At 47.2% G+C, this 57,671-nt stretch carries 57 protein-coding genes, 5 tRNA genes, 1 pseudogene and 1 riboswitch (2 of these 64 only partly in view); of the genes and pseudogenes, 10 read left to right on the top strand and 53 right to left on the bottom strand.

Annotation, left to right across the window (positions count from 1 at the left end; translation table 11 throughout):
- The 10 genes from ABDB98_RS04685 to ABDB98_RS04640 form a co-directional block, all read right to left on the bottom strand.
- Positions 1-980 carry the 5' portion of a phospho-sugar mutase gene (locus ABDB98_RS04685; protein ID WP_438421500.1) on the bottom strand. 763 nt of this gene lie to the left of the window's left edge, so only the first 980 of its 1,743 coding nucleotides appear in the window; its start codon is at positions 978-980; its stop codon lies beyond the left edge, outside the window.
- A gap of 132 nt (positions 981-1,112) precedes the next feature.
- On the bottom strand, positions 1,113-2,780 hold the full coding sequence (glpD, locus tag ABDB98_RS04680) for a glycerol-3-phosphate dehydrogenase (protein WP_016938407.1): 1,668 nt from the start codon (positions 2,778-2,780) through the stop codon (positions 1,113-1,115).
- 138 nt (positions 2,781-2,918) lie between these two features.
- The gene (gene glpK / locus ABDB98_RS04675; protein ID WP_060963203.1) at positions 2,919-4,409 is read right to left on the bottom strand and encodes a glycerol kinase GlpK; all 1,491 of its coding nucleotides are present in this window, start codon (positions 4,407-4,409) and stop codon (positions 2,919-2,921) included.
- 16 nt (positions 4,410-4,425) lie between these two features.
- Positions 4,426-5,253: an MIP/aquaporin family protein gene (locus ABDB98_RS04670; protein ID WP_060963204.1), complete on the bottom strand. Its 828-nt coding sequence runs from the start codon at positions 5,251-5,253 to the stop codon at positions 4,426-4,428.
- Positions 5,254-5,425: 172 nt separating this feature from the next.
- The gene (locus tag ABDB98_RS04665; RefSeq protein ID WP_016938410.1) at positions 5,426-6,001 is read right to left on the bottom strand and encodes a glycerol-3-phosphate responsive antiterminator; all 576 of its coding nucleotides are present in this window, start codon (positions 5,999-6,001) and stop codon (positions 5,426-5,428) included.
- A gap of 16 nt (positions 6,002-6,017) precedes the next feature.
- Entirely contained in the window at positions 6,018-7,370 is a 1,353-nt protein-coding gene (locus ABDB98_RS04660; RefSeq protein ID WP_438421499.1) for an aspartate aminotransferase family protein, read from the bottom strand.
- Positions 7,371-7,613: 243 nt separating this feature from the next.
- On the bottom strand, positions 7,614-9,152 hold the full coding sequence (locus ABDB98_RS04655) for a bifunctional GNAT family N-acetyltransferase/carbon-nitrogen hydrolase family protein (protein ID WP_016938412.1): 1,539 nt from the start codon (positions 9,150-9,152) through the stop codon (positions 7,614-7,616).
- Entirely contained in the window at positions 9,145-9,834 is a 690-nt protein-coding gene (locus ABDB98_RS04650; RefSeq protein ID WP_016938413.1) for an HAD family hydrolase, read from the bottom strand. The genes ABDB98_RS04655 and ABDB98_RS04650 overlap by 8 nt, the downstream gene beginning before the upstream one ends.
- Positions 9,835-9,962: 128 nt before the next feature.
- Entirely contained in the window at positions 9,963-10,385 is a 423-nt protein-coding gene (locus ABDB98_RS04645) for a CBS domain-containing protein (RefSeq protein ID WP_016938414.1), read from the bottom strand.
- A 130-nt stretch (positions 10,386-10,515) separates the two neighbouring features.
- Entirely contained in the window at positions 10,516-10,911 is a 396-nt protein-coding gene (locus tag ABDB98_RS04640; protein WP_224988504.1) for a DUF5365 family protein, read from the bottom strand.
- 110 nt (positions 10,912-11,021) lie between these two features.
- Between ABDB98_RS04640 and ABDB98_RS04635 the strand changes: the two genes are divergently transcribed.
- Entirely contained in the window at positions 11,022-11,930 is a 909-nt protein-coding gene (locus ABDB98_RS04635; RefSeq protein WP_438421498.1) for an RluA family pseudouridine synthase, read from the top strand.
- On the opposite strand, the gene ABDB98_RS04630 is transcribed toward ABDB98_RS04635, so the two are convergent.
- Together ABDB98_RS04630 and ABDB98_RS04625 are read right to left on the bottom strand one after the other, a co-directional pair.
- Positions 11,927-12,523: a class D sortase gene (locus ABDB98_RS04630; RefSeq protein WP_438421497.1), complete on the bottom strand. Its 597-nt coding sequence runs from the start codon at positions 12,521-12,523 to the stop codon at positions 11,927-11,929. The genes ABDB98_RS04635 and ABDB98_RS04630 overlap by 4 nt on opposite strands.
- The gene (locus ABDB98_RS04625) at positions 12,520-14,553 is read right to left on the bottom strand and encodes a 5'-nucleotidase C-terminal domain-containing protein (protein WP_438421496.1); all 2,034 of its coding nucleotides are present in this window, start codon (positions 14,551-14,553) and stop codon (positions 12,520-12,522) included. Before ABDB98_RS04625 ends, ABDB98_RS04630 begins: the two co-directional genes overlap by 4 nt.
- Positions 14,554-14,746: 193 nt before the next feature.
- On the opposite strand from ABDB98_RS04625, the gene ABDB98_RS04620 reads away from it, so the two are divergent.
- Positions 14,747-15,409 (top strand): spore coat protein, encoded by a 663-nt coding sequence (locus tag ABDB98_RS04620; protein ID WP_047476627.1) that lies wholly within the window; start codon positions 14,747-14,749, stop codon positions 15,407-15,409.
- Here ABDB98_RS04620 and ABDB98_RS04615 read toward each other — a convergent pair whose 3' ends face one another.
- On the bottom strand, positions 15,410-16,312 hold the full coding sequence (locus ABDB98_RS04615; protein WP_438421495.1) for a hypothetical protein: 903 nt from the start codon (positions 16,310-16,312) through the stop codon (positions 15,410-15,412).
- Between the two features lie 119 nt (positions 16,313-16,431).
- Positions 16,432-16,974, bottom strand: a complete 543-nt coding sequence (locus ABDB98_RS04610; RefSeq protein WP_438421494.1) for a YhcN/YlaJ family sporulation lipoprotein — start codon at positions 16,972-16,974, stop codon at positions 16,432-16,434.
- A 144-nt stretch (positions 16,975-17,118) separates the two neighbouring features.
- On the opposite strand from ABDB98_RS04610, the gene ABDB98_RS04605 reads away from it, so the two are divergent.
- Positions 17,119-17,718: a hypothetical protein gene (locus ABDB98_RS04605; protein ID WP_438421493.1), complete on the top strand. Its 600-nt coding sequence runs from the start codon at positions 17,119-17,121 to the stop codon at positions 17,716-17,718.
- Between the two features lie 210 nt (positions 17,719-17,928).
- Here the strand turns inward: ABDB98_RS04605 and ABDB98_RS04600 are convergent, their stop codons facing one another.
- Positions 17,929-19,320, bottom strand: coding sequence for an L-cystine transporter (locus ABDB98_RS04600; protein WP_016938422.1), 1,392 nt, complete (start codon positions 19,318-19,320; stop codon positions 17,929-17,931).
- Between the two features lie 151 nt (positions 19,321-19,471).
- On the opposite strand from ABDB98_RS04600, the gene ABDB98_RS04595 reads away from it, so the two are divergent.
- Complete coding sequence (locus tag ABDB98_RS04595) at positions 19,472-20,551, top strand: GGDEF domain-containing protein (protein ID WP_438421492.1); 1,080 nt, start codon at positions 19,472-19,474, stop codon at positions 20,549-20,551.
- A gap of 567 nt (positions 20,552-21,118) precedes the next feature.
- Positions 21,119-21,319 (top strand): cold shock-like protein CspB, encoded by a 201-nt coding sequence (gene cspB / locus ABDB98_RS04590; RefSeq protein ID WP_003155376.1) that lies wholly within the window; start codon positions 21,119-21,121, stop codon positions 21,317-21,319.
- Positions 21,320-21,405: 86 nt separating this feature from the next.
- Here cspB and ABDB98_RS04585 read toward each other — a convergent pair whose 3' ends face one another.
- From ABDB98_RS04585 to queG, 18 genes are all read right to left on the bottom strand, one after another.
- Positions 21,406-22,353 carry an ABC transporter permease gene (locus ABDB98_RS04585; protein WP_438421491.1) on the bottom strand — a complete coding sequence of 316 codons (948 nt, stop codon included), beginning with the start codon at positions 22,351-22,353 and terminating at the stop codon, positions 21,406-21,408.
- Positions 22,346-23,263, bottom strand: a complete 918-nt coding sequence (locus ABDB98_RS04580) for an ABC transporter ATP-binding protein (RefSeq protein ID WP_438421490.1) — start codon at positions 23,261-23,263, stop codon at positions 22,346-22,348. The genes ABDB98_RS04585 and ABDB98_RS04580 overlap by 8 nt, the downstream gene beginning before the upstream one ends.
- Positions 23,264-23,980 (bottom strand): ABC transporter ATP-binding protein, encoded by a 717-nt coding sequence (locus ABDB98_RS04575; protein ID WP_060963218.1) that lies wholly within the window; start codon positions 23,978-23,980, stop codon positions 23,264-23,266.
- On the bottom strand, positions 23,970-24,347 hold the full coding sequence (locus ABDB98_RS04570; RefSeq protein WP_049628808.1) for a GntR family transcriptional regulator: 378 nt from the start codon (positions 24,345-24,347) through the stop codon (positions 23,970-23,972). Before ABDB98_RS04570 ends, ABDB98_RS04575 begins: the two co-directional genes overlap by 11 nt.
- Positions 24,348-24,349: 2 nt before the next feature.
- Positions 24,350-25,117, bottom strand: a complete 768-nt coding sequence (locus tag ABDB98_RS04565; RefSeq protein WP_438421489.1) for a hypothetical protein — start codon at positions 25,115-25,117, stop codon at positions 24,350-24,352.
- Positions 25,118-25,235: 118 nt separating this feature from the next.
- Positions 25,236-25,607 carry a hypothetical protein gene (locus ABDB98_RS04560; RefSeq protein ID WP_438421488.1) on the bottom strand — a complete coding sequence of 124 codons (372 nt, stop codon included), beginning with the start codon at positions 25,605-25,607 and terminating at the stop codon, positions 25,236-25,238.
- A gap of 12 nt (positions 25,608-25,619) precedes the next feature.
- Positions 25,620-26,153, bottom strand: coding sequence for an NAD(P)H-dependent oxidoreductase (locus tag ABDB98_RS04555; RefSeq protein ID WP_016938430.1), 534 nt, complete (start codon positions 26,151-26,153; stop codon positions 25,620-25,622).
- Positions 26,154-26,177: 24 nt separating this feature from the next.
- A complete protein-coding gene (locus tag ABDB98_RS04550; RefSeq protein ID WP_438421487.1) occupies positions 26,178-27,773 on the bottom strand; it encodes a DHA2 family efflux MFS transporter permease subunit in 1,596 nt (531 codons plus the stop codon).
- 40 nt (positions 27,774-27,813) lie between these two features.
- Entirely contained in the window at positions 27,814-28,479 is a 666-nt protein-coding gene (locus tag ABDB98_RS04545; RefSeq protein ID WP_007610259.1) for an HlyD family secretion protein, read from the bottom strand.
- 36 nt (positions 28,480-28,515) lie between these two features.
- Positions 28,516-28,980, bottom strand: a complete 465-nt coding sequence (locus tag ABDB98_RS04540; protein ID WP_438421486.1) for a MarR family transcriptional regulator — start codon at positions 28,978-28,980, stop codon at positions 28,516-28,518.
- Positions 28,981-29,173: 193 nt separating this feature from the next.
- A complete protein-coding gene (yhbH, locus tag ABDB98_RS04535) occupies positions 29,174-30,346 on the bottom strand; it encodes a sporulation protein YhbH (protein WP_438421485.1) in 1,173 nt (390 codons plus the stop codon).
- 188 nt (positions 30,347-30,534) lie between these two features.
- Positions 30,535-32,430, bottom strand: coding sequence for a serine/threonine protein kinase PrkA (gene prkA, locus ABDB98_RS04530; RefSeq protein WP_016938434.1), 1,896 nt, complete (start codon positions 32,428-32,430; stop codon positions 30,535-30,537).
- 360 nt (positions 32,431-32,790) lie between these two features.
- A complete protein-coding gene (locus ABDB98_RS04525; protein ID WP_438421484.1) occupies positions 32,791-33,501 on the bottom strand; it encodes a hypothetical protein in 711 nt (236 codons plus the stop codon).
- Positions 33,502-33,512: 11 nt separating this feature from the next.
- Entirely contained in the window at positions 33,513-34,226 is a 714-nt protein-coding gene (locus ABDB98_RS04520) for a polymer-forming cytoskeletal protein (RefSeq protein WP_438421483.1), read from the bottom strand.
- Positions 34,217-34,849: a YhbD family protein gene (locus tag ABDB98_RS04515; RefSeq protein ID WP_060963225.1), complete on the bottom strand. Its 633-nt coding sequence runs from the start codon at positions 34,847-34,849 to the stop codon at positions 34,217-34,219. The genes ABDB98_RS04520 and ABDB98_RS04515 overlap by 10 nt, the downstream gene beginning before the upstream one ends.
- Positions 34,850-34,977: 128 nt before the next feature.
- A complete protein-coding gene (gene trmL / locus ABDB98_RS04510; protein ID WP_101605566.1) occupies positions 34,978-35,460 on the bottom strand; it encodes a tRNA (uridine(34)/cytosine(34)/5-carboxymethylaminomethyluridine(34)-2'-O)-methyltransferase TrmL in 483 nt (160 codons plus the stop codon).
- Between the two features lie 36 nt (positions 35,461-35,496).
- Positions 35,497-36,408 carry an amidase domain-containing protein gene (locus ABDB98_RS04505; RefSeq protein ID WP_438421482.1) on the bottom strand — a complete coding sequence of 304 codons (912 nt, stop codon included), beginning with the start codon at positions 36,406-36,408 and terminating at the stop codon, positions 35,497-35,499.
- Positions 36,409-36,484: 76 nt separating this feature from the next.
- A complete protein-coding gene (queG, locus tag ABDB98_RS04500) occupies positions 36,485-37,645 on the bottom strand; it encodes a tRNA epoxyqueuosine(34) reductase QueG (protein ID WP_438421481.1) in 1,161 nt (386 codons plus the stop codon).
- Between the two features lie 84 nt (positions 37,646-37,729).
- Between queG and ABDB98_RS04495 the strand changes: the two genes are divergently transcribed.
- Positions 37,730-38,353, top strand: coding sequence for a hypothetical protein (locus tag ABDB98_RS04495; RefSeq protein ID WP_438421480.1), 624 nt, complete (start codon positions 37,730-37,732; stop codon positions 38,351-38,353).
- Between the two features lie 90 nt (positions 38,354-38,443).
- Here the strand turns inward: ABDB98_RS04495 and ABDB98_RS04490 are convergent.
- Positions 38,444-38,517: transfer RNA gene (locus ABDB98_RS04490), tRNA-Gly, on the bottom strand.
- A 190-nt stretch (positions 38,518-38,707) separates the two neighbouring features.
- On the opposite strand from ABDB98_RS04490, the gene ABDB98_RS04485 reads away from it, so the two are divergent.
- Both ABDB98_RS04485 and ABDB98_RS04480 read left to right on the top strand, forming a co-directional pair.
- Positions 38,708-38,911 (top strand): helix-turn-helix transcriptional regulator, encoded by a 204-nt coding sequence (locus tag ABDB98_RS04485; protein ID WP_003155407.1) that lies wholly within the window; start codon positions 38,708-38,710, stop codon positions 38,909-38,911.
- Positions 38,908-39,375 (top strand): hypothetical protein, encoded by a 468-nt coding sequence (locus tag ABDB98_RS04480; protein WP_438421479.1) that lies wholly within the window; start codon positions 38,908-38,910, stop codon positions 39,373-39,375. The genes ABDB98_RS04485 and ABDB98_RS04480 overlap by 4 nt, the downstream gene beginning before the upstream one ends.
- Positions 39,376-39,395: 20 nt before the next feature.
- Here ABDB98_RS04480 and rpsN read toward each other — a convergent pair whose 3' ends face one another.
- From rpsN to ABDB98_RS04450, 6 genes are all read right to left on the bottom strand, one after another.
- On the bottom strand, positions 39,396-39,665 hold the full coding sequence (gene rpsN / locus ABDB98_RS04475) for a 30S ribosomal protein S14 (protein WP_438421478.1): 270 nt from the start codon (positions 39,663-39,665) through the stop codon (positions 39,396-39,398).
- Positions 39,666-39,858: 193 nt separating this feature from the next.
- Positions 39,859-40,995: an FMNH2-dependent alkanesulfonate monooxygenase gene (ssuD, locus tag ABDB98_RS04470; RefSeq protein WP_198698587.1), complete on the bottom strand. Its 1,137-nt coding sequence runs from the start codon at positions 40,993-40,995 to the stop codon at positions 39,859-39,861.
- Between the two features lie 25 nt (positions 40,996-41,020).
- Positions 41,021-41,857: an ABC transporter permease gene (locus ABDB98_RS04465; RefSeq protein ID WP_438422110.1), complete on the bottom strand. Its 837-nt coding sequence runs from the start codon at positions 41,855-41,857 to the stop codon at positions 41,021-41,023.
- Entirely contained in the window at positions 41,854-42,843 is a 990-nt protein-coding gene (locus ABDB98_RS04460; protein ID WP_438421477.1) for an aliphatic sulfonate ABC transporter substrate-binding protein, read from the bottom strand. The genes ABDB98_RS04465 and ABDB98_RS04460 overlap by 4 nt, the downstream gene beginning before the upstream one ends.
- A gap of 15 nt (positions 42,844-42,858) precedes the next feature.
- Positions 42,859-43,626 (bottom strand): ABC transporter ATP-binding protein, encoded by a 768-nt coding sequence (locus ABDB98_RS04455; RefSeq protein ID WP_438421476.1) that lies wholly within the window; start codon positions 43,624-43,626, stop codon positions 42,859-42,861.
- A 224-nt stretch (positions 43,627-43,850) separates the two neighbouring features.
- The gene (locus ABDB98_RS04450; protein ID WP_438421475.1) at positions 43,851-44,780 is read right to left on the bottom strand and encodes an amidohydrolase family protein; all 930 of its coding nucleotides are present in this window, start codon (positions 44,778-44,780) and stop codon (positions 43,851-43,853) included.
- Between the two features lie 255 nt (positions 44,781-45,035).
- Here ABDB98_RS04450 and katA point away from each other — a divergent pair, with 255 nt between their 5' ends.
- Complete coding sequence (gene katA, locus ABDB98_RS04445) at positions 45,036-46,481, top strand: catalase KatA (protein ID WP_438421474.1); 1,446 nt, start codon at positions 45,036-45,038, stop codon at positions 46,479-46,481.
- Between the two features lie 71 nt (positions 46,482-46,552).
- Here the strand turns inward: katA and ABDB98_RS04440 are convergent, their stop codons facing one another.
- The 6 genes from ABDB98_RS04440 to ABDB98_RS04415 all read right to left on the bottom strand — a co-directional run bounded on the left by ABDB98_RS04440 (position 46,553) and on the right by ABDB98_RS04415 (position 52,344).
- Positions 46,553-47,518, bottom strand: coding sequence for an ABC transporter ATP-binding protein (locus ABDB98_RS04440; protein ID WP_438421473.1), 966 nt, complete (start codon positions 47,516-47,518; stop codon positions 46,553-46,555).
- Positions 47,511-48,497, bottom strand: a complete 987-nt coding sequence (locus ABDB98_RS04435) for an ABC transporter ATP-binding protein (protein ID WP_438421472.1) — start codon at positions 48,495-48,497, stop codon at positions 47,511-47,513. Before ABDB98_RS04435 ends, ABDB98_RS04440 begins: the two co-directional genes overlap by 8 nt.
- Positions 48,494-49,399: an oligopeptide ABC transporter permease gene (opp4C, locus tag ABDB98_RS04430; protein WP_438421471.1), complete on the bottom strand. Its 906-nt coding sequence runs from the start codon at positions 49,397-49,399 to the stop codon at positions 48,494-48,496. Before opp4C ends, ABDB98_RS04435 begins: the two co-directional genes overlap by 4 nt.
- 12 nt (positions 49,400-49,411) lie before the next feature.
- The gene (locus ABDB98_RS04425) at positions 49,412-50,368 is read right to left on the bottom strand and encodes an ABC transporter permease (protein WP_060963239.1); all 957 of its coding nucleotides are present in this window, start codon (positions 50,366-50,368) and stop codon (positions 49,412-49,414) included.
- Between the two features lie 66 nt (positions 50,369-50,434).
- Positions 50,435-52,162, bottom strand: a complete 1,728-nt coding sequence (locus ABDB98_RS04420) for an ABC transporter substrate-binding protein (protein ID WP_438421470.1) — start codon at positions 52,160-52,162, stop codon at positions 50,435-50,437.
- On the bottom strand, positions 52,159-52,344 hold the full coding sequence (locus ABDB98_RS04415) for an FbpB family small basic protein (RefSeq protein ID WP_060963241.1): 186 nt from the start codon (positions 52,342-52,344) through the stop codon (positions 52,159-52,161). The genes ABDB98_RS04420 and ABDB98_RS04415 overlap by 4 nt, the downstream gene beginning before the upstream one ends.
- A gap of 253 nt (positions 52,345-52,597) precedes the next feature.
- Here ABDB98_RS04415 and ABDB98_RS04410 point away from each other — a divergent pair, with 253 nt between their 5' ends.
- Positions 52,598-53,953: an FAD-binding oxidoreductase gene (locus ABDB98_RS04410; protein ID WP_438421469.1), complete on the top strand. Its 1,356-nt coding sequence runs from the start codon at positions 52,598-52,600 to the stop codon at positions 53,951-53,953.
- 43 nt (positions 53,954-53,996) lie between these two features.
- On the opposite strand, the gene thiC is transcribed toward ABDB98_RS04410, so the two are convergent.
- The 7 genes and pseudogenes from thiC to ABDB98_RS04375 form a co-directional block, all read right to left on the bottom strand.
- Positions 53,997-55,769, bottom strand: a complete 1,773-nt coding sequence (gene thiC / locus ABDB98_RS04405; RefSeq protein ID WP_060963243.1) for a phosphomethylpyrimidine synthase ThiC — start codon at positions 55,767-55,769, stop codon at positions 53,997-53,999.
- A gap of 122 nt (positions 55,770-55,891) precedes the next feature.
- A riboswitch (TPP riboswitch) is annotated at positions 55,892-56,002 on the bottom strand.
- A 49-nt stretch (positions 56,003-56,051) separates the two neighbouring features.
- The gene (locus ABDB98_RS04400) at positions 56,052-56,750 is read right to left on the bottom strand and encodes a Type 1 glutamine amidotransferase-like domain-containing protein (RefSeq protein ID WP_438421468.1); all 699 of its coding nucleotides are present in this window, start codon (positions 56,748-56,750) and stop codon (positions 56,052-56,054) included.
- A gap of 89 nt (positions 56,751-56,839) precedes the next feature.
- Positions 56,840-57,009: pseudogene (locus tag ABDB98_RS04395) on the bottom strand (Na+/H+ antiporter NhaC family protein); the annotation flags it as partial.
- Positions 57,010-57,106: 97 nt separating this feature from the next.
- Positions 57,107-57,188, bottom strand: a tRNA-Leu gene (locus tag ABDB98_RS04390).
- Between the two features lie 245 nt (positions 57,189-57,433).
- A tRNA-Leu gene (locus ABDB98_RS04385) sits at positions 57,434-57,522 on the bottom strand.
- Positions 57,523-57,529: 7 nt separating this feature from the next.
- Positions 57,530-57,600: transfer RNA gene (locus ABDB98_RS04380), tRNA-Cys, on the bottom strand.
- 6 nt (positions 57,601-57,606) lie between these two features.
- A tRNA-Gly gene (locus ABDB98_RS04375) sits at positions 57,607-57,671 on the bottom strand (it continues 10 nt past the right edge of the window).

The following is a 57,671-nucleotide window of genomic DNA, read 5'->3' as shown; positions in this document are numbered from 1 at the left end:
TGGTTCCCCGTCAGCACCGTATACTTGCCGTCACTGTTTTTTGCGGCAATGCCGAGACGGTCGGCATCCGGGTCCGTAGCGACGAGAATATCGGCGTTTTGTTCTTCTCCCAGCTTAATGGCATATTCGAATGCCGCGTGCTCTTCAGGATTTGGCGATTTGACGGTTGAAAAATCCGGATCCGGAAGCTCCTGTTCCTTTACGACAGTGACGTTTTTGTAACCTAGCGCTTCGAGACCGCGGCGTACCGGTTTATTCGCCGTGCCGTGCAGCGGAGTGAACACGACGCTCACGTCGACTTCTTCCGAAAGCTCGGGATGGACGGAGATGGAAGTCAGTTTTTCAGTATAGGGTGTATCAATTTCTTCGCCGATGATCTTAATTAAACCTTTTTCCTTCAGCGCCTGTTCATCTTCAACTTGAATCGTTAATTCATTTTCAATCGCATTCACTTCCGCAATGACGATGTCCGCTTCTTTCGGCGGCAGCTGCGCCCCGTCATCGCCGTACACTTTATATCCGTTATATTCAGGCGGGTTATGGCTGGCCGTCACGACGATACCCGCATAAGCGTTCAGTTCTCTCACCGCAAAAGACAGCTCAGGCGTCGGGCGGAGCTCATCAAATACGTATGTTTGAATGCCTTGGGAAGCAAGGGTTTTGGCTGCTTCCATCGCAAACTCAGGAGATTTATGACGGGAGTCGTACGCGATCGCAACGCCTCTTTTTTTCGCTTCTTCTCCTTGTTTTGCAATATACGCAGCAAGCCCGGCGGATGCTTTGCGGACCGTGTAAATGTTCATTCTGTTTGTGCCCGGCCCGATTTCTCCTCTCATGCCTCCTGTTCCGAACTCAAGATTTTTGTAGAAAAAGTCTTCCAGCAGCTGCTCGTTTCCTTCTGCGTCCGCCAATAATTTTTTCAATTCTGAATCTAATTGTTCGGCCTGATTCCAGCGTTCGTAACTCTTACTCCAACTCATGTTCGTCCTCCTATAATTTCAGCTTATGACCATATTTTAATATGAAGCGGCTGTCCGTGTCACTTGATAACTTAACACAGTGCTTTATGTAAAAAGAAGGGCTCATGCCTTTTCGGCACAGCCCTCCGATTATTATTGTTCGAGCGGAACAACCGCATCGTGCAGCAGCGTGTTTAACCACTCGGTATGTTTCGCTTTCGTTTCGTCATCCCATTGGAACCGGTCGCTCATGTAATCAATCACAGCCGTTTTATACGTCTGCACCCATTTGATGTCGAAGAACAGTCTGCCCGTTCTGCGGACGAAGAAATCAGCAGGTGTCGCAGCCATCTCTTCTTCAATGCTGTAAGCCGCTTCCGCCAGAATGTGAACCGGAATCTGGCGTTTTGCCGCTTCGTCTTTCAGGCCTTCAATCCGGCTGAATACATTTTCGACGTTAGAGCCGTATCTGATGGCTAACTGTTTAGCTGTTTCCTGTGATAAACCGATTTTCAATCCGTCTTTTGTCTTTGCTTCCACAAATGACTCGAAGTTTTTAGAGCCGCCGACATGTCCGCCGGAAATCGGCATCGTCTTCGTCTTACAGCCGCCGAAGTCCTGGCCGCCCTCTTCTTTTAAGCGATCGCGGACAAGATCGACAATGTGCTCAGCCATTTTACGGTAGCCCGTCAGTTTTCCTCCGGCGATTGTGATCAAGCCAGATTGAGATGTCCAGATTTCATCTTTACGGGAGATCTCGGACGGATCTTTTCCTTCTTCGTGAATGAGCGGTCTGAGGCCGGCCCAGCTTGATTCAATATCGTCCGCCGTAATATTCAGTTCCGGGAACATATAATTGATGGAGCTGACGACATAATCACGATCCTGCACCGTCATGCGCGGATGCTCAAGCTTTTGTTTATAAACCGTGTCTGTCGTGCCCACGTATGTTTTTCCTTCACGCGGAATGGCGAACACCATCCGTCCGTCCGGCGTGTCAAAATACACAGCCTGTTTAAGCGGGAATACGGATTGGTCGAATACGAGATGGACCCCTTTTGTATGCTGGAGATGCTTTCCGCTTTTGCTGTGGTCTTTTTCTCTCAGCTCGTCGACCCAAGGACCTGTCGCATTGACGATTTTTTTGGCGTAAACTTTGTATTCCTTGCCTGACAGCAGATCTTCAATTAAAACGCCGACGACTTTTCCTTTTTCATAAAGCAGCTCTTTCACTTTAGAATAGTTGACAGGCTCCGCACCGAATTTAACGGCTTCTTTCATGACTTCAATCGTCAGTCTGGCGTCGTCCGTCCGGTACTCTACATAGTAGCCTCCGCCTTTTAAGCCGTCTTTTTTGACGAGCGGTTCTTTTTGCAGCGTTTCTTTTGCAGACAGCATGCTTCTGCGCTCTGATTTTTTTACCCCTGCTAAATAGTCATATACACGCAGACCGATGGAAGTAGAGAATGAACCGAATGTGCCTCCTTTATGGAACGGAAGCAGCATCCATTCCGGCGTCGTGACGTGCGGGCCGTTTTCGTATACAATGGCACGTTCTTTACCGACTTCAGCCACCATTTTGACTTCGAATTGCTTCAGATAACGCAAACCGCCATGGACAAGCTTTGTGGATCGGCTTGATGTGCCGGCCGCGAAATCCTGCATTTCGCTCAAAGCGACTTTCATTCCCCTTGAAGCAGCGTCAAGCGCCGTACCGGCACCTGTAATGCCTCCGCCTATAATAAACAGATCGTATGTTTTTTTAGTCATGTCTTCCAGCATATGATCCCGTTCCAAACTCGAAAATTGGTGATTCATCATTACGTTTCCTCCTTGTTGTCACGGTATAGAAAAAGAGACCACAACAGCCAAAGCGCATGTTATCACTTTGGTGCTGTGGTCTCTCCTCATCTCAGGACCGTTCCTATTAACTTGTTTTCAGTATATCATAATTTTATCTTACTTAAAAGCCATAGCTGCATTTACTGCTTTTTTCCATCCGCCGTACAATTCATCGCGTTTTTCATCTTCCATTTCCGGTTTGAATTGCTTATCCAGATTCCACTGATCGGCGATTTCAGTGCTGTCCTTCCAGTAGCCGACAGCGATTCCGGCCAAATACGCGGCACCGAGCGCCGTCGTTTCATTAATTTCCGGACGTTCGACCGGCACATCAAGCAAGTCGCTTTGGAACTGCATAAGGAAATTATTTTTAACCGCTCCGCCGTCTACACGCAACGTTTTTAAAGAGATGCCTGAATCAGCTTCCATGGCATCAAGCACATCTTTCGCCTGATAAGCGAGAGATTCAAGCGTGGCCCGGATAAAATGCTCCTTCGTCGTTCCGCGTGTCAGGCCGAAAACCGAGCCGCGCACGTCACTGTCCCAGTACGGTGTGCCCAATCCGACGAAAGCGGGCACGACATAAACACCGTCAGCGGAATCCACACGCTCTGCGTATGTCTCGCTTTCTTTCGAATCATGGAACATCCGCATGCCGTCTCTCAGCCATTGGATGGCAGAACCTGCGACAAAGATGCTTCCTTCCAGCGCATACTCGACTTTTCCGTCTAATCCCCAGGCGATCGTCGTCAGAAGGCCGTGCTCTGAAGCAATGGCTTTTTCTCCGGTATTCATGAGCATAAAGCAGCCTGTGCCGTATGTGTTTTTCCCCATGCCTTCTTCAAAGCACGCCTGACCGAACAGCGCTGACTGCTGGTCTCCGGCCGCACCCGCAATCGGAATATTTTTGCCGAAGAAATGATAATCAACCGTTTTCGCGTACACATGAGAAGACGGTTTCACTTCCGGCAGCATTGATTTCGGCACGCCTAAAATGTCAAGCAGCTCGTCATCCCATTTTAATTCATGGATATTAAACATCAGCGTTCTTGAAGCGTTGGAATAATCCGTTACGTGCGCCGCGCCTCCGGACATTTTCCAGATGAGCCATGAATCAATCGTTCCGAAAAGGAGATTTCCGTTTTCCGCTTTTTCCCGCGCGCCTTCTACATTGTCAAGAATCCATTTGACTTTCGTTCCTGAGAAATAAGGGTCGATCAGAAGTCCCGTTTTTTCTCTGAATGTATCATTATATCCTTTTTCACGAAGCTCTTCGCAAATGCCGGATGTTTGTCTCGATTGCCACACAATCGCATTGTATACCGGCTTTCCGGTATCTTTATCCCATACGACCGTCGTTTCCCTTTGGTTCGTGATGCCAATGCCGGAAATTTGGTCCGCGCTGATTCCGGACTCAGAGATCACAGTCGCGATAACGGCGAGCACCGATCCCCAAATTTCGTTCGCATTATGCTCCACCCAGCCCGGCTGAGGGAAGTGCTGTGTGAATTCCTTTTGAGCGGAATGCACGATTTTTCCTTCTTTATTAAAAAGAATCGCTCTTGAACTTGTTGTGCCTTGGTCAATTGATAAAATATAGGTCTCCATGATGCCGCTCTCCTTTTTAAATATATTCAGAATTTGATAATGTTTTTCGTGATTGAGATTTCTTGGTATAAACATAGAGTATGAAAAGCAATACAACCATTATAACGCTTACAAACCAAAAGCTAGATGTCACATTTCCTTTAAACGCGGCATTGTAAAATACGCCGCCGAACGCACCGCCCATAATCGGACCGATAACGGGAATCCAGGCATATTTCCAATTTGACGGCCCTTTTTTCGGAATCGGCAGAAAGGCGTGCGCGATTCTCGGCCCCAAATCCCGCGCAGGGTTGATCGCATACCCGGTCGTTCCTCCGAGAGAAATTCCGATAGCCACGATGAGGAATCCGACAATCAGCGGGTTCAGCCCTTTTGTAAATTCATTCGCTCCGATTGCCAAAATGCCGAGCACAAGCACAAACGTCCCAATGACTTCACTTATCATATTCCCAAATGTATGAGGAATACTCGGTCCGGTCGAGAAAACGCCCAGCTTAGCGGCCGGATCATCCGTCGCCTTCCAATGCGGCAGATAATGAAGGTACACAATAACCGCACCGATTATTGCTCCGATCATCTGTCCAGCAATATAGACAGGGACTTCTTTCCAAGGAAAACTGCCTTCAAGCGCAAGGCCTATCGTTAAAGCCGGATTCAAGTGAGCGCCGCTGATTCCGCCGACAGCATATGCCGCCATGGCTACTCCAAGCCCCCAGCCGAATACAACAACAATCCATCCGGATTGGTATGAAAGCGATTTCTTTAAATTGACTCCCGCACAAACGCCGCCCCCGAAAATAATAAGCAGCATTGTACCGATTACTTCTCCCCAAAATGCTGTCATCATCATTCCTCCTAAATGACATAATAGCAGGTTTGACAGAGTTATAGAGAATAAAAAACCCACAACAGACCGCTTTACGCTTTATTGCTGCCGTAAAGAGCTGTTGTGGGTCTCCGGGTCTCCATCACATAGTATTAACCTAGGTCTATTGTAACAACGGGTGTAAGCGGTGTCAATCTTTTTTTGTCATAGAATGTTCATATTTAGCCCACAGCTCGGTGTCTGAAGTCGTGACAGCCGTGGCCCCCGCCTGCAAGGCGTTTTCAACATCCTGTTCCGTGCGGATAAAGCCGCCGGCAAAAATCGGAATGCCCGTCATCTCTTTAATTTCCCGGATTAAAGTCGGAACGATGCCCGGGAGAACCTCGATAAAGTCAGGCTTATGCTTCCCGACGAATTCCATGCTCTTTTCCATCGCGCTCGTATCCAAGAGAAACAGACGCTGGATCGCATATATTTTCTTTTGTTTCGCTTTGACGATGACGGCCGATCTCGTCGAAATGATGCCGGCGGGCCGGATGTCCTGACAAATGAACTCCGCCCCGTATTCATCATGCTTAATGCCGTGAATTAAATCGACGTGAACCATCAGGTGCTTTCCGTGTTTTTTCGCTTCATTCACGACACCTTTTAATTGACCGAGGTGAATATCTAAAATAACGCCGTATAAGAACGGACTTTCTAAAAATGCATCGAATTGCTTCATGTTCCGGATAGCCGGTAAAATCTGCTGGTTGTGAAAACTCATGTTTTACTCCTTTACATTAAAAATCAATGCTCAGCACGCTTTCTTTAACCGTCGAAATGATGAAAGAAAGCTCCTCGTCAGAAAGGCAGAAAGGCGGTGAAAGCTGAATGACATTATTAAATCCCGCTGCGGTATCGCCATTTTTCCCGACAAGCAGGCCTTTTTTCTTACAGGCGGTGATGACGTGCTGGACAGCGGCGGCATCAGCGGGTTCTTTCTTAATTTTGTCCTTTACGAGCTCGATGCCGGCAAGGAGGCCCTTTCCCCGTACATCTCCGACCGCGGGATGTTCTCTGAGCGGCTGAAGCTCCCGGAGCAGCCTTTCGCCAAGCTCCCGGGAACGGGCGATCAGATTTTCGTCCTCCATCAATTGCAGGTTTTTCAAAGCAAGGGCACAGGCTGCCGGATTGCCTCCGAAAGTATTCACGTGCCGGAAACGGCCGTACGGCTCACCGTCCGAATACGCTTCAAAAATCTCCCGTTTCACCGCCGTCGCCGACAGCGGCAGGTAAGCGCTCGTGATGCCTTTTGCCATTGTGACGATGTCCGGTGAAACGCCGTAATGCTGAAATCCGAACGGCTCTCCCGTGCGGCCGAAACCGCAGATGACTTCATCACTGATAAGCAGCGCGCCGTGGCGGCGGCAAATGTCCTCTACCTTTGCCATATACCCGTCCGGGGGCATCAGTATACCTCCGCCTGTAATAATCGGTTCCATAATAACGCCGGCAATCGTTTCGCTTAATTCCCACGTCATGATCCGGTCGATTTCATGTGCGCTTTCCAATGTGTCAGCATCGGCGGGATTCCGATAGAGATCAGGCGGCGCCGCATGCAAAAATCCTTGGGAGAGCGGCTCGTATTTGTATTTTCTCTGCGCCTGGCCGGTAGCGGCGAGCGCCCCCATCGTATTGCCGTGATAGCCTCTGTACCGGGAGATGAATTTGAAGCGGCTGTGATCGCCGTTTTCAATGTGGTATTGGCGGGCAATTTTGAACGCGGTTTCATTTGCTTCCGATCCGCTGTTGGAAAAGAAGATTACATAATCGCCGCCGAGCCATTCATTCAGTTTTTCCGCAAGTTCAATCGCAGGTTGATGGCTTTGGGTCAGCGGATAATAAGGAAGCTCCTTCAATTGGCTGTATGCGGCATCGGCAAGCTCCTTTCTCCCGTATCCGATATTGACGCACCATAGTCCTGACATGCCGTCCAAATACCGCCTGCCGTCAATGTCCGTAACCCAGGCGCCTTCCCCTTTTTGGACAATTATGCTGTCATCCGGCTCCGCCCCTTTCATCGCGTGCCAAATCAGCTCTTTATCCTTTTGTTTGAGTGACTGATTTTTTTGTACATGTTCCACACCGCTCATCTCCCTTTCAATATCATTGCACTGTATCGAAAGCTGCCCGGCTTCTGACGCCGATTCTCTTGGTGAAGTTTTCCTCTTAATAAGAATATAAAGGCGCGGCATGGGCGAGTCAATAAAGCGGCGGCAATTAAAAAAACGCTTTCTCCCAGAAAGCGAAAGGGCTACAAGAGCATATCCCGAAACCGGGGACGGTGCAAGTATTTTTATAAAAAAACCCGCTCCTTAAACCGGAGCGGGCTTTTTTCATTTAAGATGCGTAATCCGGTAGATGTCTTTGCGCCGGTCTTTCAGCTGGCGCACGGTTCCGTTTTCACGCTGCCTTCTTAAAATTTCAAGGTCAACGTCCCCGATCACAACCATTTCGATATTCGGGTTCGTTTCACCGACGATTCCATCTCTGGCAAATTCAAAATCAGACGGAGCAAAAATGGCTGACTGTGCGTATTGAATATCCATATTTTCTGTTTGCGGCAGGTTCCCGACCGTACCTGAGATGACAGTGTAAATTTGGTTTTCAACCGCTCTCGCCTGAGAGCAGTATCTTACGCGCAAGTAGCCTTGGCGGTCTTCAGTGCAGAACGGCGTAAAGATAATTTTCGCCCCTTGATCCGCGGCAATTCTCGCAAGCTCCGGAAATTCAATATCGTAGCAGATCTGAATGGCGATCTTTCCGCAGTCTGTATCAAATACGCGCACTCTGTCTCCGGCGCTGATGCCCCACCATTTCCGCTCATTCGGCGTAATGTGAAGCTTATACTGTTTTTCAATCGTGCCGTCACGTCTGAATAAGTAAGCGATGTTATAAATTTTCCCTTCTTCTTCAACGAAGTGGGAGCCGCCGATGATGTTGACATTATATTTCACCGCGAGATCTGTAAAGAGGCTGATATAGTCCTCTGTATATTCGGTAATCCTCTGAATGGCAAGACTCGGAGAACGCTCCTCGAGGAATGACATGAGCTGCGTCGTGAAAATCTCCGGAAATACCGCGAAATCAGATCTTGCATCGGAAGCCACATCCACATAATATTCAACCTGATTGGCAAATTCCTCGAAGGAATAAATCTTTTTCATTTCATACTGAATGACGCAAATACGCACCGGAAATGCCGATTTGTAATAGCGCTTCGACTGCGGCAGGTAATCGACATTGTTCCACTCCATTAATGTCGCATATTTAATGGACGCGGTGTCATCCGGGAGATAATTCGGATTGATCCGCATGAGCGTAAATCCGTTCATCAGCTGGAAGGAAAGCACCGGATCATAAATCTGATGGCGCGTCACCTGTTCGACATAGGCTCTCGCCGTCATTTCTTCCGCATATTTATGGTAATTCGGAATCCGTCCGCCGATAATGATGCTTTTCAGGTTTAATCGTCTCGCCAGGTCTTTTCTCGCTTCATACAGCCGGTGTCCGATCTTCATCCGTCTGTATGCCGGATGCACCATCACTTCAATTCCGTACAGGTTCATTCCGTCCGGATTGTGGTTCGTGATGTAACCGTCGTCTGTAATATCCTGCCATGTGTGGCGGTCATCGTATTCATCGAAATTGATGATCAGACTGGAGCATGATCCGATAATTTCCCCTTCATACTCGGCGCAAAACTGACCTTCCGGAAAATGCGCGAGATGGCTGATTAAATGCTCAGGCTCCCAAGGCTCCATCCCCGGGAAACAATCCTTTTGCAGCTCAATAATTTTGTTGATATCTTTCTCTTCCATGTTCCGTATGACCATTTTCTTTTCAAAACGGGTCAGATCAAGTTTCTCAGACAATGCCGCTTCCCCCTGCCGATTCGTTTTGATTGTTCAAGCGCTGTAAAAGTAATTCAAGTTCCATTTCCGCCATTGATTCCAGTCTGTGATCGTATTCTTCAAACAACAGGGTGCTTGTTACCTTATTCGGTACGATCACACATTTCATGCCGGCACGTTTGGCTGCGATTGAGCCATTGACGGAATCCTCAAAAGCAAGACATTCGGAAGGTTCGACGCCTAAATGTTCCGCCGCTTTCAAATAGAGTTCCGGATTCGGCTTCACTTCTTCTACGTCATCCGCCGTCTGAATCACTTCAAATTCATCAAACAGGCCTAATTCCTTCAGGTGGCCCGATACCCATTTGAAATCTGAGCTTGAAGCAAGCCCCACCTTCAATCCTAATTCTTTCGCCGCAGCTAAATAAGCCTCCACCCCGGGACGCGCCGTTTCCGTTTTCATCCGCTGTTGGAAGCGCGCGCGCCTGATCGCCGTCAGTTCGTCATGATCGAGCTTTCTTCCCAGCTGCTCCTCTAAATACGCGAACGGCTTAAACCCCGCGGCCGTTCCGATCACCTTTCCCCAGACAGATAAAGGCAATGTCGATCCGTGTTCTTCAAACATTTCTTGCAACACTTCATATTCATGGGTTTCTGTATCTAAAATTAACCCGTCAAAATCAAAGATTAATGCTTTTATCACTGCTTACAGCTCCTTTAGTTAACGTACTGTGACCTATGTATACACTATACCGTGAATTTCTTTTGCGTTCAAAATGTAACATTCGGACGGAAAGAAGAGCCTGCATGAATGCAAGCTCTCTTGATCCGTTACTGTGAGTTTTGGCTGGAAATATTAGAAAGAGCTGCTCCCGCAGACTCGTTTGAACGCTGATCGACCGCTAAGTCTCCAAGCGCAACGATCCCGACCAAATGATTTTGATCAACAATGGGAAGGCGGCGGATTTGGTGTTGGGCCATCAGGTGTGACGCCTCTTCAAGACTCATCTCCGGGTTTCCGGATACTACTTTAGAAGACATCACGTGCGAAACAGGTGTTTGGCCGTCGCGGCCTTGAGCCGTTGTTCTCAATGCGATATCACGGTCTGTCAGCATCCCTTTTAATTCCCCTCCGTCAACGACGGGAATCGCTCCGACATTATGCTGATGCATCAGCGCGGCCGCTTCCTGAATCGTTTGATTGGGAGAAACGGTAGCCACGTGGGTAGTCATTGATTGTTTGATTGAACTCATTGTAAAGCACCCCTTTCGCCATTTATTATGCTCAGGGATTTGTCTCATTATAAAGGGAGTTAGAGGAAAGAAATTGTGGTATCATGTCAAAGAAGCAAAAAAGAGCCTGTAAAAAGGCTCTTTACATCCGTCAGATCAGCCTTCTGTGACCGCAGGCTTCTGATTCGGCTCTTGTCTCGAAATCATCATAGGTAAACGGAAAATTCATTCCGCAATCATTCAGCAAAGCGCAATTTTTATCAAACAGCGCCCGCTCTTTGGCATCATATACCGCGTGCGGCTTTGACAGCATGATATGTACCGTTTGCAGACAAGCCATAATTTGAAATGCTTCTTTTAACGTTCCTTGGTAAAGTTGGTTTTGTAAAGACAATACGCCCCTTTTTTTAAAGCGCTGCATTTCCAGTTCGGAGAAATAAAGAGGAAAGACATTTTGGAACAGTTCAGAGGAAAGCTCTTGTATCGCGCTTTCTTGTCCGTCAGTCGCTGCGTTGACAATTCTCACATCAATCACCTTTCTTGCCATGTGAATATCCTTAATCTTTATCAAGAATAGCACAGAAAAAAACGCGAAAGCTAAGGTAAGTGTTTCCTATTGAAACAGCCGCTTTCCGCTTGAAAAAGGAGCTCTATGATATGAAACAAAATGACCGCGGGCTGGAACTTCTGATAACGGAAAAGCACGCCGGACAATGGCTGTTTTCAGTCCTGAAATCAGAATTTCAGGCATCAAAACCCGTGATAACCGAATGGATGAACCAAGAAAGCATTCAGGTCAATCGCACATCTCCCAAAAACAACATCATCCTGAAAACCGGAGACCGCCTGTTCATTGATCTTCAGGAAAAAACGGAGTCATCGGTGATCCCGGAATACGGTGAAGCGGAAATCTTATTTGAGGACAATCATATGCTGATTGCAAATAAGCCGGCGGGGATGCCGACTCATCCGAATGAAGAGGGTCAGACCGGAACCCTCAGCAATCTGATCGCTTACCATTTTCAAATCAACGGCGAACAGGCGAAAGTCCGCCACGTTCACCGGCTTGACCGGGACACGTCAGGTGCGGTCGTTTTCGCCAAACACCGCCTGGCTCATGCCATCCTCGACCGGCAGCTTGAAACCAAAACATTAAAACGAACCTATATCGCTGCAGCGGAAGGAAAAGTAACGCCGAAAAAAGGCACGGTTGATTCGCCGATCGGCCGCGACAGATCACATTCCGTCAGACGGCGCGTCTCACCCGGCGGACAAGCCGCCGTCACCCATTACAAGGTAAAAGGCTATCATTCCGGCGCACGGCTTTCTCTCGTCGAGCTTGAATTGGAAACCGGAAGAACACATCAAATCAGAGTGCATATGGCAAGCATCGGCCATCCGTTAGCGGGAGATGACCTGTACGGCGGAAGCCGGGCGCTGTTTCACAGACAGGCGCTTCACGCCAAAAAGGTCAGCGTCGTCCATCCGGTCTCCGGAGAAGAAATCATTGCCGAAGCGCCGATGCCCGCTGATCTGGCACACTTTGCCGACACGTATTTTTCTTAAACCGGGTAAGCATATATAATATATCGTTTCGGTGCATTTCCGATGTAAGAAAACGGATAGCAAGTGGTCAGGATCAGTTCCTCCCGCTCGTGCTGAAGGGTGATGACGGACGTATCATTTCGGCTGACGATTTTTGTATGGCTGATTTTATAAGAAAACGCGCCGTAAGACAGAATCACGTTCAGCCTGTCTCCTTTTTTCAGTTCGCCGGTCCGTCGGAACACCGTGTCCCTGTGGCCGGATAATACGATTTGGCCGTGTTCATCCGGATAATAGCTGTCTTTGTAATGGCCGACGCCTTTTGCTAAATCGTCTGCGTCAGTCCCTTCCACGATCGGGAGCTCAGCATCAATTTTAGGGATCTCTAAAATACCGCTTGCTTCACCTGTTTTAGGATGAAATTCTTTTTTGCGCTGCGCCAAAACGGCTCTATTCGTTTCTTTCTTTGCCAGAACGGGTTCAGCTGCTTTTTTTGCTTCTTCAAGCGATTGGTTTGTCTTCATATGTGAATCGACGATCTTCCAGCTTCCGTAGCATGTGACGATGACACCGATAATGATGACAAGAAGCGGAATATGTTTCAGTTTATTCATGGTGTGCGGTTGCTCCTTTTCCTTCTGAAAAGCCAGTATACGCCGGCGCCTGTGATCACCAGTCCGGCCAGTGCCGTCTGATGGCTGCCCGCTGAAGTATCAGGTAACGGGCGGCCATTTTGTGTGCCGCTTTCAGTCTGTTTTGTGCTTTTTTCCTGATTTGCAGCCGATGACGGACGGGTTTTGGAAGCTGTTTCTTTTATAACGGGACGCTCTGGGTTTTTTGCTTGATCAGGCTGTTTTGCAGCATCCGGGTTTTTAGCGGGTTTTTCCGCTTGGGGTTTTTCTGTTTTATCAGGTCTGGTGCCGCCCGGTGTTTCCCCGCTTCCCGGCTGACTGCCGGTGTCATCAGGTGTTTCGGTTGCGGATGCCGTGCGGATGCGGCCGTCGCTTTGATAAGAAATCGGAGCGGAAAAGCTTTTGACATAGTCTACTGTCGCTTCCAAATCCTCAGGCCCCGTCACCGGATTCTTGCCGAGTTTCCCGATCGGGCCGTATTTTGCCCCCGCTGCCGTTGCCATAAATTGATTGACTGTTAATGTATAGCCTTTCTCGGGCTGTATGTCTGTCCCGTCCGCTATTTTCATATCAATCGCTTTTCCGGTTTCCGGGTTCCATGTATAGGAAAATCCGCTGATGCTGTAATCCGGTCCGTAAACCGGAGAAATTTGCGCGTTGATGATCTCCCGCAAATCTTTTCCTTTGATTTCAAGCTTCGTCAGCACATTGCCGAACGGCTGAACATTATAAAGGTCTCCCCATGTAATCGGCCCTTTTTTTATGCCGTCCCGGATGCCGCCGCCATTCATTAGCGCAAAATCGGATTTCATCTTCGCTTTCATACCGTCGGCAATCAGATTTCCAAGCGCCGTGTCGCCGTCATTTGAATAGCCGCCCGTTATATCATGGGCCGCTTCCCCGACCGCTTCGCTGATAATCGGTTTCACTTTCTCTTCATATTTGCTTAATATGCCTGCCGCATCTGGGTCCGGCTTGATTTTACTTTGGTCGATATATTGGATTTCTGCTGATTTTTTCACGATATCCTTCGACTCTTTATCAAGTTCAAGATCGGCGATTCCGATTGCTTTTCCGTATTCAAATGCCTGCACGATCAGCTTGCCGTTGACTTCTCCGTTTACGACTTTATGATTGTGCGCGGCGAAAATCACGTCAATCTCTGAGTCTGTCCCGCCGGCAAGCTTTGCGGCTTCTCCCGTGATCGCACTGCCGTTTTGTTCAGCAGACATATGGGCGAGCACGGCGATGGCTTTAATTCCTTTTTTCTTCAGGTCAGCGGCGGCGTCATTGACGGCTTTTACCTCATCCGTAAACGTGATATTTTTAATTCCGTCCGGAATGACCATTCCTGCTGCCGATCTGGTTACAACTCCGATAAATGCAACCGGAATTCCGGAAACGTATTTGATTTCATACGGCGGCAGAAAGGGCTCTCCTGATTTTAGTTTACAGTTGGCGCAGACGAGCGGGAAATTTTGGCCGTCATAACCGCTTGTCCCCTTTCCGTCCGGATGATCTCCTCCATTGATGATCCGTTTAAGCTCATTTGTTCCTTCATCGAATTCATGATTGCCGACAGTCCCGGCGTCAAACCCGATATCTTCCATCAGTTCTACTGTCGGTTCATCTTGAAAAAGGGCTGACACGGGAGAACTGCCCCCGATCATATCGCCCGCATGCACCACGAAGGCGTGTTGTTTTTCGGCTTTTGCTTTTTTAATGTACGCCGCAGCGTAGTCGATTCGGCCGAACGTGCCATCCGGTTTACCATCTCCGTTAAGATCAAGCTCATATTGCTGATCAATTTTTCCGTGCAGATCATTCATGCTGATGATTCTGAGCGGGATACGGCCGGTGTCTTCAGTCTGCTGGTCTTGATACGCCTTAGCCGTTCCACTCTCATTCAGCGGTCCGGCTTGTCCGATTGCTGACGCATCTTTCACGCCGGAGACCATAAAACAAACCATCAGCAAACAGCACGAAAGACGCATCCCCCTTTTTTTCTTCATTCATTTCCCCCCTTGTCTTCTAAGAAATACGTTAGCTTATTTTCTTAAAAATCACACCACTTTTTTGTAAAGATTGTCTTCACTGGCGCAAAATAGTAAATAGTCCCCATGTAACGAAATAGGTCTGCATGTATAACGGATCAGCTTTTTTCACATCTTAATGATGATTTGACATGAAGGAGGAAAACAATCAGTGGAACAGCAGCAGAATCAGCAGCAGCCGCCAGTAAATCAGGGGATGCCGGGTTCACCGCAAGTGAATCACGGAGGACATGAGCTTTTCGATATGCATGAAGTCCTGGCCGGAACAGTCGGCGTCCTGGATCAATTTATGATGCTCAGACAATTTATACAGGATCAGCAGCTGGCGGATATTCTTGACCGCCAATACCAATTCATTCTCGGACTTTATAATCTGACGGCAGAATGCTTTAAGACCGGCCAAAAGCCTTCTCAGGAAACTTCGACATATATGATGAAGGAACAGAACCAAGCCGTGTACGGCATAAAACCGACACAGCCGAAAAAACCGAATCAATCATTAAATGATGTCAAAGATCTCGGGATAAGCGGCCATATGCTCGGCCTGATTAAAGCTCAAGCTTCTCTTTTGACGATGAGCTCGCTTGAAATGACCAATCCCGTGACAAGAAGAGTGCTCTCCGCCCAAATTCAGCAATATGTTGAAATGGCATTTGAAATCTTCCTGTACCAAAACAAACACGGTTATTATCAGGTTCCTCAGCTTAATGCGCAAGATATGCAGACGATGCTGAATTCATTCGGGCCGGCTCAGGGACAGCCGCAAATGCCTCCGATTAAAGGACAAATGGGACAGCAGCAAAACCTGCATTGATTAAGAAACGGCGTTGGATACCCGACTCTCCAATGCCGTTTTCTTTTTTTCATATGTTTTTGTGAAATCATGTTCAAACTGTTTCAGGGTTTCTTTGGTGGCCGCTTCAAAGCCTTTTTCAAAATCCTGTGTTTCGGCGGTTTTGTTGATAATGGTTAAGATAATGCCTTCTCCGAATGTATCGGTTAAATCCTTTATCATATAGAAGCTTTGCAAATATACATCCGTCTCATATTCCATCCGCGATTTCTGCCATTTTCGGTCGGTCGTTAATTGATCAAACGGCACGACGGAAAATGCAATCGGATCAATGACTACATCATAATGCGCAACCCATTCGCTCAGCCCCTCATGAAACCAAAGCGGAAATTCAGACGTAGACGTCCCCATTTGCCGCGTTTTTTGATGAAACGCATAGTGCGTATATTCATGTATAATCAATTGTTTATACATAAAAACGGCCAGCTCATCTTTTTTCAAAAGCTGTTTTTTCTCTTCAGGCAAAAGCCCCATCATCTGCTCCTGCTCTGAATAAAAACCGACTACGTTTTTCAAGCCGGAATATTGCTCAATTTCAGCTTCATCCGCAAAGAAAATAAGTTCAAGAGGCGCTGTTCCTTTATAGCCGACAATGATTTGATTGATACGCTTTGCGTAGTCTAACGTAAGCTTGGTCAGATCCAAGAGCGGCTTTTCATCCGCCGTATAGTAAATCGCTGTATGTTTGTAAATTTCTTTATTCATGTGTTCAGTCACTTGTTCCTTCGTCGGAACAGAGCGGCTGTTTTGGCCTGACAGGACGTACATCAAACTTACTGAAACGGCTGAACTGACAGCCAATATGACAAGGACCCCGCACAGGATCAGAGTGAATGCCGCCCGTTTCCCCATGCCGTCACGCAAACAAGCTCCCTCCCCGATCCTTCAATTTTCATCTCATTCTTTACTTTATGCGCCGGAAGGTTTGGCCGTGACGGCAGATAAAATAAAAAAGCCGCAGCAAATGCGGCTTTTCCATTCATTTATTTATTGGGGTTTGGGAATACACGCTGCACCATTTGGCCGAATTCATCAAACAGACCGGATACCGGGTGGCCGTTTTTGATTCGTTTTCCGTAGCCTTGCATACGTTCCACGAAATCCGGATTCGCTGATACATATACTGTCCGGACATGTTTATCGGCTGATTTCACCTTATCGGTAATCTTATTTTTCAAATGGTTGGCGATGGCGCCTTTTTGCCCGTTTGTCAAAACAACAGCAACATAAGCGCTGTTTCCGGCAACGATTACAGTTGCATTTTTAACTTCTTTCAGATCAGTCACCTTGTCTGCGGCTTTATCAGCAACCCTCAGGTTACGGTTGTTATTATGATCTGCGGTGTTTTGATTTTGACGGTTCCCTGTATTCATATTTGTCGCACCGTCGTTAGGCGTGTTGCGGTAATTTACATTCTGGGTGCGGTTGTCATTTCGTTTTCCTTCTCCCTGGTTTCCCATACTGCACCCTGCGGTAATCAGCATCGGCAGAAGAAGGGCAGAGATAACTGCTTGTTTTTTTATCATGTGAATTCCTCCTTTCTCACTTTACGTATAGGTTTTTCTATTCGGCTGGATTTATGCACGCCGTTTGCATTCTGAGCAGTTTGGATAAATATCAGAAGGAAAGGAAAAGATAAATGTTATCAATAGAATGAGGAGGGATTTAACTTGTTCAGACAAAAAAGAGGCATCAGCCCGACAGCGCTGCTGATCGGCTCATCACTTTTAATTGCAGCTTTATCACCGGAAATCCGCCGCAAAATCACCGGAATGGTTTCAGGCCGAATGCAGCATAAAGATGACGCACACTCCATGCAGCCTGCTGAGATGATTAAGCAGGCTTTCGGCGGAGAATCCGGCGGACAGCAGCACACGGACAAAGCACAGCATTCACAAAGCGGCTCCATGCAGCCTGCCGAGATGATCAAACAGGCTTTCGGCGGGGAATCCGGCGGACAGCGGCACACGGACAACGCCCAGCACTCACAAGACGGCTCCATGCAGCCTGCCGAGATGATCAAACAGGCTTTCGGCGGGGAATCCGGCGGACAGCGGCATGAGCAGACTTCCCGCCAGCACTCCGGCTCATCTTCATCGTCTCATGAACACAGCCGGAGCCATACGGACGGACGGGCAGACCGCCGAAAAGAGACTTCGGCAAAGCCTCACTATACGGAGCCGATTCACTTTGAAGAAAGCGCGGTAAATGTTTTAAATGACAGCACCGTGATGAATATGCTGGAAGATCTGGAACCCGGAAATCATTAAAAATACGCAAGTTCGTTTTTTAACCGATTTGAAGAAGTTCCCTTAATCATAACGCCGGGGAGCGGATAATGTTGCTTCCCGCTAAAAAAGCCTTAACTTCAGGTGAAGTTAAGGCTTTTCAGATTGAGGAAAGAGCTTGCTAACCATGCAGTGCGGCTTCACAGCAAAGTGATGCGCCATGGCTGGTTTTTGCTGATGATCCTCTTTTTATTAAGCTTCTTCAGCTTCAATGACGATTGAGGAATCATTGTAAACCGAGGTATCGGTTTCCTTCGTCATTTTACTTGTTAACAGTCCCGCGGTCATGCTGCCGCTGACATTTAAGGCAGTGCGCCCCATGTCAATTAACGGCTCAATTGAGATGAGCAGCCCGGCAAGCGCAACAGGCATGTTTAAAGCGGATAAGACGAGAAGAGCTGCAAATGTCGCGCCGCCTCCTACCCCTGCTACACCGAACGAACTGATTGCCACTATCGCGATGACCGAAATAATAAATCCGGGTTCAAACGGATTTTGCCCCACTGTCGGCGCAATCATCATCGCGAGCATTGCCGGATAAATGCCGGCACAGCCGTTTTGACCGATCGATAAGCCGAATGAACCGGCGAAGTTCGCAATTCCTTCCGGTACACCCATGCTTTTTTGGGTTTTAATATTGAGCGGCAAAGCCCCTGCGCTTGAACGGGACGTAAACGCAAATACCATGACCGGAAATGCTTTTTTCACGTATGTGATCGGATTTAAACCGCTGAACGTAATCAGCAGCAAGTGAATGATAAACATGACGATGAGCGCGGCGTATGAGGCGATCACAAACATCCCCAGTTTCACAATGCTGTCGATGTCGCTTGTCGCGATCGTTTTCGTCATAATCGCCAACACCCCGTAAGGCGTCAGTCTTAAAATTAATGTCACGACGCGCATAATAATCGCGTAAACCGCGTCGACAATTCCGCTGAATGTCGCGGCGTGCTCCGGCTGCTTCCGTTTCACGCCAAGGAAAGCGATGCCGAGAAAAGCGGCGAAAATAACGACTCCGATGGTGGAAGTCGGTCTGGCCCCGGTGAAATCAAGAAACGGATTTCCCGGCAGAAGCTCAACGATTTGCTGAGGAAGCGTTTTAGCCGTCATATCCTCCGATTTTTGCTGAAGCTCCTGGCCTCTTGATAGCTCAGTGCTCCCCTGGTCGATATGAACGGCCTTCAGATCAAAGGAAAGCGCCGAAACAATTCCGACTGCCGCGGCAATTGCTGTCGTGGCGATCAAAATTCCGATGATCAGGCCGCTGATTTTTCCGATGTTATGGGTCAGTTTCAGCTTCGTAAATGCGCCCAGAATGGAAATAAAGACAAGCGGCATGACGATCATCTGGAGCAACTTGACATAACCGCCGCCGGCGATATTAAACCAATCAGCTGTTTGTGTCACGATATGTGAAGCCGGCCCGTAAATCAATTGCAGTGCAAAACCGAATACAATGCCTAATCCGAGCGCGGTAAAAACACGTTTAGAAAAGGAAACGTGTTTTTTTTGCATCACAAACAGACCTGCTATAAGCAAAAGCATAATGAAAACATGTAAGACTACAAATAAATTCTCCAAAACAGGTAAACACTCCCTTGCTCATTATCCTTACACACTATATTATATGAATTCCGATCGGTCAAGTATGATTTTACAATATATGTATTTTTATAGACTTTTCTCTTTTCTTTCCACCCTTTCTTTAGTAACTTATATAAGGGTGATTGTTATGCTGAAGGAACTGTTTCTTAATTTGACGATTTTAATCACATTTAATTATCTCTTCACCCTTCTTTTTAAAGAGTCGCTGTCGTATAAAGAAGACCGTCCGATGTTTCAATTACTGAAGGGGGCGGCTTGCGGGCTTTTAGGGGTTTTTCTGATTGCTTTCGGCTTTTCTTACTCTGATTCTATCATTGATCTCAGAAATATCCCGATTATCATCGCCGCTCTTTACGGAGGCTGGGTGTCTACGGCAGTTGCCTTTATCATTATCGTGGCAGGCCGTATTCTGATCAATTTCAATGCCATCGCCATTTTTTCCATTGCAGCAGTCGGGATTATTGCCATACTTTCTGTGGCCGTCCTCAGAGGAAAAAAGCCGGATCGCAAAAAGGCGTTCGTTATGCTGCTTTTCTCAAATGTTATTTTCACCCTGACGCTGCTGTTTCTTGTGCCTGAACAGCCTGCCGGGACCCTCGTTTATTATTGGCTCATTTCCACTTTGGGCGGAATGCTGTCACTGTATATCATCAAACACGAAGCCGATGCCCGCCTTTTATTCAAGAAATACAAGTTTCAAGCGAATTATGATTTTCTGACGGGGATTTTTAATAAAAGAAAATTCGAGGAGATCTCGCGTGTCCTGTACGACCGGGCATCTCAATCAGCCTCATCTCAGCTTGCTCTTATTTATTTAGATATTGATCACTTTAAACAGATCAATGATCAATACGGCCATTATGAAGGTGATCAAGTGCTGAAAGAACTGGGGACGCGGCTGAGGTTCTTAATCAGCAGTTCTGATCCGTCAGCCCGTATCGGCGGCGAAGAATTTGCGGTGCTTATACCGAATTGCACGTATACAAAAGGGCTTCACCTCGCAGAAGAAATCAGGCAGACGATGGACGGGAACCCGATTCTGCTGACGAGCGGAGATACAATTTTCGTGACCGTTTCTATCGGCATCGCGCACTATCCGACAAATACGGCGGATCCGCAGACCCTGCCTCTGATCGCAGACCGGATGCTGTACAAAGCGAAAACCTCAGGACGCAATCAAGTGTGCAGCACTGAAAAAAAAGAATGATCGCCGCAGGGAGAATCATTCTTTCTTTTCAGTGACAACGGCGCCCGGTTACCAATGAAAGTTTCAATCCTTCCTCTCCGGCTTTTTGTAACAAATCCCCAGATAAATGGATGACATTCATTGATTCCGATAGTAATGGCTCGATTCCAAGCGGGATCGTGGCATGAAGTAAGCGGCATGATCAAAGTGAAGAGAAACCAGACTCTTTATAATCCGCAGCTTCAAGATAACCTACTCCCTATCTATTTTTATGTACAGCACTGCACCATGCATTCGGGCTCATGATTAAGTTAAGGTTGTAGAGAGCGGCTTTTATGAGCTGCAAAATGTGCTGTTCAATCTCAGATCAGCCTTCCGTATCCGCGCGATTTCGACTTTAAAAATGTTATTTCAAAAAAAGTTACATTTAGCAGTTGTTTTTTCTCCGGATTACTGGTAGAGTAAAGGTAATTATTTTTGTTCGAACTATCTTTAAGAAGAAAGTTTTGTAAGAGTTTTCGTCTTGGAAGTTTGTTTTAGAGCAAGAATAGTGAATTTAAGCGTTATGTCGCTTTAGGAGGAAATTTCATGTTAGAAGGTAAAGTAAAATGGTTCAACTCTGAAAAAGGATTCGGATTCATCGAAGTAGAAGGTCAAGACGATGTATTCGTTCACTTCTCTGCTATTCAAGGCGAAGGCTTCAAAACTTTAGAAGAAGGCCAATCTGTTTCTTTCGAAATCGTTGAAGGAAACCGCGGACCACAAGCTGCTAACGTAACAAAAGCATAAATGTCTTAAAAAAACCTGCCGGTGCAAGCCGGCGGTTTTTTTTATATCAAAAAGCTGTTTTGCCTAGGCAAAACAGCTTTTTTACATCAGGTAGCAATATCCCGTTTTAAGAAGACGCCGAATGCGAGCGCCATAAAAATAATGAAGTAAATCACAAGCATCACAACCGAAAATGTCATCGTCATCCCCTCTGCTAAAGGAGTCCCGTTCATATATTGCGACAAATCCGTGTTCGCGAATAAAATATATTTCGTCCATTCAAATTTCGTGGCAAGAAATACAGTCGCCGTGTTGCCCATAACCAATAGAAAAATAGAGAATCCGACCGCTAATGAGCTGTTTCGGAATACCGCAGACAGCATAAACGCCATCGTCGCAAGCATAAAAGCGGAGACAGATTCATAGATATATGTTTTAGCGAGAAAGGCGATGATATTTTGTTCAAGAACATGGCCGTCTTTGTATACGAGTTGGACATTGGCCGCAGTATCTCCGCCAGTACCGAAAAAGAGCAATCCCAACAGAGCGGAACCGGCAAATAATATCACAAGCATCAACAGACCGAACAGCAGCACCGTCATATATTTAGAAAGCAAAATTTGAAAACGGCTGAGCGGACGGATGGCCAGCAGTTTGATGGTTCCCCAGTTGAACTCATTCGCCACGATGCCTGCTGCGATGATAATCGTGAACAGGCCGGTCAAAACCGTCATCATCGAAGAATCAGCTACGTATGACCACACTGTGTACCCTGTATCCTCGGGGATATTATGATCCATACGGTATTCATTTATCGCGATATTCTGTTTCAGACTATCAATAACAGTCTGATTTCCGGTTTCCTTCATCTGCTGTTTCATTTCTTTGTTTGCGCCCTGGAGCTCCTGCTTCCAATTCGGATTGGCTTCGTTAGAGGTGAAATGGTTTGACAGAAGTGCAAAGCCGGTCATCGCAAGGCCTAAAATCACAATCATAGCCCACGTGCCGACACGGCTGAAGATTTTAATCCATTCATTATAGATCAGTTTAAGCATATTGAGCCTCCTCTTTCGTCCCGCCGGTAATTTCCAGGAAACGGTCTTCTAAAGATTTTGTTATGATTTTCACTTCATATAAGCGGATATTTTCACGGACGAGAAGTGAAATCACATCAGGCACTTCCTGTTTTGACAGCTTGATCTCAAAGCCGTTTGTTTTCTTCACACAGTCAAACTGACTCAGGACGGCAAGCGCCTCTTCCCTTTGTTCAATATGGAAAAAGTATGTATCTTTTTCTTCTGTTCCTTCATCTCTTACCTTTTGAATATCAACAAGCTCTCCTTTTTGCAAAATGGCGATTCGATCGCACATCAATTCCATTTCGGACAGCAGATGGCTCGAGACGATCACCGCCATTCCTTTTTCTCGTGTCAGTTTTTTCAGATGATCTCTGATTTCCCTGATACCGGCGGGATCAAGGCCGTTTGTCGGTTCATCCAGAATCAGCACCTTCGGGTTATGCAGCAGACTCTGAGCAAGACCGAGGCGCTGTCTCATCCCGAGAGAATAGGTCTTTACTTTGTCATGAATTCTGTCCTGTAATCCGACGAGCTCGATGACCTCATCTATTTTTTCTTTCGTAACGCCTTTTACCATTCTGGCGTACTGCTGTAAATTTTTATAGCCGCTCAGGAATTTGTACAGCTCCGGGTTTTCCACGATGGCTCCGATATGCCTGACCGCTTTTGCATAGTTCTTCGTAATGGATTCTCCGCAGATTACGATGTCTCCATGAGACAGTTTCATTAATCCGACCATCATTCTGATCGTAGTCGTTTTCCCCGCTCCGTTCGGTCCCAGAAACCCAAATACTTCGCCTGCCCGGACGGAGAAGCTCAGATCATGAATAATCGTTTGTCCTTTAATCGTTTTCTTTACCTGTTGCAATTCCAATACTGTTTCCAATTAGAATCCCCCTTCTTTTTCGTACGCCTGCATAATGCTTTTATACCATTGCAGCACGGACATTCCTTCCTGCTCCCTGAGCTCTTCGACTTCACGCCGTTCAGCGATTTTCCCTTTTCTGAACACCATCACTTCGTCCAAAAGCGTCTCAATTTCATCGATCTCATGTGTGGCGATGACTACGATCTGACTGTCAAAATCAATATACGATACGAGACTGTTGACGATTGATTCCCGGACCGCCGGATCCAGACCGGAAAACGGCTCATCCAGCAGAATGACGGATGCCTTTCTCGACAGGGCCAGGACGATTTTCAGCCTGCCCCGGCTGCCTTTAGACAGCTCTTTTATTTTCTGCTCCGCTGAGAGATTCATTTCCGATAATAGATTCCGTGCTTTTTCCAGCTGAAAATCCGGGAATTGTGAATGATAAAATGTGAGCATATCACCGACAGTCGTCCGGGCGAAAAACGTATCATGTTCGGTTAAATAAGCCGTACGAAAAAGCATTTTCCGGCTTACGGCACGTCCTCCGATCCGAACAGCGCCCGAGGTGGGAAATGCAAGCCCGGCAAGCATTTTCAGCGTTGTTGATTTACCGCTTCCGTTCGGTCCTAATATTCCGTAGATCTTACCCGGAGACAATGAAAATGATACATCGCTGACCGCGAGCCTGCGGCCGTATTTTTTTGTAACGTGTTCAAAATCAAGATTCATCGTCTGCTTCCTCCGCATATTGTTTGATCCCGTCGAGCATTTCTTCAGGAGATAACCCAAGCTCCGCCATTTCCTGAATAAAGCGTTTGAATACGTCTTTTGTCAGCCTGTCTTTCAGCTCTTCTTTCAGATCGGGCCTTTCAGCTATAAAGGTTCCCTGTCCTCTTCTCGTTTCCACGATCCCCAGCCTTTCCATTTCACTGTACGTTCTTTGTATCGTATTCGGATTCACTTTCATCTGAACGGCCATCTCTCTTACGGACGGCAGTTTGTCACCCGGCGAAAGCTCGTTTCGAATCAGCCGGTAATATACACGGTCGGCAATTTGCAGATAAATCGGCTTTGATGATTGAAATTCACGCTTCATCATTACACCTCAACCTTGCGATTCAGCAGCATTGAGGCCAGCGCGAGACAGAGCGCCGCGAGCACAATCACGGCCAGGAAGCTGAAAAGCGAGATGTGCACGGCGTTCAGCTCCATCGTCCAGCCGGCCAATTTTGTATAATGAAATTCAAAATTTGCATACACTTTTACCGGCCATAGATCGTGTTGAGATGAAGTGAAAGGCGTAATGAGTTTATCGTCAATATAGGCCCAGACAAACGCAAGCGCGATGCAGATCACCCAGCGGAGAACGGGGAAATATTTTAACGAGTGAAAAACAGTCCAAAATACGGCCACGATCACAGATAAGTATGCTGAGCTGATCAGCAGGTAAGCATTCAGTCCTGTTAATGTGCCGGCCAGGGGAATGGTGTGTTCCAGCGCTCCTTTTGCAGAAAGCATCCGGTACATCCAAATACCGTAGCCGGTCAGCGCCATCTGCCCGATAAACTGATACAGCAGTGAGGCCGTCAGCTTGGAAGCCAGCAGATAAAACCCGCCATTCGGATTGTAAAGCCACAGCTGATTTTTCCCTTCTTTGCGGAGGTGATAGTACATAAAAAGCGGCGCCGCAAGAAATTGAAAAAACCCCATTGCCGCAAAAAAGCCGAAAATGACGAGCGGTTCTTTCTGACGGACAGCAATAACATGAGCTGCCGCCGCCCAGAAGATCATGCCGCAAAGCCAAACCGCCAGCCAGACCCATGAAACCTTCGCATCTTTTTTCAGCAGACCTAAAAACGATGTCATTCTTTCTCTCTCCATTCGGGACCAGTGTATGAGTCACATAGTACACTAGATCATCACAAATTACAATATCTTCAATAAAAAAAGGCAAATCCGCTCTTACGCAGATTTGCCTTTTCAATTACTTCTTTTTGTTTTTTAAGGAGAGCAGCGCATCACGATAGCTGCTATCCTGCATTTTGCCGCCGCTTTCGGGATCAGTTGTTTCCTGATCCGTCTCAGAAGTCTTGAACTTCTGAAGCGCCTGACGGTACACATCATCGCCCATTGTATTCTTTTTCTCGCGGGGAGATTCAGATTTTACAACGACGGGAACATGCTCGGCTGAACGTTCCTCGGCCGGATCATGCTTTTCCGGCTGTTCGGCTGTAGTGCCGATCGCTTCTCTCTTTTCTTCTTTGACATCCTGTCCTGCAGCAGTGCTGCGGACATTGAATGTGATAAGAAGTGCAATCACAATGACAGCAGCAATAACCGCTATAATAATGGCCATATAACCCTCTCCTTACTGTCGTCCGGCAGTTAAATTACCTGTGACCTGGCTGACACGTCTGCCAAGCGCACGGCCTAATTGAAGGCCTTCTTCCGTCATCAGCACATCGCTGTCAACCGGGCATGTGACGCCCGCGCCGTAGTAAGAACCGTACAGCGCATTTTCAGGAACGTTGCCGGGAAGACCGACAACAATCATGCCTTGGTGAAACATAGGAGTAATCAGATTGTGCATTGTCATTTCTAATCCGCCATGGGTTGTCGCAGTCGTACAGAATACGGCGCCGACTTTATCAATCAGCTCGCCCTCAGCCCACAAATAGCCGAGTCTGTCGATCCACGCTTTTAAGCCTGAACTGATGGTGCCAAAGTGTCCAGGGCATCCCCAGATAATCGCATCCATGTCTTTCAGCTTGCGGATGTCGGCTTGATCGACATGGTCAATCAAGACTTCAGCATCAGCGTTTTCACTTGCTCCTTCCGCAATGGCTTCGGCAAGGTATTTTGTGTGTTCGCCTTCACTATCGTACACTACGTAAATTTTCATTCAGGAAACCTCCCATTCAGATGATTAAGATTCCTTCACTTCTTTAGGGGCCGGAAGCAATGACAGCTCCTCTTTTTTCTTCGCCCGCTGTTTGTCTTTCCGTACGTCACGCAAGAACAGGCTCAAAACTACGCCGATAACCGCAAAGATCGTCGCCCACATAAACGCGTCATTAATTCCCATAACGTTGGAATTAAGTGAAGCCGTTTTGTAGAGATAGGCATAAACGGTTTGTTTCGCCGCATCAAGCGACATGTTCATGTTGACCATTAAATTCGAAACCGCGCTTTGGAACGACTGCATGAAGCTTGGATCTGCCGTGCTTGTTTTATCCGCAATCTGCGAATAATGCATCGTCGTGCGGTTCGTATAGATCGTTGTGATCAAACTTGTTCCGATTGAACCGCTGATCTGGCGGAGCGTGTTGCTCATCGCCGTGCCGTGGCTGTTCAACCGTGCCGGAAGCTGGTTCATTCCGGCTGTCATTACAGGCATCATTAACAGTGACATACCGAATGCGCGGATGGCATAGACAAGCATGATATGCGTATAAGGTGTGTCAATTGTCAATTTTGTATACTGGAATGTCGTTGCGACCGTAATAACCAGCCCGACGATCGCAAGCGGTCTCGGACCGATTTTGTCAAACAGAATACCGGAAATCGGCGACATGATCAGCATGACAATCGCGCCCGGCAATAGCAAGAGGCCTGATTGCAGCGCCGTAAAGCCGACTAAGTTCTGCAGGTAAATCGGAAGCAGGAACATTCCTGTGTAAAGCGCAACGGTAATAATGATGTTAATCACACTGGAAAGTGAGAAAATATCATATTTAAATACCCGGAAGTCAAGCATCGGTTTTTCAGAGCGCAATTGCTGAATGACGAACGCGGCAATCGCGATGATACCGACAATAACGGTAGACAGAACGATCGGGTCTCCCCAGCCGTCGCTTCCCGCTTCACTGACTCCGTAAAGCAATGAGGCGAATCCGACAATGGATAGAATCGTACCCAAGCTGTCGAGTTTGATTTTTTGCGGTTCCACCAAGTTCTTAAAGAGGAAAAACGCTATGACAATAACGATCGCCCCGATCGGAACAAGGCCGTAGAACATAATGCGCCATGTGTAATGCTCAATGATCCAGCCGGAAAGAGTCGGTCCGACCGCAGGAGCAAACATCATCGCAAGACCGAAAATCCCCATTCCTTTCCCCCTGCTTTCAGGCGGGAAGATAAGCAGAATGGTTGTCATGACCAGCGGCTGTAAGATACCGCCGCCGACCGCCTGAATTAACCGGCCGATCAGCATGGTTGAGAAGTTAGGCGCGATTCCGCAGACTAACGTTCCAGCTGTAAAACAGAACATGGCTACGAGAAAGAGGCTTCTTTGCCCGAACCGGGTAATTAAGAAGGCCGATAACGGAATCAAAACACCGTTGACCAGCATGTATCCGGTCGTCAGCCACTGAATCGTCGTCGCACTCACACCGAACTCGGTCATTAAGTGCGGCATCGCCACGTTAAGAAGCGTTTGGTTCAAGATCGCCAGGAATAACCCAGCCATAAGCACAATAAGCAATGTTTTAGGACTTTTTACTTGATTATCTGATTTAGCCACCTAAGACAACCTCCCTTCATGGTTTGATGACTGATCTGTATTATTCAGAGATTTTTACAGATGCGTTCATACCAGGAAGCACCTTGTCAGATGGGTTGCTGAGTGAAATTTTAACAGGAACTTTTTGCGTTACTTTTGTGTAGTTGCCGCTTGAGTTTGAAGAAGGCAGCATATCAAAAGTTGAATTTGTCGCATAGCCGATTTCTTCTACAGTTCCGTCAAATGTTGTATTAGGGTCACCGTCAACAATGACGTCTACTTTGTTTCCTACTTCAATGTCTCTGATGTCAGTTTCTTTAATGTTTGCAGTGATGTAAAGGTGTTTCATGTCAATTTCTTGGGCAATTGTCGTACCGGCTTGCACCATTTGACCGTTTTTCACTTCGTTTTTCACGATTGTTCCATCCATGATGGCTTTAACGTCAGCATTTTGCTGTCCTTTGATTTTTGCAACAACGTCGTTTTTACTTACTTCTTTCCCCTCATCAAGGTTCCAGTCAGTTACTTTACCCGCAGCAGGAGCTGTGATAGCAGCCATGTCGCCGGCAACTTTTGCTTCATCGGTTTTTACATAGTGCGTGCTTTGATAATAGTAGTAAGCACCTCCGCCTATAATTGCAAGAACAACAATCAAACCGATAATGTTGGTCAGAATTAAACGTCCTCTGTTCATTTTGTTTTCTCCTTTCGTTTCTTCCTCTATCATTTTGTGGAATGATGATAAAAATATGTGGGGATTTTTTTATTTTCCGTTTTTCACTGCACAGCCGTTTGCAAGCTTCGTTAAACTTTCCGCCAGCTTGCGCAGGTACTGCAGTTCAGCGGTATTGAGCTGCCGGTATAAGACTGCCGCTTTTTCGGCGTATTGAACAGCAGCTCTCTTTAGAAGTTCTTCCCCCTCTTCGGTTAACTGAATCATAACAACACGCCGGTCGTCGTGATAGTCGCTCCGAACCATTAATCGGCGCTTATACAGAATATCGGTCATTCTCGTGACAGACGCCGGTTTCAGATCAAGCGACAAAGCCAGCCTTGAAAGCTGCGTGCTTTTGCTCTTATGTATTTTGAACATCAGCAGATACTGCAGGACTGTAATATCAAAAGGTTCAAGAACTGTCTCCAAGATCATTTTCTGCTTTTTGTAAATTGATCTGGAAGTATCAAACAGTTGTTCAAAACTGAGCAAAGCGAGCTCTGATTCAATCACCGTATTTTCACCTCATTCCCTTAATAATAGTTCACAAGATAAAATATTAATAAATGAAAGAAGATTTGTAAAGAGAAAAGTTTTATTTTTAAAGGATTTTTTTTATGCCTTTTTTTCTCTTTATTTTTAATTTAAAAAAGCCGGGTGAAGAACCGCGGCCGCACGATTCTTCACTCGGCTTTATGTTTAATACTTATGCTTTGCTTATACCCGCTTCCTCTTTTTTAAAGAAGCTTTTCAGCGCTTGAAAAACGTCTGATTTCTGCTTTAAGATGTAATATTTAAATTTATCATCTTTGACGTTTTTATAGGCGGACATGAGTGTTGAATGCCTGTTATATTGATTAACCTCACCGTAGCAGAACAGATTCGATTTTTTCATGATGTCATTGACGAGCTTTACGCATCGGGCGTTATCCGATGTTAAATTATCCCCGTCTGAGAAGTGGAACGGATAGATGTTGTAGCGGGCGGGGTCATATTTTTCATCAATTAATTCAAGAGACTTCCGGTAGACGGAGGAGCAGATGGTTCCCCCGCTCTCGCCTTTCGAGAAGAAATCTTCTTCCGACACCACCTTCGCTTCCGTGTGGTGGGCGATAAATTCGATATCTACCGTTTCATACTTTGTCCGTAAAAATCGTGTCATCCAAAAAAAGAAGCTCCTCGCCATATACTTTTCCCATACGCCCATCGAACCGCTTGTATCCATCATGGCTAAAACGACAGCTTTCGATTCCGGCTTCGTCACATCATTCCATGTTTTGTATTTCAGATCTTCCGGATAAATCGGATAAAACGACGGCTTGCCTGACATGGCGTTTCGTTTATAGGCAGACAGCATCGTTCTTTTCTTATCAATATTCCCTGTCAGCCCGGTTTTCCGGATATCATTAAATTCAATATCGGTATGAACGATATTGTCCCTTTCCTTTTGCTGCAGATTCGGCAGTTCTAATTCCTGAAACAGCGCTTCTTCCAGGTCCATCAATGAGACCTCGGCTTCATAATAATCCTCGCCTGCCTGATCGCCGGCTCCCTGGCCTTTTCCGGCCCCCTGCTTTTTATCTGCGCCGTCTCTTGCGACGACATCGCCGATTTCGCTGTCGCCGTCACCTTGGCCGACATGTTTGTTTTTATCATAGTTATAACGGATTTTATATTCATCAAGCGAACGAATCGGGATTTTCACAACATCTTTTCCGTTGGACATAATAATGCTTTCCTCAGTGACAAGGTCCGGAAGGTTGTTTTTTATCGCTTCCTGTACTTTCTTTTGGTGGCGCTGCTGGTCGTCAAAGCCTTTGCGATGGAGGGACCAGTCTTCCTCTGAAATCAAAAAATTTCCGCTGTCATTACGGGACATGAATTCCCCTCCTTAACCGTTATGGTCGTTTTACATGTGTATTCCGGCTTGGTCCTGTTTATGAAACAAGTCCGGCGAAAAGATTTATTCTTATCTTATGCCGGACGGACTTTTCAATTGACAAACAATTTCGAAATATAGACAAAAGAACCCGTCCTTATACGGACGGGCCTTTCATCAATCAAGCATCAGCGGTTGAGCAGGCTTCCGACATACTTCAGCAGTTCATTTGCGCTTGTCGAATTATAGCCGTGTTCATCTATTAACCGCGCCACTACCTCATTAACCTTTTTAAGCTGCTGCTCATCCGGCGTTTTGGTTGAGGTCGTAATTTTCACCACATCTTTTAAGTCTGCGAAAAGCTTTTTCTGAATCGCTTCGCGGAGTCTTTCGTGTGAGTTATAGTCGAAGCGTTTTCCTTTTCTTGCATAAGCGGATATGCGGATTAAAATTTCTTCGCGGAATGCTTTTTTGGCGTTTTCCGAAATGCCGATCTGCTCTTCAATGGATCTCATCAGCTTTTCGTCAGGGTTCATTTCTTCACCCGTCAGCGGATCGCGGAGCTTATTTTTGTTGCAGTACGCTTCCACATTATCTAAATAATTATCCATGAGTGTTTTCGCGGATTCTTCATATGAATAAACAAACGCCTTCTGCACCTCTTTTTTGGCGATGTCATCGTACTCTTTCCTGGCGGCGGAAATAAAATTCATATACCTCTCTTTGTCCTCAGCGGAAATGGACGGATGCTGATCGAGTCCTTCCTTTAAGGAACGCAGCACGTCAAGCGAATTGATGGATTCCATATTTTTTCTGATAATCGTTGAGGAAATACGGTTGATGACATAACGCGGATCAATTCCGCTCATTCCTTCATCATGGAATTCCTTCTTCATATCCTCCAGATCAACGGAATTGTAACCTTCAACGCTTTCTCCGTCATAGAGCCTCATTTTTTTAACGAGATCAATATCAGACCGGTTCGGTTCCTTCAGCCGGGTCAAAATAGAAAACATCGCGGCCACTTTTAATGTATGGGGGGCGATGTGAACGTCAGAAACATCACTTTCCGAAATCATTTTTTCATAAATCCGTTCTTCTTCGGACACCTTTAAATTATAAGGAACAGGCATCACGATGATTCTGGAGTGAAGGGCTTCATTTTTTTTATTGGCGATAAACGAGCGGTACTCCGTTTCGTTCGTATGCGCAACAATCAATTCGTCGGCTGAGATGAGCGCAAACCGTCCGGCTTTAAAATTCCCTTCCTGTGTGAGTGACAGAAGGTGCCACAGAAATTTTTCATCGCATTTCAGCATTTCCTGAAACTCCATCATTCCGCGGTTCGCTTTATTTAATTCACCGTCAAACCGATAAGCGCGCGGATCTGATTCCGAGCCGTATTCGGCGATCGTTGAAAAATCAATGCTCCCCGTCAAATCGGCGATATCCTGTGATTTCGGATCAGACGGGCTGAAGGTTCCGATTCCGGTACGCTTATCCTCCGAGAAGAAAATGCGTTCAACCTTTACATCCTCAATTCTGCCGCCGTATTCTTCTTCAAGCCGCATGACATTAAGCGGAGACAGGCTTCCCTCAATTCTGATCCCGTATTCTCTGTAGAAGTCTTCGCGCAGATGATGGGGAATGAGATGGAGAGGATCTTCATGCATCGGGCAGCCTTTGATGGCGTAAACTGCCCCGTTGTCTGTCAACGAGTAGGCTTCAAGCCCTTTTTTCAGCATGGTGACAAGGGTTGATTTCCCGCCGCTGACAGGCCCCATTAATAGTAAGATCCGTTTTCTTACATCGAGCCGCTTGGCAGCCGGGTGAAAGTATTCCTCCACGAGCCGTTCCAGAGATTCTTCAAGGCCGAACAGTTCCCGCGAGAAAAAACTGTATGTCTTTTTCCCGTCATCCTCCTCGATTCCGCTGTCTTTTATCATATTAAAAACGCGAGAATGAGCAGACTGCGCGACCAATGGATTTTCTTTTATGATCTCCAAATAATCAGCGAACGTCCCTTCCCATTTGAGACGCTGCTCTTCCTCTCTGTACTTTTCAATTTTCTTTAATATATCCATAAGAACCTCCTCTATCATGGTTAATGCACTAGAAATAAGGTACTTTGTTACAATCTATGCGGTGACGTGATAATACATGCTTTTCGTTTCTTAAAAATAAAGGCGGCTCAAAGGCGGTCATTGACAAGGGTCTGGTGCACCGTTCATAATGAAAGAAATACAGTTTCATCCAGACTCGGACATCAAATGGAAAAGCAAAGAGGAGGAGAAATGATGAAAACGATCATCTTACTGGGGGTCATTCTCACTTTTTTAGTATCCATTTTTACGGCGGGTTACGACAGCAAACCTGAAAACGAATAACGGCAAAAAGGGTGCTCCTTATGAAGAGCACCCTTTCCTGTACAACATAACAATGTTTCACATTTGAATGTGTTCTTGGACAGTTGATTTTTCATGGGCTTTGCAGCTTGTTTGATACTCGATTTTTCCGATTTTGCAGCCCGGGCCGATTTCCACACGCTTTCCTCTGACGATGTCCGCTTCCGTGTATTCGAGGTAAATCGTATCTCCCTCGATCAATTCAGCCGAAAGCATGCCGGCTTTCCGTTTCAGAAAACCGGGTTTCCGCCTGACTGTGATCGATGTACCGCCGATTTCCTTCACGTTGCTTCGGTCATAACGCAAATGGATATTGACGTCTCCCGCGTTTAACAATCCCGCCACATTGATACAGCCTGTTACATGAAGCTGCTCTGTTTCGCAATCACCGCCGACGGTGAGACTTCCTTTAATATGACACTGCTCTCCCGCGGCCCCGCCGGAAATGTCTGCAAGTCCTTTCAGCCTCAGCGTGGTGAAACGCATGGAGCCGCCGATTTTCAGCGTGCCGATCACATTTGCGGAACGTGCCGATAAATCTCCATCAGTTTCATGTTCCCCGAAAATTTTCAGCCGATTAATTTCGGCATCTCCGAGAAAACGCCCCGTACCGAATATCCGGCAGCGCTCGCTTTGAAGTCCTTCGCCCACAATGCCTTCTCCTTTAATGCTTACATTCTCGTAGGAGCCCCCGGCGGCGTGTCCGGCTCCGTACATTTTTAAATGACTCAATTTTTTTGTTGTGTCCACTGAAGCTCCTCCTATATTTTTACGGCTTTGTTTACTAAAGCTGAAGGATCACATGTAAAATCTCCGCTGTATTCCACCGTCTCAATGATACAGCCTGCGCCGATCTGCACAGAATTTCCGCGGACTGTCTTCGCGTGCGTGTCCGCCAATTCAATGATGTCACCTTCGATCAGCTCCGCGGTCAGCACCGGGGCCGGCATCAGCTTAAACCGCGCAAGCACGCTTTTTCTGCTCATCACCTTTAAATGACGGCAGCCGATTTCTTTCACCCGGCTCTCGCCCGCCGCCAGCTTAATATTGACGTCATCGGCGTTCAGCAGGCCTCCGATTTTGCATTTGCCTTCCGAACGGAACGTTTCTGTCTCGCAATCCCCTTCAATCCCGGCTTTCCCGGATATGAAAATATCATCAGCTTTCACACCGCCGCCGAAAGATGAAAATCCCGCGACGTTCAGCCGCTTCGTTTTGACATCACCTTTAATGACACCCGTTCCGTTGATTCGGATGGATTCGGCTTCGGCACTGCCGGAAATTTTCCCCGAACCGCTGATCGTCAGCGTTTGCGTTTTGACATTTCCGTCTGTTTTACCGCTGCCGTTAAACAAAAGGCTCGTGCACTCTACGTCACCTGACACCGTGCCGCTTCCGTTGATCTCCACCGTATGAAAACGGCCTCCTTTTGAACTTCCTGAACCGTTAATGACTAATTTATCTGTTACATCCATTGATGGTCCTCCTGCATCCATTTTGTTTTTAATTCTTCTGATGCCGCAGCAAGCGCCACTCGTTCAGCCACTTTGACAGACGGTTCAAACAGAATATGTTCCGCGTCAGCGATGAAGCACGTCGTTACGCCGAGTTTTCGGAGCATGACGAGCTCTGTATTTGCTTTCAGCTCAGAAGCCTCATACGTTTTCAGCACCTCTGCCGCCATTTTTCCTTCTTCAAGACTGATATTGCCCGACTGCAAAAGCCTTTCAAGCACATATAAAGACAGCAGCGCCCGGGACGTGAATGTCACGCCGTCTTCTCCGTAAACTTGCAGCGCGGCCTTTGAAATCAACCCTTTTTGAAGCAGCTCCGCAGACGATATATCGACATCAGCCATTTGCGGAGACAGCATTTCCCTCATTTCATCCAGAGACAGATTTTCTTTCATTTTCTGTATTTTTGAGATGCGTTTTAAGATTTCCGCTCTCGGAAAAAATGTTTCCTGGCCTGTAAACGTTGATTTTCGGATAAACCACTCCTCAGGAATTAAATTTTTCCGCTTCCAGCGATACAGCTGTCCGTATGAGATTGATGTTTCTTCAAGCAATTCTTTTTTAGAAATCAGTTGTTCCTCCATAAATCCAGCTCCTTCGATGAACACATTGTAACATAACACTGTTACGTTTGTTAAGCCTATACATATAACATTGTATGAATCCCCGCTGCATTCAATAAAAAAACCGCCCGAATCCGGGCGGTTTTTTCTCATGTCAAATCTCTGTAATTTTGCTGGCGCAGCGCTTCATATACAAGAATCGCGGCAGTGTTGGACAGGTTTAATGATCTCACATGCTCGGTCATCGGTAGACGCAGGCAGCGGTCCATATTGTTTTCGATCAATTCTTTCGGAAGTCCGCTCGTTTCTCTGCCGAATACGAAGAAAAAGTCTTCCTCCGTATTTGAGTAGTCAAACGATGTATGCGGCTTTTGCCCGAATTTTGTAATGAAGAAAAACTTTCCGTTCTCATATGCCTCAAATAATTCATCCAATGAATCATGATAAACGACGTTGACGAACTCCCAATAATCGAGTCCGGCGCGCTTCAGCATTTTATCATCGGTTGAGAATCCGAGCGGGCGGATCAAATGAAGCGTTGTGTCTGTTGCCGCACAAGTACGTGCGATATTTCCCGTATTGGCCGGGATTTCGGGTTGATATAAAACGACATGTAATGCCACGATGTTCACCTCTGTTTTTTATTCCGCCCACCATTATATCATTAATTACTCTTTTGTCGTATCATCCGTAATATGAAAAAACGCATATCTGATGGAAGGAGTATATGCCGTTGAATCCTCATATGACCAATATCTCATTCTGCTGTCATATGTTTGGGCATTGACGAGCGGCATATTGCTTTTATCTTTTGCGACCACGATCGTCGTATGATTAAAACGGCCGTCACCTTCAAAATCATAGCAAATCACATCTCCGGGCATAAGCTCCTCGGCGCTTGACACCTGCACCGCGCGAAGCCCGGCCTTGGATTGGGCCAGATACATCTTCATGGAATGCGCGACCGTCCAGCTGTAGCTCCATGAGCTTTCCTTCATCCACCAGCCTGAGCCTCTGTTCGGATGCCCCCGCATCGGCGCTTTTCCGGCATGTAAACATTGGGAAATAAAATTTGTGCAGTTGTCGCCGAAATTTTTATAAGCAGGATTTCGTTTATTCCAAAACTTTTCCGCGTACTGAACGGCAGCCAGACGGTCGTATTGAAATGCCCGCCCGAAATCTTCCCGTTCACTCCGCTCATATTCGATTACGCTGTTTCCGTCAGAAAATCCGGCCGGTTTTTTCTTTATTTCCCGATCTTTAATCAGCAGCTGGTCATAGAGAAAAGCATTCCGTTCCTCAACCTGCTCTTCTAAATAAAGATGCCCGTCCTGCTCCTTGCACAAATATTCGAAATGAATGGTGTACATGACGCATAACGTGCCGTCATCCTCAAGACTGCTTTTGACAATGACGGCTTTCGCTTTCGCTTTAACGATGTCAACTTTCCGTTTTTCAAACAGCTCTTTTTTTCTCGTCAGGACCTCAAGATCGCCGGCCTGCCCATTGTGCCTCATCTCGGTTCCGTTGACTAAATAATGAAGCCGGGCCTCCGCTAAGTCTTCAATAATATGCTTCAAGCGCTCCACCCACCATACTGTTTTATAAAGAAAAAACACCTGAACTCACGCCAAGTGCTTTTTCTCTATACATATGTCAGGACGGGCCGGTTTTAGTCTTATCAGAAACCGAAAGCAGCTCAAGCCCCTTTTCTATTTCCTGTATGGCTTCCTCATCCCGCTCCTTGTGAAGCGCTTTTTCTAATTCCTTCGCATATGCCGGATCACCGATTTTTCCGATGGCCCAGGCGGCCGTTCCCCTGATGACGGGGCGCGGGTCTTGGTGCATCAAAGCCGTCAATTCGGGGAGAGAAGAAGCATCTTTGAAATGAGCCAATGCTAAAATGGCATTTCGCTGAATCGGTTTCTTGCCGCGCCACGAACCGGATACATGTCCGAATTTTTCTTTAAATTCCCGGTTGCTTATAGTCAGAAGCGGCTTTAACAGCGGCTTGGCGATTTCCGGGTTGGGCTCCATCTGCGGATGAAGATGAAAATCTTTCCCCTTATTAATCGGGCAGACCGTCTGGCACGTGTCGCAGCCGTACAGGCGGTTTCCGATTTTCGTGCGGAATTCATCCGGCAAAAACCCCTTTGTCTGGGTCAGGAATGAAATACAGCGCTGGGCATTAAGCTGTCCGGGATTAACGAGCGCGCCGGTCGGGCACGCGTCTAAACATTTTGTGCACGATCCGCACATATCTTCAATCGGCACATCCGGTTCAAAGGGCAGATTGGTGATCATTTCAGCGAGATAGACGTAAGAACCGTATTCAGGTGTGGTGATCATGCAGTTTTTGGCGCTGAAACCGATTCCCGCCCGTTCCGCCACGGCCCTGTCGGACAATTCTCCCGTATCGACCATTGACTTCGTGCGGATATCCTCATGTTTGCTTTGGAGAAATTTCTCCAGCAGATCAAGCTTTTCGCGCAGCACGTCATGATAATCCTTCCCCCAGGAAGCTCTGCAAAAAATGCCGCGACGGCCGTCCCTCGTGCTCCTCGGCGCATCTTTCATTTTGGAAGGATAAGCAAGGGCGATGGCGACGATCGATTTGGCTTTCGGCAGAAGCAAAGACGGAGTGACCCGTTTTTCAATATCAGGCTCTTCAAACCCGGATAAATAGCCGAGTGATTCCTGAAGAATCAGCCGGTCCCGCAGACTGTCGAACGTATCAGCCGTCGTAAACCCGATTTTGTCGACTCCGATGCTTTTGGCGTATTCGATTAATTCCTCTTTCAATTTATGAATATTCATTTTTTGCACAGCCTCCTTTCTTTGTGATCAGGCTCCCGCACGGGTATAATAGAGTTTTAGCATCCCGAAATGGAGTGAACACAGTTGAACATCAGTTTAGATCCTCTTATTGCTGAACGGGTGCCGGGGATCAAAGCGGCAGCCGTATTATATGAACAGATTGAAGTCGGGCCTGCCCCGCAAATGCTGAAAGGCCGCCTCCGTTTATTTCAAGAATCGCTTTACTTTGATTATGCTGACGGCGGCATAGATGAACAGCCTTTTGTGAAAGAATGGGCGCGTATGATGGAACAGCTCAGTCCCGCCTTTTCAGGACAAAAAACGCCGATGGAGCTTATGCTCGGCGATATTTCCCGGGAGCGCTTCATCGAAAGTGTGAATTCAGCCCATGATACCATACTTTTTTTCTCCTTGAAATATTCATTGCCCATCATGGCGTATGACGCCGCAAAGATGAATGAACCGATTTCAATCACAATCGGAGAAAAAGAACACGTACTGGCTTTCTCCGACTCTGGCGGCATTTTCGGCGGCCTTACCGGACAAATCAACACCCGCCCTGTAACAGCCGGCACAAAGAACATGCTGCAGCTGATCTTTTTCCCGCCTTCAATTCATGCCGACGCGGCAGATGAGCTGTTAACATCCTTAACCAAAATGTTTGAACAAATTCACGGAGGCACACATACCGTCTCTTGGCTTTCATAAAAAGACACGCCTTCCGTGTCTTTTTTCACATAAAAAAACGCAATACTTCGTTTATCAGAGAAACGAAACACTGCGTTAATAACGTATGTATGGAGCGGGTGATGAGAATCGAACTCACGACATCAGCTTGGAAGGCTGAGGTTTTACCACTAAACTACACCCGCATCAAAATGCTTTTTTGTCAGCACCGATTTGATGTTTCTAATATTACATGCATATTTTTTTTTCGTCAAGGGAATGTTAAAAAATTTGTCGAAAAAAATTCTTTTTTTGTCCACATGTTAAGTTAGGTTTACATTTTGTCAAGAATACCATACAATATAAAAAAGAAGAAAACTTGAGGTACGCCTGATGATGAAAAATAAAGTAAAAGAGCTGAGAGCCAGATTCGGCTATTCTCAGGAAACGCTCGGAAAAGAAGCCGGAGCCACCAGACAGACGATTGCGGCGATTGAAAAAGGAGATTATGTGCCATCACTCTTATTGGCGCTTAATATCTGCCGGGCTTTCTCCCTGCCGATGGAGGAAGTATTCTGGCTGGAGGAGGAGAAAAAATGAGTTTAAAAAGAAAAGCGTGTTTTCACCTTGCACTCTACGGATTGGCCTGCTGGACGCTTATTTCCATTATGGAAGCAGTGCCGCGTATCGCTCAGTTTTTCCAGACGGAGGGGAACAATTCATTTGAGCTGAACATCACGCCGTTTCTGCTGTTTACCCTTTGTGCCGTATTATATATCTATACTGAAAAGAAAAAACGGGACGGCAAAAAGCACAGGCTTGTGCCCGATGAATTTGAGGAACAGGATGAAAGAGAACGGATGATGACCGCTAAAGCCTGCCGTTCCTCGTATATTGCCGTTTACTTCTCATTGCCGGCAGCCGCCGTTCTGCTTTTGTTTTATCCGCTGATTCAGCCGCATCTTCCCTTTTTTCCGATTCTTTTGATTTTCATTCTGATGATGATTCAGCATTTGGCTTATGTTTTCACATTTCATAAGCACGGCAAAAACTCCGGTTCATGACAGATCCGGAGTTTTTTATGTTACCAGCTCGCTTTTTTCACTCCGGGAACCCAGCCTTTATGGGCCAGCTCCCTGAACGCGATTCTGGACAGTTTAAATTTTCTCATATATCCGCGGGGCCGTCCCGTCGCCGTACAGCGGTTATGAAGTCTGGCCGGAGCAGAATCACGCGGCAGTTCGCTCAGCGCTTCCCAGTCTCCTTTTGCCTTTAATTCTCTTCTGATGTCCGCATATTGTTCAACAAGCTTCTGCCGCTTGAGCTCTTTGATCACTTTTGATTTTTTAGCCATTCCAGCACTCCTTTTAAATCGTAATAATTACGTTTTATATCGTATCATCCATATGATCATCGTGCAAGCTAGGCGCATCAAAGGCGGGTATTTACCCGCCTCCTTTTTGCCAGTTTCACATCAGACAGCGGCATTTCCCCGGAAATTAAACAGCAGAAAGCGCCCGCCGGCAATTATCCACCTTATGGTGTCATCAGACTGTCGCTTTGTTCCCTCTTGCAAAATGGTCGTTGCCCATTGCTTCGCCCAGTCTGCGCTCAAGCTTTTTCGTCCGTTCGTTTTGAAACGGCAGAAGCGGAAACACGAGTTCAGCCAGATAATAAGCTTCTTCAAGATGCGGGTAGCCTGAAAAGATAAACGACTCAATGCCGAGTGCCCGGTACTCTAAAATTCGATCAGCGACGGTCTGGGGATCACCGACAAGCGCCGTGCCCGCTCCGCCTCTGACCAGCCCGATGCCGGCCCAGAGATTCGGGCTGATCTCAAGCTTCGTCCGGTCGCCGTTATGAAGATCGGCCATCCGTTTTTGTCCTGAAGAATCAGCGCGCCGGAGTGCAGCCTGCGCTTTCGCAATCGTCTCTTCGTCTAAATGGCTGATTAATCGTTCTGCCGCTTTCCATGCCTCTTCCTCAGTCTCCCGGACAATCACGTGAAGCCTGATGCCAAAGCGCATTGTCCTTCCTTCTTGGGCAGCCTGTTTTTTGACGGTTTCAATCTTTTCCTTTACCTGCTCCGGCGGCTCCCCCCATGTTAAATACACATCTGTATGTTTCGCCGCAGCCTCAATTCCCGCCTGTGATGAACCGCCGAAATATAATGGCGGATGCGGAGCCTGTTTTGGCGGAAACAGCAGATTGCTGTTTTCCACTTTGATATGGTCCCCTTCATATGTCACCGTTTCTCCCCGCATGAGTCCGCGCCATACGGTCAAAAATTCTTCAGTCGCCTTATAGCGCTCATCGTGGCTGATAAACATCCCGTCTCCCGCCAGCTCATAAGGATCTCCGCCCGCTACGACATTTACGAGCAGACGGCCGTCTGACAGCCGATCCATTGTCGATGCCATTCTCGCGGCGACAGATGGCTGCATCAGTCCCGGACGGACCGCCACTAAAAATTTTAAATCTTTCGTTTCACCCGCTAAAGCCGCAGCCGTAAGCCATGGGTCTTCACATGATCTCCCCGTCGGCAGCAGAACTCCCGTATACCCGAGTCTGTCTGCCGCCTGTGCCACTTGCTTAAAATAAAGATGATCGGCGGTTCTTCCTCCCGTTTGCGTCCCTAAATACCGTCCGTCTCCATGCGTCGGAATAAACCAAAGAATCTCCATATGAATCTCTCCTTTTTTAAATAGGCTACCCTTCATAACTGTTCCGCCATTTTAATAGTTTCCGTTCGAGCATTCTGACCAATGCATCCGTCAGCTTGCCGACAGCCGCAAAAATGATAATGCCGACAAACACCTTATTTGTCTGTGAAAATTGTCTCGCATCCATAATCATATAGCCGACGCCCGCGCTCGATCCCATCAGTTCCGCCACCACAAGGCCGAGCCACGCAATACCGAGAGAGAGCCGGATGCCGAGCAGGATATTCGGCAGAGACGCCGGAAGAATCAATTTCGCCATCTGCTGATACCAGTTAAATTCCAGCACCCGGGCGACATCAAACAGCTTTGCGTCCACGCTGCGGATTCCGAGAAACGTATTAATGTATACAGGGAAAAAAGACCCCAATGCGATCAGCAGAATTTTTGATGTCTCATCAAATCCGAACCACAAAATAAACAGCGGGGTCACCGCTAAGTGCGGAACCGTCCTGAGCATTTGCAGAGACGGATCGAGATACGCTTCCGTCCGTTTTGAGAACCCGACCAGCAGCCCGAAAACAAGCCCGAGGCCCGCACCAAGCAGAAATCCGGCAGCCGCCCGATATAAGCTGATCTCTAAATGGCCCCAAAGCTCGCCTGACAGAAGAAGTTCCTGAAAAGTCTGTAAAATGACGACAGGTGACGGGAGCACCGTTGCCGAGACGATGCCCAGACTTGCGATAAACTGCCATACCGCGATAACCGCAGCCGGGAGTACAACCCCTTTCATCCATTGGTATGAATACCGCCGGGACTTTGCCGCAGCTTTCTTTTCTGATTGGCTCAATGTGCCGGGAACCGTTGATGCTTCTGCTTTCATTATTTGCCGCCCTCCGTTTCAAGCGCCTTTTTGATAAATGAATTGTCGACAACGTCTTTTACATTGATTTTCTTATGAATCGCTTTTGTTTGATATTGAAAATCAGCGGTTTTCTGCTGGGCTTTGACAATATCATCATTAATCGGTTGATTAAGAGGCTCTGTATTGTTGAGCACGTTTCTGACGACTGAGGGATCAAGATTTTTGATTTTCGCATATAAAGGGACAGCTTCCTCTTTGTGTTCCTTTTGCCATGTGACTGCTTTATTGAACACTTTCAGAAAACGGACAACCTCATCCGGGTGCTCCTTGGAAAATCCGGTCCTGACTAACGTGAAACCCGGAGAATATAAATCCGTGCTCTCTCCGTTCGCTAATATTTCCGCCCCGTGCTGCAGCGTTTCAATCGACAAATACGGCTCCCAAATCGACCATGCATCAACTGATTTGTTTTCAAAAGCGGAAACCGCCTCATCAGGCTGAAGCTGAATGATGGTGACGTCATCGGCGGAAAGTCCGGCTTTATCCAAAGCTTTATAAAGAAAATCAAAGCCGCTGCTGCCTTTGGCTACGGCGATTTTTTTCCCTTTCAACTCTTTCAGACTCTTAATTCCGCTGCCCTTGTTTACGAGAATGCCGTTTGCCTTTAACCCGTCTTGGGACAGCCCGATCTCTTTAAAATCAATTCCTGCCGCCTGGCCGGAAATGACCGGTGAATTGCCGACCTGGGAAAAATCAAGCTTATCGGCGGCAAGACCTTCAAATTGCGGGGGACCGCTTTGGAATTCGACCCATTTTACCTTTATTCCGTCTTTTTTGAAGGCTTCTTCAAACCAGCCTTTTTCCTTGGCAATGAGAAGCGGGCTTAAACTCTGCTGGATGCCGATCCGGATTTCTTTCACCGTTTTCCCGCTCCCTCCTGCTCCGTCGGCACTGCATCCGGCTAACATCATGACTGCTGCGGCTAAAAGAATGATGGTTTTTTTCACTTTGCTTCGTCCTTTCTATATCCCTGATCCATCCGCAAACCGGAGATCTTCCGTTTTCTCAAACTCAGCAAGCACCTTCTGCCGGACGGCCTGAAAATCAGCTGACGTCCGATTGCGCGGATGCGAAAGCTGAATCGGCACCAGACTGTGCAGCCGGCCGGGCTTTGCCCTGAGAATTGCCAGCTTATCGCCTAAATAGACAGATTCGTCAATATCATGCGTAACCAGAATCATCGTCGTTTTTTTCTCGCGCCATATATCAAGCAGCACATCCTGCAAGTGTTTTCTCGTAAAAGCGTCAAGCGCTCCGAACGGTTCATCCAAAAGCAGCACCTCAGGCTCACGCAACAGGGCTCTGGCGATGGCGACCCGCTGCGACATGCCGCCGGATAATTCGCGCGGATAAGCGTCTTCCGCTCCCTGCAGCCTGACAACCTCAATCAGATCATCCACTTTTTGACGAACGGCCGGGTCGTTTATATTGAGATCGGCAGCGATGTTTTGTTTCACCGTCAGCCAGGGAAACAGCCGGTGCTCCTGAAAGATAAATCCCTGCCGGATGCCCGGTCCCGACACATGGCGGCCGTTTATTGCGACAGAGCCTTTATAATCGGTATCAAGCCCGGCAATCAATTTTAAAAGCGTGCTTTTTCCGCAGCCGCTCGGCCCGATGACAGTCAAAAATTCTCCTGATGCAATGGACAGTTCAATATCATTCAGCACCGCTGTTTTCCGTCCTTCATGCTCAAACGCTTTTTCTTGTATGCTGATGGTTACAGCCATCTGTCTTTTCCCCTCTCTTTTTGCCGCATGCGATCGAAAAACAAAAAGGCCCCCATCTCCGTTGCTTGTAGAGATGAGAGCCTTCGGCGGTCCGATCAGCTGCCCGTTTGTTTTTAAATTTGAATATCATGTTAATTCAAATTATTCCGACTTGTCAACTGTTTTTTGTAAGAATTAAAAATGCACCCTCCGGCATAAACCTGCCAAAGAGCGCATCAGCTGTATCACGTATTTATTTCCTTTTGCGGCTGGTCGATTTTCAGCAATGTCCGCGCATTGTTTCCGAAAATCTTCTCTATGTCTTCTTCCCGCATGTTGATTTCCCGGCAGGTCCGGACCTGCTCCTGAAGATATCTGTATACGTATCCTCTCGGAAATCCGTTCGAATCCGTCCCGAAGATGATTCGTTCAGCACCGATTAATTCGGATGTCTTCCGAAACAGAATTTCCAAATCAAGCGGGTACGGCATCCACCTCATCCACTGGTTTGATCCTGACGTGTCAATATACACATTCGGGCAGCTCCAGCACAGCTGCAGCAGTTCCTGATAATATCCGGCGCCGAAATGCGGAATAATGAATGGTATATCAGCATACTCCCTCGCGACGCGATAGATGGAGAGCGGATTGATGTTGCGGTGGCTGACAATGCCCCCCGCTCTCCCTAAAAGCCCGAAGTGGATTAATACAGGGAGCCTTTTGTCAGCTAAATACGTCCAAAGCTTTTTCAGCGACGGATCATGAAACTCGATGTCTGTCAGCGGCCCGAATAGTTTATACCCTTTCAGACCGAGCTCTTCTACCGCTCTTTTCAGCTCTTCATATGCATCCTCCCGCTCCAAAGGATGATATGCAAATCCGGTAAACTTCGCAGGATTGGCTTGAATAAACGCCGCCATCCGGTCATTGCTCTCCGCTGTTAAAAAATTCAGTACGCCGATGCCGTACTTATCTAATTCATTCTCCCATTTTGTCATCAAAGGGATTTCCCCGTCATCAGCCTCTTGCGGATCAGGAAAATCCCAAGTCAGATTCATTCTTTCTGACCGCTCCCGATTATAATCGGAAAATGTCTTATCATTTTTGCCGAAATCAAGGCTGTACGGCAGATGACCGTGAATATCAACAGGTTTAAAATGCTGCCGGAAAAGCATACAATCGCCGCCTCCCTTACCGCCGACAATGAAAAAAGGCCCTTATCCCATAAAGAATAAGAGCCTCTTGTGTTCAAGTCAGCGGTTTCTATTTTTTCTCATCTTAAACCCATTATTCCCGTCAGTCAAGTAAGCTTTCAAACCCGAATTCTCTTTCCGATAATAAAAATAATTATTTTATAATCATTATAAAATAATATTGACTTTTTACTGATAGGTGATATTATGTTTTTATAAATCTAAAGAGGTGATCACATGAGTTCAAATAAATTGACAACCAGCTGGGGCGCTCCTGTCGGAGATAACCAAAACTCAATGACGGCCGGAGATCGCGGCCCTGCTTTAATACAAGACGTCCATCTGCTTGAGAAATTGGCGCACTTTAACAGAGAACGCGTTCCTGAGCGTGTCGTTCATGCAAAAGGCGCGGGCGCACACGGTTATTTTGAAGTCACAAATGACGTTACAAAATATACGAAAGCCGCATTTCTGTCAGAAGTCGGTAAACGCACACCGCTCTTTGTCCGTTTCTCAACCGTTGCAGGCGAACTGGGCTCTAGTGACACAGTGCGCGACCCGCGCGGATTTGCCGTTAAGTTTTATACAGAAGACGGAAACTACGACATCGTCGGAAACAATACACCCGTGTTTTTCATCCGCGATGCCATTAAGTTCCCTGACTTTATCCATACACAAAAAAGAGATCCGAGAACACATCTGAAAAACCCGACGGCCGTTTGGGATTTCTGGTCTCTTTCACCGGAATCACTTCATCAGGTAACCATTCTGATGTCAGACCGGGGCATTCCGGCAACCCTTCGCCATATGCACGGATTCGGAAGCCATACATTTAAATGGACAAATGATAAAGGCGAAGGTGTCTGGATTAAATATCACTTTAAAACAGAACAAGGCGTGAAAAACCTTGATGTCAATACAGCCGCAAAACTCGCGGGCGAAAATCCCGATTACCATACGGAAGATTTATTCAACGCGATTGAAAACGGCGATTTCCCCGCATGGAAATTATATGTTCAAATCATGCCGTTAGAAGACGCAAACACATACCGCTTTGATCCGTTTGACGTCACAAAAGTATGGTCTCAAAAAGACTATCCGCTCATTGAAGTCGGCCGCATGGTTCTGGACCGCAATCCAGAAAATTACTTTGCGGAAGTAGAACAAGCGACATTCTCTCCCGGAACATTAGTCCCCGGCGTTGACGTCTCACCTGACAAAATGCTTCAAGGCCGGTTGTTCGCATACCATGACGCCCATCGCTACCGTGTCGGCGCGAACCACCAGGCGCTGCCGATCAACCGTTCCCGCAATGAAGTGAAAAACTATCAGCGTGACGGACAAATGCGTTTTGATGATAATGGCGGCCGCTCCGTCTATTACGAGCCTAACAGCTTCGGAGGCCCGAAAGAGTCACCTGAAGATAAACAGGCGGCATATCCTGTATCAGGTTTGGCTGACAGTGTAAGCTATAATCATCATGATCATTACACACAAGCCGGCGATCTGTACCGCCTGATGAGCGAGGAAGAGCGCGCACGCCTTGTCGCCAATATCGTCGGTGCGATGAAACCTGTGGAAAAGGAAGAAATTAAGCTGCGCCAGATCAGCCACTTCTACAAAGCTGACCCTGAATACGGCAGACGCGTTGCCGAAGGACTCGGACTGCCGTTACCAAAATAACATTCAAAAACCTGCCGGTCTGTCCGGCAGGTTTTTCCTGTGTATTATCAATAAAAAATGCTTTTTCTCAATTATACAAAATGGCATGCTGCAAAATGCTGAGGCCCCTTCTCCGATAGCAGCGGAGTTTTCTCAGCACATATCTTCTCGGCTGCCGGACATCTCGTTCGGAATTTACAGCCTGAGGGCGGATCAGAGGGACTTGGAATATCACCCTTTAACATCACCCGCTCCCTTTTCGCTCGGGGATCAGGAACGGGCACGGCTGATAACAGCGCTTTTGTATAAGGGTGAAGCGGCCGTGAAAAAAGCTCGTCCTTTGACGCGTATTCCACAATCGTCCCTAAATACATAATCGCAACCTTTGTACATAAGTGCTCCACCACGCTTAAATCATGAGAAATGAACAAATATGACAGCCCGTGCCGTTGCTGAAGGCTGCTGAACAAATTGATCATCTGCGCCTGAATGGAGACATCCAATGCCGCCACGGGTTCATCCATAATGATAAATTGCGGCTTAAGCGCCATCGCTCTTGCAATCACGATCCGCTGCCGCTGCCCTCCGGAAAACTCATGCGGATAACGGTCGATAAAGTTTGCGGAAAGACCGCAGGATTCAAGAACCTCCGCCGCTTTATCACGCGCGTTCCGCTTGACCGCCAATTGGTGCTCGATCATCGCTTCACCGATGGCTTCTCCGATCCGTCGCCGGGGATTTAAAGAGCTGAACGGATCTTGAAAAATGAGCTGCGCTTCCGATCTGAATGTTTTCAGCTCGCGCCGGTTCATCCGGAACACATCTCGCCCCTGAAAAAATACCTCTCCCTCTGTTTTGTCATGAAGTCTTAAAATGGTTTTTCCGATTGATGACTTGCCGCTGCCCGATTCACCCGCTAAACCGAACACTTCTCCTTTTCCTATCGTAAAACTGACGCCGTCCACCGCTTTTACGGGATTGTTGCGGGTCTTTCTCATCCCCCCCTGCCCCTCATAATATTTTTTCAGCCCTTTGACCTCCAGCAACACATCACTCATCTGCTTTCTCCTCTCCGTAAAGCCAGCACGCCGCCTGATGCCCTTTCCCGAATTCAGTAAAATGCGGGCTCGACCTCCGGCATATTGCCGTGCTGTGTTCACACCGCTCCGCAAAATAACAAGACGATCCGGACAGGTCTGCAAGCGCGGGAACCTGGCCCGGGATGGTATACAGCGTCTCTCTCCTTTGACCGATAACTGGTTTTGCCGCGAGCAGCCCTTTCGTATACGGATGCTTCGGATCAGAAAACAGCTCCGCAACCGGTCCTTCCTCCACAATTTTCCCCGCATACATGACAATCACATAATCAGCCATTTCGGCAACCACGCCAAGGTCGTGGGTAATGAATAAAATAGACGTGTGAAATTGCTTTTTCACATCCCGCAATAAATCCAATATCTGCGCCTGAATGGTTACGTCAAGCGCCGTCGTCGGCTCATCGGCAATGATCAGTTTCGGATCGCAGCTGAGCGCGACAGCCGTCATAACGCGCTGCAGCATGCCGCCGCTCAGCTCATGAGGATATCGGTGCATCATCTGCCCGGCATGGGGGATCTCCACTAACGTGAGAAGTTCAACCGCCTTCCTCCATGCCTCTTTCTTACTCAGCAATAAATGCTCGCGAATCGGTTCAGTCAGCTGCTCACCGATTGTAAACACCGGATTCAAAGAGGTCATCGGCTCCTGAAAAATCATCCCGATTTCGCAGCCGCGGATTTTCTGCATTTCTTTTTGTTTCAGTTTCAACAGGTTCCTTCCTGAAAAATGCACCGCTCCCCGTTCGATTCTTCCCGCCTCGGGAATGAGCTGCATAATGGACAATGACGCCATGCTTTTCCCGCAGCCGGATTCCCCTACAATGCAAACCGTTTCCTCCTCATGAATCGTAAAGCTGACATCGTCCACGGCCTTTACCGCACCTTCCTCCGTATAAAAAACCGTTTCCAAATGCCTCACTTCTAAAAGCGGTTTTGTCATTTCACTTTCACCTGCCGTTTTACCTTAGGATCAAAAGCGTCTCTTAAACCGTCTCCAAGCAGATGAATCGCCACAACGGTCAGAAAAATGGCCGTACCCGGCGGTATCCACAGCCACGGGCGGAGTGTAAAATCCATATAATGATTTGCCGCTTCCATCATGTTTCCCCAAGAAGGAGTCGGCGGAGCAACACCGAGTCCGAGAAAACTCAGCGCCGATTCACTCAGCATCGCCCCCGCCACATGCAAAGTCGCCGCTACCATGAGTAACGGCAATGTATTGGGAAGCAAATGATAGAGGATTTTCCGTTTATCACTGAGCCCCAAAACTTCCGCGGCCATCATAAACGGCTGCTCCTTCAGCGACAAAATCTGTCCGCGTACAAGCCGCGCCAAACCGGGCCATCCGATCAGGCTTAACATCATCATAATCAAGTACATCCTGTATTCAGAAGGCACTTTCCACTCCGACATCACCGCAGCCAAAATCAAAAGCAGCGGCAGACCCGGGATGGACATGAGCATATCAGCGATGCGCATAATGATCATATCAGCGGCTCCCCGATAAAATCCCGCTGCAGCCCCAAGCAATGAACCGATGACAAGTGACAGCACCATTGAAGCAAGCCCCACGGTCAGAGAAATCTGCCCCGCCAGCATCAGCCTCGTCAGCACATCTCTCCCGTACTGGTCGGTGCCAAGCCAATGATGAACCCCCGGATGCTGATTGGCATTTGAAATATCCGTCCGATCCGTTATGTACGGAGAAAAAGACGGCCCGATAAAACACAATAAAAACATAAAACATAAGAATAGAAGACTGATGACCGTCAGCTTATGATGCAGCAGGCGGCGGTACGTCTGCTTCCAAAGAGAAGGCGGCGCCCCTTTTTGTTGTTTCACCCAAAACACCCCCTATTTCAGCCTGACTCGCGGATCAACCGCGGCATAAGCGATATCCGCCAAAAAATTCCCCACAATCGTTAAACAAGACAAAAACAAGGTAAACGCCATCAAAACCGGGTAGTCCCGATAATGCACAGATTCCAGCTGAATACGGCCGACACCCGGCCATCCGAAAATCTGTTCAATAATAATAGCCCCGGAAAACAGCCCCGGCAGTTCAAAAGCAAGCAGGGTGATCGCCGGAAGGAGCGCATTTTTCAGCGCATGTTTCCAAATGACGGTGCGCTCTTTCAACCCCTTCGCTCTCGCTGTTCTGATATAATCCTGCCTGATCACATCAAGCATCCCGGAGCGGAAATATCTTGTCAGTGAGCCGATGCCGAGCATAGATAAAATCACAACCGGAAGAATCATATGTCTGGCAGCTTCAAGCACGTACGAAAAACCAGAACTCGTGCTTCCGGTATCAACCATCCCTCCGACGGGCAATATTTTCAAATCCACTCCAAACCATTTAATAAACAGAAGGCTGATAAAAAAAGACGGGAACGCCATGGAAGCAATCACAAAAAATGTTACGATCCCGTCAAACCATGAGTATTTCCTGACAGCGGATATGACACCCGTTATCATCGCGGCAGACCATGTGACAAGCAAAGCCAAAAACGCGACAAAAAACGAATTCCAGACATATTTCTGAAGCAGTGACAGGACGTTTTCCTGATACTTCAAAGAGAATCCTAAATCTCCGCTGAGCACATTGCCGAGCCACGTCACATAACGCTGCCAAATCGGCTGATCCAGGCCGTAAAGCGCTTTTAGCTCCTTCGCCCTCTCCGGGGTCAGGTTGACATTGGAATCAATGTAATCGCCTGGCAGCATCGCGAATAAGAAAAAAATAATAAAGGACGTACCGAATAAGATCACAAGCATTTGAATGAACCGTTCTGCGGCATACCGTTTCACAAAAAGCCTCTCCCTTCCGCTGAAAGGGCAAAATACCCCGGACACCGGGTATTTTGCGCCATTGTTCTACTGAATTGACACGTTTGAGAGACTCGAACTGATTCCCGAATAATTGTCAGGCTCAAGCCCTTTTATTTTTCCGCTGACCGCCCTTGCGCTCTGACGGTAATGAATCAGAATGTAAGGCGGGTTTTCCCCGAGCTCCCGGTACAGCTGGTGATAAATCTCTTTTCTTTTGCTGATATCAAGCGTGCCGGCTCCTTTCTCGATCAGCCGGTCCGCTTTCGGATTGGAATACCCCGTCACATTATTGGGATGGCCGGAAGCCAGCTTTTCCACCGTGTCATTCGGATCAAGAATCTGCGAGGTGGAAACGGCGGCAAGATCGTACTGTTTATCATTTATTTTCGCTACCTCTGTATTAAAATCCATCACTTCCGGTTTTAATGAGATTCCGATGTCCGCGTAATTTTCTTTCGCGATCGGGATGAAATCATCATCCGCTTTAGACGTGTAATAGCTGATTTCAAGCTTTTTGCCGTTTTTTTCACGCACGCCGTCTTTCCCCGTTTTCCAGCCTGCTTCATCAAGAAGCTTCTTGGCTTTTTCCGGATTAAACGTGTACGGATTGACTCCTTTGTCATCATAAGCCCACGAAACCGGAGACACCGGCACATTTGCGACTTCTCCGTAATGTTTAAAGCGGACATCGACGATTTTCTGACGGTCCAGCCCGTAAATAAGCGCTTGGGACACTTTCTTATCTTGAAAAGGCGGACGCTTATGATTCACGTACACAAGCCCGTAATCATTCACGACCGAGACGCTTATATTCGCAAAACCGAGGCTTTTTAAATGCTCAACCGTATCATCATCAGGAGAAAATGAAGCGTAATCAAGATCACCCGTTTCAAACAGCTGAAGGGAAGTTGACGGATCAATAATTTTATAGATCAGCTTTTCTGTTTTCGGTTTTCCGGAATAATAGTGTTTATTAGCCTGATAGCGTATTTCCTGTCCCGGGAGGTACTCTGTAAATTGATAAGGCCCTGCTCCGAGCGGTTTGGCATAAAGCTCTTTTAAATAGTCCAGTTTGCCGAACCGATAATTCTTTCCGTAGTAAGCTTCCGACAGCACCTGCCCGCCTAAAAGAAGCAGCGACTTCGCACTGACTTTCTCAGTCGTGATTTTAATGGTTCTGTCATCAAGAACGCGAATGCCCTCTATCGTCTTTGCTTTTCCTTCTTTATAAGCCTTGCCGCCTTTAATATAGGCCGTGGTGATATCTTCATAGCCTGCGTAAGCGGGATCATGCAGCAGTGTTAAAGTGAATGCGGCATCCTTTGCGGTGAGCGGCGAACCATCACTGAAAACGAGATTTTTTCTTAAGCGGAACGTGTAGGTAAGCTGATCTTTGGAAATAGTCCAGCTTTCAGCAAGTGCCGGTGCGGGCTTACCCGTTTTATCCAGCTTGACTAACGGTTCAAAAATAGGATCTGTCGCATTTCCATCCCATCCGTTTTCATAAAAGTACGGCAGAAACACTCCCCCCGGCGCGGAAATCCCCGCAACAAAAGTGTCCGTTCTGGCTTTCGATTTAACGGGAAGCGCCTCCGGATGAGAAGCTTTAAATTTCTTTGTTTTGACATGGGCGATACGCGTTTCCTGTTTTTTATCCGCCGCAGAAGACGGTTCTTCTCCGGCACTCCCTAACGCGCACCCTGATAACATGAATGATACCGACAGCGCGAGTATGATGCCCGTTGTTTTCATCCTCAAAATGTTCCCCTTCATTTTGATCGAACCCCCGCATGCTTTTCATCTATCTTTATATAAATCTGCTCCATCTGTTCCTCATTTCTCATAATCTCCCGTTTGTTTTTCTCCACAAGCAGTTCGAAATTCAATGTGTGTTTTCTGTACTTTTTTCGCTTTTTACTTTTTTTGCGCACATGTGATGCCTTTTTTAACGCCACTTTTCATCCCTCCGCTTTCATCCAATGGCTTTCACGCAAAAAAAGGCCCTTATCTGTTTACAAGATAAGAGCCTTCGGTGATCCGATCAGCCAACGTTTGGAAATATGTACTGACTATGTTAATTCATACAATCCCTACCTGTCAACTATAATTTAAAATATCGTTTCATTCCGGGGGTTTTCCTCATACACTCTCTTATTTTTCCGCATATGTTAGAAGAAATAACAGATCCCGATGAAAGAGAGTGAGAGTGTGGAAAAGACAACATTGACCGGGCGCATCGTCAGAAAAGATGACCCCGACTATAATGAAGCAAGAACCAATATCAATTTAAGCCTGCAAAGATATCCGGACATCATTGTGTTTTGCCAAAACAAACATGATGCCGTCAATGCACTGAGATGGGCGCGTGAGAATAACGTGCCTTTCCGCATCAGAGGCGGAAGACACAGCTACGAGAATTTTTCCCTGTTAAATGACGGGCTTGTCATTGATCTCAGTGAAATGAAGAAAATAAGAGTGAATAAAGATAAGCGGCTGGTCTCGATTGAAGCGGGTGCCGATTTGGGAGAAGTGTACCGGACACTCTGGCGGTACGGCTTGACTCTTCCCGCGGGAACCATTGCAAATGTGGGAATCACGGGGCTGGCGCTCGGAGGAGGAATCGGATATTTAACAAGGGCTGCCGGCCTGACTTGCGATCGTCTCCTCCAACTCGAGATGATCACAGCAGACGAAAAAGCGGGTGCTGAATTGATAACAGTCAACCGCTCAAAGCATCCTGATTTATTTTGGGCGTCTCAGGGCGGAGGCGGCGGCAACTTCGGCATTGTCACATCCATGGTGTTTAAAGCCGTGCCGATCTCGTACGTGACTGTTTTTTCTGTCACTTGGGGCTGGGATGATTTCGAAGAGGTATTTAATACGTGGCAGCGCTGGGCTCCATTTACAGATAACCGGCTTACTTCATCCATTCAGTTTTGGCCTAAAGAAGTCAACCGCATAGAAGCGCTCGGCCAATTTATCGGAACAAAAAATGAGCTGAAAGAACTGCTGGCTCCGTTAATGAAAGCGGGAAACCCGACAAGCGGCATGGTCAAGACAGTTCCGTTTATCAGAGCGGCAGCCTTTTTTAACAGCCCGGGAGGCAATGAGCCGCAAAAGATGAAGCGGTCAGGCTCCTTTATTGAAAAACCATTGTCCACACGCGCAATTTCTGCTTTAAAATACTACTTGGAGCACGCTCCGAATAAAAACGCCAGTGTCTGGCAGCAATCTCTCGGCGGGGCGGCCGGACGGATCGCTCCGGATCAAACGGCATTCTACTATCGCGATGCCATCATTGCCCAGGAATATATAACAAACTGGACATCTCCTGAAGAGGAAAGACAAAACATCCGCTGGATCGAAGAGCTGAGAATGTCTCTTTCAAGAGAAACGATGGGGGATTACGTAAATTGGCCTGATATAGACATCAGAAACTGGCTGCGGACATATTACGGAGGAAATGTCGACCGCCTCCGCCAAGTCAAAACGAAGTATGACCCGGAAAACGTATTCCGCTTTGAGCAGAGCATTCCGCCGTTTCGCCGGTCACCGTTTTTCTAAAAAAAGATGAAGATGGACACACTCCATCCTCATCTTTTCTTTTTTATTGATATAAATGGCTTCCCTTCTCGACAAACTCTTTTGCTTTTTCTTTTAATCCTTCATTGAGGGCATCGTCTTCAGTCAGACCGTTTTCTTTCGCATAATCGCGAATATCCTGAGAAATTCTCATGCTGCAGAACTTCGGGCCGCACATCGAACAGAAGTGAGCCGTTTTTGCGCCTTCAGCCGGCAGCGTTTCATCGTGATATTCCATTGCTCTTTCAGGATCAAGCGACAAATGAAATTGATCGCGCCACCGGAATTCAAACCGCGCCTTAGACAGAGCATCATCCCGGATCTGAGCACCCGGATGCCCTTTGGCAAGGTCTGCCGCATGGGCCGCGATTTTATACGTAATGACTCCCTCTCTTACATCATCACGATTCGGCAGGCCCAAATGCTCCTTCGGCGTGACATAACAAAGCATCGCCGTCCCGTACCAGCCGATCATCGCCGCGCCGATCGCCGAAGTAATATGGTCATAGCCCGGAGCGATATCAGTCGTTAATGGGCCGAGTGTATAAAAAGGCGCCTCTTTACAAATTTCCAGCTGTTTGTCCATGTTCTCTTTAATTTTATGCATCGGCACATGACCCGGTCCTTCGATCATCACTTGCACATCGTGCTTCCACGCGATTTCCGTCAATTCTCCGAGAGTCTCCAATTCCGCAAACTGCGCTTCATCATTAGCATCCGCAATCGAGCCGGGACGCAGCCCATCTCCAAGAGAAAATGCAATATCATACGTCTTCATAATTTCACAAATTTCTTCAAAGTGCGTGTACAGAAAGCTTTCCTGATGGTGAGCCAGGCACCATTGCGCCATAATCGCCCCGCCGCGGGATACGATTCCCGTCGTGCGTTTGGCCGTTAACGGGACGTAACGAAGCAATACGCCGGCATGGATGGTGAAATAATCCACGCCCTGCTCCGCCTGCTCAATCAATGTGTCTCGATAAATGTCCCACGTTAAATCCTCAGCGATGCCGTTTACTTTTTCAAGCGCCTGGTAAATCGGCACCGTCCCCACAGGTACGGGGCAATTGCGGATGATCCATTCACGTGTCGTATGAATATCTTTCCCGGTGGATAAGTCCATCATCGTATCGGCGCCCCAGCGAATCGCCCACGTCATTTTTTCAACTTCTTCTTCAATAGAAGATGTAACAGCCGAGTTGCCGATATTGGCATTGATCTTCACATGAAAATTCCGGCCGATAATCATCGGTTCACTTTCAGGATGATTAATATTTGAAGGAATGATCGCCCGGCCGCTGGCTACCTCGTCTCTGACAAATTCGGGAGACACATGCTCGCGAATTGCGATAAACTCCATTTCCGGCGTAATGATGCCTTTTCTCGCATAATGCAATTGTGTCACATTTTTCCCTGCCTTGGCCCGCAGCGGCTTCCGCTGTAAACCGGGATATTCGGCGGCACGGCCCTCTTTTTTATAGCCGTTGTCCTCAGGCTTCACGGTCCGTCCGTTATATTCCTCCACATCGCCGCGCTTTGTAATCCACTTTGTGCGGAGCGGCTTCAGACCTTCATGAATTTGAATTTGTACATCCGGGTCTGTATACGGTCCGCTCGTATCATAAACACGGACCGGCGGATTCTCCTCTTCCCCGAACGCCCCCGTTGTCGGACTAAGGCTGATTTCCCGCATCGGCACTCGTATGTCAGGCGAAGAACCCTTTACATAAACCTTTTTACTGCCTGAAAAACTCGACATAATAGAAATGTTCGCTTGCTGTACTGATTGATTTTGCATACAAATCTCTCCCTTATCCATTTGAATAACAGAACCAAGCTCAGCACCAGCACAAAAAAACCGGATTCATTGGAGAACCCGGTTTTGCAGTCAGAAAGAAACTATTATTGTTTTCCTCAACAATAATAAAACCTTTACTTCCCCACGCTGGTACGAACCAGATCAGGTCCAAAGGGTTAAGAAGCCGCCGCTTCTCTCTCAGCCCGCTCAGACGGGCACCCCCAGTAACTATTAATTTCGGTTTCATCGTAACATAATTTGCATAGAAAAAAAAGTATATTATCAAGATTCAGATAACAGAGTGACTGGAAGCTCTGTTTCCCTTACGCCTTCTTCAGTATCAAAAACCCTGTAACCTTTTGCTGTTTCCCGGGAAGAGACAGACCGGAACAGCTGACCGTTTTTATAATGAAGCGCAGCGCCGTCATCAGCGGCATAGCCCTCCTGAAGTTTGTTTTCTGAAATCAGACGGTGATACACCGGCCGGCGTTCCGCTTCTCCGTCATAGTGAGGACAAAAGCTTCCAGGCAAAAACCCTAAAGCTTGCAACTCTCTCAAATCTCCTGTTGAATCTGTCACTCCTTCTTCAAACCAGCAAATCGCCCCGGCGCTGAGACCAGCCAAAATCACGCCGTTCTCCCAAGCCTCACGCAGAATAAGGTCAAGCCCCCATTCTTTCCATAAGACAAGCATATTGCGCGTATTGCCGCCTCCGACATATATGATATCTTTCTTCATGAGAAAGGACCTGAGGTCAGAACACGGCGGTTTAAACAGCGACAAGTGATCCGGCTGACACTCCAGCTTTTGAAAGGCCTGATAAAACCTGCCGATGTAATTCTCCGAATCTCCGCTTGCCGTCGGCAAAAAACAAACTTTCGGCTTTGAGCGCACCGACTGCTCTAAAATATATTGATCCAGCACAAGATGATCCGGCTCCATGGAAAACCCCCCGCCGCCCATTGCAATAATCTGCTTCAACGCCATCACCTCTTTTTTCTCAAGTATAACAGCTCATTAAAAAGGCGTATTCCGTTTTGGATACCGCCTTTAAAATCCTTTTCGCATTGCTATCTAAAAAATGAAAAGACACCGTATAAAATAACAAAGATCCCCGCAGCAATAAGTGCTGGAACAAGCTTCGAACGAGCATATTTCACAACATGTTCCGCTGGCAAACACGGCCCCGACCGCTAATAATAAACTGGTATGGGATCTGAACCGCCAGCGTTACCCCGAGTAAGATATAACCGCCCGCAGGCTTATCATTTTTCACAAGCCTTGGAGGATATTTTCATACAACAAAAAAGGCTTCTACATATGTAGAAGCCTTTTTATACCGGTGGCCGGGGTCGAACCGGCACTCCAGAAGGAACACGATTTTGAGTCGTGCGCGTCTGCCAATTCCGCCACACCGGCATGTAATACGTCGTGTTCAACCGACGTATATAAATATAACATGTATTTTATAAAGTGTCAACGGTTTTAGTGAAGTTTTTTTAATGGTAATGCAGTATACCCGATACAAGCAAGAAACTTATATTCATAGTCTTGACGCTTTTATTATATAAAAAAAGTGATCTGCAATATGCAAATCACTCTCATATATGTTTTGTAATGTAAAAATTGATGACCAATTTAACATGTTGCGTCCTAAGTTAAATTGGTGCCGAGGGCCGGACTTGAACCGGCACGGTAGTCACCTACCGCAGGATTTTAAGTCCTGTGTGTCTGCCAATTCCACCACCCCGGCAAAAGAAAGGCGACACCCGGATTCGAACCGGGGATAAAGGTTTTGCAGACCTCTGCCTTACCACTTGGCTATGCCGCCGTAATTTGGAGCGGAAGACGGGATTCGAACCCGCGACCCCCACCTTGGCAAGGTGGTGTTCTACCACTGAA

Origin of the sequence: Bacillus siamensis (assembly GCF_051628075.1) — a bacterium.
Classification (GTDB): domain Bacteria; phylum Bacillota; class Bacilli; order Bacillales; family Bacillaceae; genus Bacillus; species Bacillus siamensis.
Note: the sequence above shows the minus strand (reverse complement) of the source record. Positions and strands in the feature narration are given on the sequence as shown.

Coding starts and splice junctions, on each gene's coding strand:
- glpD (WP_016938407.1), bottom strand. CDS start 2,780: ATGATGAATCACCAATTTTCGAGTTTGGAACGGGATCATATGCTGGAA.
- glpK (WP_060963203.1), bottom strand. CDS start 4,409: ATGGAGACCTATATTTTATCAATTGACCAAGGCACAACAAGTTCAAGA.
- ABDB98_RS04670 (WP_060963204.1), bottom strand. CDS start 5,253: ATGACAGCATTTTGGGGAGAAGTAATCGGTACAATGCTGCTTATTATT.
- ABDB98_RS04665 (WP_016938410.1), bottom strand. CDS start 6,001: ATGAGTTTTCACAACCAGCAGATTTTACCGGCTATCCGGAACATGAAG.
- ABDB98_RS04660 (WP_438421499.1), bottom strand. CDS start 7,370: ATGAGCGGTGTGGAACATGTACAAAAAAATCAGTCACTCAAACAAAAG.
- ABDB98_RS04645 (WP_016938414.1), bottom strand. CDS start 10,385: ATGAGTTCAATCAAACAATCAATGACTACCCACGTGGCTACCGTTTCT.
- ABDB98_RS04640 (WP_224988504.1), bottom strand. CDS start 10,911: ATGGCAAGAAAGGTGATTGATGTGAGAATTGTCAACGCAGCGACTGAC.
- ABDB98_RS04635 (WP_438421498.1), top strand. CDS start 11,022: ATGAAACAAAATGACCGCGGGCTGGAACTTCTGATAACGGAAAAGCAC.
- ABDB98_RS04630 (WP_438421497.1), bottom strand. CDS start 12,523: ATGAATAAACTGAAACATATTCCGCTTCTTGTCATCATTATCGGTGTC.
- ABDB98_RS04625 (WP_438421496.1), bottom strand. CDS start 14,553: ATGAAGAAAAAAAGGGGGATGCGTCTTTCGTGCTGTTTGCTGATGGTT.
- ABDB98_RS04610 (WP_438421494.1), bottom strand. CDS start 16,974: ATGATAAAAAAACAAGCAGTTATCTCTGCCCTTCTTCTGCCGATGCTG.
- ABDB98_RS04595 (WP_438421492.1), top strand. CDS start 19,472: ATGCTGAAGGAACTGTTTCTTAATTTGACGATTTTAATCACATTTAAT.
- cspB (WP_003155376.1), top strand. CDS start 21,119: ATGTTAGAAGGTAAAGTAAAATGGTTCAACTCTGAAAAAGGATTCGGA.
- ABDB98_RS04585 (WP_438421491.1), bottom strand. CDS start 22,353: ATGCTTAAACTGATCTATAATGAATGGATTAAAATCTTCAGCCGTGTC.
- ABDB98_RS04575 (WP_060963218.1), bottom strand. CDS start 23,980: ATGAATCTTGATTTTGAACACGTTACAAAAAAATACGGCCGCAGGCTC.
- ABDB98_RS04570 (WP_049628808.1), bottom strand. CDS start 24,347: ATGAAGCGTGAATTTCAATCATCAAAGCCGATTTATCTGCAAATTGCC.
- ABDB98_RS04565 (WP_438421489.1), bottom strand. CDS start 25,117: ATGACATCGTTTTTAGGTCTGCTGAAAAAAGATGCGAAGGTTTCATGG.
- ABDB98_RS04560 (WP_438421488.1), bottom strand. CDS start 25,607: ATGGCCATTATTATAGCGGTTATTGCTGCTGTCATTGTGATTGCACTT.
- ABDB98_RS04555 (WP_016938430.1), bottom strand. CDS start 26,153: ATGAAAATTTACGTAGTGTACGATAGTGAAGGCGAACACACAAAATAC.
- ABDB98_RS04545 (WP_007610259.1), bottom strand. CDS start 28,479: ATGATAGAGGAAGAAACGAAAGGAGAAAACAAAATGAACAGAGGACGT.
- yhbH (WP_438421485.1), bottom strand. CDS start 30,346: ATGTCCCGTAATGACAGCGGAAATTTTTTGATTTCAGAGGAAGACTGG.
- prkA (WP_016938434.1), bottom strand. CDS start 32,430: ATGGATATATTAAAGAAAATTGAAAAGTACAGAGAGGAAGAGCAGCGT.
- ABDB98_RS04520 (WP_438421483.1), bottom strand. CDS start 34,226: ATGGATGTAACAGATAAATTAGTCATTAACGGTTCAGGAAGTTCAAAA.
- ABDB98_RS04515 (WP_060963225.1), bottom strand. CDS start 34,849: ATGGAGGAACAACTGATTTCTAAAAAAGAATTGCTTGAAGAAACATCA.
- queG (WP_438421481.1), bottom strand. CDS start 37,645: ATGAATATTCATAAATTGAAAGAGGAATTAATCGAATACGCCAAAAGC.
- ABDB98_RS04485 (WP_003155407.1), top strand. CDS start 38,708: ATGAAAAATAAAGTAAAAGAGCTGAGAGCCAGATTCGGCTATTCTCAG.
- ABDB98_RS04480 (WP_438421479.1), top strand. CDS start 38,908: ATGAGTTTAAAAAGAAAAGCGTGTTTTCACCTTGCACTCTACGGATTG.
- rpsN (WP_438421478.1), bottom strand. CDS start 39,665: ATGGCTAAAAAATCAAAAGTGATCAAAGAGCTCAAGCGGCAGAAGCTT.
- ssuD (WP_198698587.1), bottom strand. CDS start 40,995: ATGGAGATTCTTTGGTTTATTCCGACGCATGGAGACGGACGGTATTTA.
- ABDB98_RS04455 (WP_438421476.1), bottom strand. CDS start 43,626: ATGGCTGTAACCATCAGCATACAAGAAAAAGCGTTTGAGCATGAAGGA.
- ABDB98_RS04450 (WP_438421475.1), bottom strand. CDS start 44,780: ATGCTTTTCCGGCAGCATTTTAAACCTGTTGATATTCACGGTCATCTG.
- katA (WP_438421474.1), top strand. CDS start 45,036: ATGAGTTCAAATAAATTGACAACCAGCTGGGGCGCTCCTGTCGGAGAT.
- ABDB98_RS04440 (WP_438421473.1), bottom strand. CDS start 47,518: ATGAGTGATGTGTTGCTGGAGGTCAAAGGGCTGAAAAAATATTATGAG.
- ABDB98_RS04435 (WP_438421472.1), bottom strand. CDS start 48,497: ATGACAAAACCGCTTTTAGAAGTGAGGCATTTGGAAACGGTTTTTTAT.
- ABDB98_RS04420 (WP_438421470.1), bottom strand. CDS start 52,162: ATGAAGGGGAACATTTTGAGGATGAAAACAACGGGCATCATACTCGCG.
- thiC (WP_060963243.1), bottom strand. CDS start 55,769: ATGCAAAATCAATCAGTACAGCAAGCGAACATTTCTATTATGTCGAGT.